Source organism: Kitasatospora sp. NPDC096128 (assembly GCF_040303105.1).
Taxonomy (GTDB): Bacteria; Actinomycetota; Actinomycetes; order Streptomycetales; family Streptomycetaceae; genus Kitasatospora.
The window spans coordinates 56,023-113,066 of record NZ_JBEOSP010000030.1 but is presented as its reverse complement, the minus strand read 5'-3'; the positions used below and the strand labels follow the sequence as shown (position 1 = coordinate 113,066).

Below are 57,044 nucleotides of genomic sequence, written 5' to 3'. Positions count from 1 at the left end.
TCTCTCTATTTCCCCATTACATAACCCTCCTCAATGTCTTCGTGTGTGTGGGCGGACCGCCCCCGCCGGGGGGCCCCCCCCCCCCCCCGACGCCGTTGGGGGAGCAGGGGGGAAGGGAGTGGGGGAGCGGCACCCGGGGCGCCGCGGGCCGCGGATCAGCGCTTCAGGACGGCGTCGGCGCTCGCCGGCAGCGGGTAGGCGTCCGGGTCGACCGGCCCGGGCAGGTCGGTGGCCGGACGGCCGGGCGCATTCGGGTCCGGCAGCGACGGCTGGGCGGGCGGCGCCTGGACCTGATTGAAGGGCACCCCGGGCGGGGCCTGGACGGGGGCGGCCCGGCCGGCCGTGAGCGGACTGCGACTCTGCGCGTCGCAGGCGGCCTGGGCTTCGAGGCTCTCCGGGCTCTGGGTGGCGGGCTGCCCCGGGGCGGAGTTGCCGGTGAAGCAGTTGCCGGGGTCGGCGGAGGCGAGCACCAGGTCGACGCCGTTGCCCTCGGAGCGGTTGCCCTGGATCCGGTTGCCGGCGGCCGGGTGCCCGGGCGGGTCGGTGACGATGACGCCGGCCGAGCGGTTGCCCTGGACCAGGTTGCGCTCGACCCGGTTCGCGGTGCCCCCGCCGATCCCGATGCCGATGCCGAAGCCGCCGTCGGCCTGTTCGGGGGTGTCCGAGGCGTTGTTGTCGGTGACGGCGTTCCCGGCGATCACGGCGCCGTGCTGGGGGGCGAGCGCCTCCAGGTCGTTGGAGTTGACGGTGACGCCGACCCGGTTGCCGACCACCCGGTTGCCCAGGAAGGAGAGGTTGTCCGAGGCGTTGGTGATCTCGATGCCGACCGCGTTGCGCTCCACGGTGTTGCCGCGCACCAGGGTGTCGCAGGGCTTGCACTGGCCGACGTACACGCCGGAGTCGGCACCGCCGGAGGCATAGGAGTCCTCGATGATCCCGGCCCGGGCGTCGAAGGCGTAGATCCCGTACAGCCCGTTGTTGTAGGCGGTGACCTTCGTCGCCCGGAAGCCCTGGAGGGCGGGGAAGCGGGTGGTGTCCAGCGGGTTGTAGGCGGAGCCGCCGGCGCCGCGCTGCTGGAGCTTCTCATCGGTGACGCCGGTGAACAGCACGCCGTTGGCGAGGTAGCCGTGCACGGTGAGGTTCTCCACCACCGAGCCGGGGCCGGTGACGGTGACGCCGTTGACCAGCCGTACGCCGCCGTCCAGTACCACGGTGTTGCGCTCGGTGCCGCGCAGCACGATCCGGGGCTTGGTGATCCGCACGCTCTCCCGGTACGTCCCGGGGGAGACCAGGACGGTGTCGCCCTCGCGGGCGACGTCCACCGCCTTCTGGACGGACGGGAAGTCCTGCGGGACGCGGACCACGGTGCCCTCCGGGTGGCGGGCGTCGGAGGAGGAACCGCCGCCGGAGGCGCAGCCGGCCAGGGCGGGGGAGGCCAGCACGAGGGCGGCGGCCAGCAGGACGGGCAGGACGCGGGCCGCGCCGCGGTGACGGCGGGGTGGTGCTTCGGAAGCGGAATGACGGACAGTCAAAAGTTGCATACCGGGTGTTCTATCGTCTCCAATGTCGGTCATGCATGCCGAAAGCGGAAAGGCGCGGAAAGAGCCGGGAGCCGTCCGGGGCGGGGTGGACCGCAGGGCACTGATCGCCGGTGGCGGGGCGGTGCTGGCCGCCGGGGTCGGTGCGGGGGTCGTGGCGCTGGGGCGCGGGCCGTCCGCCGCACCGCCGCCGCCCGGGCCCGCGGCCCAGGCCGTGCCGCCGTTCCACGGGGACCGGCAGGCCGGGGTGACGGCCCCGCAGCAGCCGGCCACCCTGCTGCTCGCCCTCGATCTGGCGCCCGCCGCCACCTCCGACGGTCGGGCCGTACTGCGCTCCCTGCTGGGGGATTTGACGAGGCTGCTCGCCGACGCGGCGGGCGGCAGCCCCGCCGACCCGCGGCTGCGGGGCGCGGAGCCGGCCCGGCTCAGCAGCCTGGTCGGGGTCGGGCCCGGGCTCGCCGCCCGGCTCGGGCTGAACGTGCCGCCCGCGCTGGCGGAGCTCCCGGCCTTCCCGGGCGACCGGCTGGACCCGGCGCGCGGGGGCGGTGACCTGCTGCTCCAGCTGTGCGCCGACGACCGCTGGCCGCTCACCGTGCTCGCGGAACTCCTCGGTGCCTCGGCCCGGTCGGCGGGCGCGACCGTGCGCTGGACCCAGTCCGGCTTCCTGCCGCGTACGCCCCCGGGCACCACCCCGCGCAACCTCTTCGGCTACAAGGACGGCACCGCCAACCCCGATGCGGCGGAGGCGAAGCAGTGGGTCTGGGGCCCGCCCGGCGGCCCCTACGAGCACGGCACCGTCCTGGTCTACCGCCGGATCCGGATGGACACCGCCGGCTTCGCCGCCCTCCCCGAGGACCGCCGCGACCTCGCCATGGGCCGCCGGCTCGGCGACGGCGCCCCGCTCACCGGCACGGCCGAGCACGAGGACCCGGACATCTACGCCAAGAAGCCGGACGGCTCGTACGTCATCCCCAACAGCGCCCACGTCCGGCTCAGCAGCCCCCGGCTCGACTCCGGCGCCCGGATGCTGCGGCGCGGCTACAGTTACGACGACGCCCCCGACGACCGGGGGCTGCTGTTCTGCGCCTTCGTGCGGGACCCGGAGCAGTTCACCCGGGTGCAGAACCGGCTGGCGGCCAAGGACGCGCTCAACTCCTTCCTGGTGCACACCGCTTCGGCGGTGGCCTACGTGCTGCCGGGGGCCCGGGAGGGCGGGGTGCTGGGCGAGGGGCTGTGGGGGTGACGCGGGTGGGTCGCGATGAGGAGCCGCTGGCCGGCGGGCCGGGGCGTCCACCCCTGGGCGCGGCTGTGGGCACGGCTTGTGGGCGCGGCTGTGGGCGGTGGGGCACGCTGACGCCTGGCGCAGCGATGCCGAGTGCATCGAGGAGCGCGAGGCGCCCTGGGGGCGCCCACTGCTGGGCGGTTGAGGGGCCGGACGGCCGACCTCACCAGGCGACCGGGAGCGCGGCCGGGCTGCGGGTGGTGCCGCCCAGCAGCCAACTCAGCTGCTCCACCGGGGTGGTGAGACGCAGGCCGGGCAGGGCGGTGGCCAGGCGGCAGAGCGATTCGCGTAGCTCCAGCCGGACCCGCCAGGCGCCGATGCAGTAGTGCGGGCCGACGCTGAACGCGAGGGTGGGGGCGTCGAGCGGGGTGCCGAGGTCGGCCTCGATGCCGCCGGGGTGGACGGCGGGGTCGCGGTTGGCGCTGCTGAGGCTCGCGGCGACGACGGCGCCGGCCGGGATGGTCACGCCGCCGAGCTCGACCGGGGCGGTGGCCCGGCGGACGGTGGCCTCGTCGTCGCCCAACGGGATGAAGTGCAGCAGGCGTTCGGCGGTGTGCTCGGTGACCTCCGGGTCGGTGAGCCGGGCCCAGTGCTCCGGACGCTCGCCGAGCAGGTAGACCAGGGCGTTGCCGAGGGCGCCGGTGACGCTCTCGTTGCCGCTGGCGGTGAGGCCGAGGACGAGGAAGGCGAGCGCGTCCGAGGGGATGCCGCCGTCCTGGTCGGCGGCCCGGACCAGTCGGCTGACCAGGTCCGGGCCGGGCGCACGGCGCCGGCGCTCGATCAACTGCTCGGTGAAGGCGCCGAATTCGGCGAGCGCCTCGGTCTGCTCCGGGTCCGGACCGCCGCCCTGGGCGAGCAGGGCGAGGGTCCAGCGCCGCAGCTGCCGCTCGTCCAGGCGGTCGGGGCCGTCGCCGTCCAGGCCCATCAGCCGGGCGGTGACCGCGAAGGGCACCGGCCGGGTGAAGGCGGTGACCAGGTCGGCGGGCGGCCCGGCGGCGAGCAGCGCGTCCACGGACTGCTGGACGGCGGCCGCGACCCAGGGCTGCCAGCTCGCGATGGCGCGCGGGGTGAACGCCTTCTGGACGGTGGCGCGCAGCCGGCGGTGGGCGGCGCCGTCCTGGTTGAACAGCGAGGCCGGGTTGGCGGCCACGTCGGCGGTGCTGCCCGCGGTGCCGACCTCGTGCAGGTCGCTCCGGGTGAGGCGGGGGTCGCCGAGGACCTGCCGGACGTCGTGGTAGCGGGTGACGAGCCAGGCGGGGGTGCCGTCCGGAAGGGTGGTCGGGTGTGGCGGCTGGGCGGGGGTGAAGGGGAGCCGGTGGAGCGGGGGGAGTGCGGCGGGCGAGGTGGCGGTTTCGGTGGCGGTTGGGGTTTCGGTGGCGGTGCCGGTCTCGGTGTCGGCTGCTGCGGAGGACATGGAAGCCTTCGGGGTCGGCGGCGCTGCGGGGCACGGGCGTCCAACTGTCATATTTTCTGAGGGAATTGGATCTTTCACACGGTTTTCCCGTTTCGGCCCGATGGTACGCCCCCGAACCCTCCGTCCGGCGACTCAACGCCCCCACTCGGGTGCCGGGTCGACCGGCAGCAGCGGCCGCACCGCGCCCAGCACGGCGCCGATACAGGCGTCGCGCAGCTCGGTGCGGGTGCAGCTCGGCTCGGTCAGCCAGTCCACGACCAGTACCCGGACGAACACCAGCCAGCTGCGCAGGACTTGGGACACGGCGAGGCGGTCGCCTTCGTCCGCCAGCGGCAGCACGGCGAGCAGGCGGCCGCGCAGGGCGTCCAGCTCCTCGGTGATGATGGTCTGGATCACCGGGTCCCCGGCCAGGACGCGGTTGGCGGCCAGGACGGTGTGCCGGTTGGCGATGAAGTGGTCGAGGTGGGCGTCCAGGCCCTCGATCAGCTGCTCGACCAGGGTGTCCGACGGGTCGAACCTGGTCCGGGCGAGCAGGTCGTCCGAGGCCTGCCGGTGGACCGCCGCGAACAGTTCGCGCTTTCCGGCGAAGTGCCGGTAGAGCAGCGCACGGGAGACCCCGGCCTGCTCGGCGACCTCCTCCATCAGCACGTCCTCGTACGGCCGGGCGGCGAAGGCCCGGGCGCCGACGGCGAGCAGCTGGGCGCGGCGCTCGTCGGGGGAGAGGCGTCGGCGGCGTTCGTGAACGGACATGCCGGACAGGCTACTTGACACGTGTCCACTAGTGGGCGCTAGCTTGATGGGAGCGTTGGTAGACACGTGTCAACTAGCGTCAACTGGCATCCGGCGGTTGATGGGGTGGTCGGTTCATGGCAGAGGCAACGGCGAAAGCGAAAGCGACGGCGAAGGCGAGGGCACTGCGGGTGCTCGCCTGGACGATGGGGGTCGCCTGCGTGGCGATCGGGTTCGAGCACCTGCTGGGCGGGCCCCTGGGCTTCCCCGGGATCCCGGACCCGGGCCCGACGGTCGACAGCTTCGGCCGCTTCATGGGCGCGGTCTTCGCCGGGTACGGCGCGGCCTGGATCCGGGCCGCCCGGCAGGCGCCGGTGCCCGCGCGGGTGGTGCGGCGGCTGACGGCGGTGCTCCTGCTGGGCGGCCTCGGCCGGGTGCTCGGGCTGGTGGTGGACGGGCGGCCGCACTGGTTCCAGCTGGTGCTGATGGGGGTCGAACTCGGGCTTCCGGCGGTGTACTTCTGGCTCGCCGACGCGGACGAGCGGGCCGCCCGGGGGTGAGTTTCCGGGGAGCCTGCCCGTCCGGGGGCGGCCGGGGTCGTACCGGGGGTGGCCGGGGGCGTACCGGGGTGGCCGGGGGCGTACGAGGCCCGGGCCCGGGCGGGGTCAGCCGGCGAAGCCCCGCAGGTGCTCGGCGAGGGTGGCCCGGTCGACGGTCGCGCCGGTGAGCGAGACGTACCCGTCCGGCCGGACCAGCACCACGGCGTCGCCGCGAAGCCCGTACGTGCGGGCGGCGTGGCCGTCGGGGTCGCGGACGACGGCGACCCGCAGACCGGGGAGGCCCGCGAGGCCCGCGAGGTCGGGGAGGTCGGGGAGGCCCTGGAGGCCCTGGAGGCCTTCGGGTTCGGACGGGCCGCCCGCCGGGTGGTCGCCGAAGGCCAGCAGGGTGGAGTGCGGGCCGCGGAACAGGTCGAACAGTCGCGCCGGCGTGCCGTCCGCCGTGGCGCAGGGCGCGTCCGGGGCGCGGTCGCCGGCCCGGATGCCGGTGGCGTCGTCCAGGTCGCGGCCGATCGGCCCGCCGCGGTAGCCGATCGAGAGCCCGGTGAGGTCGGTGCCCTGGACGGCCAGGGTGCGGAACTGGTCGGCCAGCACGGTGGCACCGTCGCCGCTGAACGCCGCCTTGTGGTGGGCGGAGGTGGCGGCGAGGCTGGCCCGGGCGATCGGCAGCCGCTCCTCCTGGTAGCTGTCGAGCAGCGCCTCCGGCGCTCCGCGCAGGACGGCGGCGAGCTTCCAGGCCAGGTTGTGGGCGTCCTGGATGCCGGTGTTCATGCCCTGGCCGCCGGCCGCGGACTGACAGTGGGCGGCGTCCCCGGCGAGCAGCACCCGGCCGTCGCGGTAGCGCTCGACCAGCCGGACGGTGGGGCGCCAGACGGTGGACCAGACCGGTTCGTGCATCCGCACCCCGGGCAGCCCGGCCCGTTCGGCGAACAGTCGGCGGAAGGTCTCCAGGGTGGGGGCGGGCAGTTCGCCGTGCTCGTCCGGTTCGACGGCGGCGTGCACCGCCCACTTGCCGTCCTGCCGCATCGGGACGAGCGCCATGGCGCCGGCGCCGAACTTCGGGTGGTTCCAGATGTGCAGGTGGTCGGGGTCGAGGCCGTCCAGGTCCATCGAGGCCATGATGAAGCGCTCCTCCTCCCAGGTCTCGCCGAGGAAGGGGATGCCGGTCAGCTTGCGCACGGTGCTGCGGCCGCCGTCGCAGCCGATCAGGTGCCGGGCGCGCAGCCGCGTCGTCCGGCCGCCCTGCCGGAGGGTGGCGAGCACGCCGTCGGCGTCCTGGGTGAAGCCGGTCAGTTCGGTGCCGGTCTCGACCTTGCCGCCGAACTCGGCGAGCCGGTCGCGCAGCACGGCCTCGGTCTGGTGCTGGGCGATCAGCAGCATGCCGGCGTACGGGCGGTCGGGGGTGGTCGGCCCGGTGGCCCCGGGGTCGAATTCCTGGACCAGGCGGGTGCCCTCGTAGGTGCGGATCCTGAGGTCGAGCGCGCCCCGGTCGAGGATCTGCCCGACCACGCCGAGGTCGTCGAACACCTCCAGGGTGCGCGGGTTGACGCCCTTGCCGCGGACGCCCGCGGTGCGGAACACGTCCTCCCGCTCGATGATCCGGCAGTCGATCCCGGCGCGGGCCAGCCCGATGGCGAGCGTGAGCCCGACCGGGCCGGCGCCGACGACCAGGACGTCGGTGGTGGGTGTGGGTGTGGATGCGGAGTCGTGCGAGAGTGCAGCGCGCATGGCGGAAGCCCCTGTCCATTCGGCCATAAGATACGGCGCGTTTCCTGTCTTCGACTGTAGACTGCCCTCGATAAGAAACGCAACGTATCTATGAGAGTCGGGTGCGGGAACCGGTGGCGAGCGGCAGAACGGGCGCCCCGCGGCGGCGCGGGGACGAACTGGAACGGGCGATCCTCGACGCCGTCTGGGCCGAGCTCGCCGAGCACGGCTACGACCGGCTCACCATGGACGGCGTCGCCGCCCGGGCCCGCACCAGCAAACCGGTGCTCTACCGCCGCTGGCCGAACCGGGTGGAACTGGTGATCGCCGCCCTCGGCCGCAACGCCCCCGACTACCGGGAGCCCCCGGACACCGGCGACCTGCGCACCGACCTGGCGGTCTTCCTGGGCAGCCTGCTGCGCCGCTTCGACGACCTGCCGGTGGACGCCGTCCACGGCTTCCTGGTCGACCTGATGCGCGACCCCCAGCTGCGCGCGGTCTTCCGCAACGGCCTCGCCGCGGAAGGGCCGGTGGACACCCTGTCCGCGATCATGCGCCGGGCCGTCGAGCGGGGCGAGATCGATCCGGCGCGGCTCACCCCGCGGGTCGTGTCGCTGCCGCTGGACCTGCTGCGGGACGCCTTCCTGATGGGGGGCGTGGTGCCGTCCGACCGGGTGGTGGCCGAGGTGCTGGACGAGATCGTCCTCCCACTGCTCGGGGTGCCGGGCGGCCCGGCGAGCAGCGGCAGGACGGGCGGCCCGCCGCCCTCGGATACCCCTACCCCGTAATAGCCCCACCGCGTAGTCTCGGATACCCCTACCCCGTAATGCCGAACGCCCTCCGGCGGCGGTGTGCCGCCGGAGGGCGTCGGGTCGTGCGGGCCCGCCGTCAGGAACGGACCAGGCGGGCGATGGCCTGGTTGGCCTCGCGGATCTTGGCGTCCGCCTCCTGGCCGCCCTCGGCGATCGCGTCGCGGACGCAGCATTCGATGTGCTGGTCCAGGAGTTGCAGGGCGAAGGACTGGAGGGCGCGGCTGGCCGCAGAGACCTGGGTGAGGACGTCGATGCAGTAGGTGTCCTGCTCGACCATGCGCTGGAGGCCGCGGATCTGGCCCTCGATGCGGCGGAGCCGCTTGAGGAAGTCGTCCTGGTGGGGGCTGTAGCTGGCCACGGCCGTCTCCGGTTCCTGGGCGGTGAGGAGTTCCCCCACTCTACCGGGGCGTGGTGGGAGGGGAGTTCGGCCCGGACGCGGCACCGGCCCGCCCGCCCCGGTGCCCGGGCCGACGGGGCGTCAGGCTCCGAGGCGGCCGACCAGGTGGTAGCCGGCCTCGTCGACGGCGGCGGCGATGTCGGAGTCGGCCAATGGCGCGGCGCTGTCCACGGTGACCCGGCCGGTGGCGAGGTCGACCGCGACCTCGGTGACGCCGGCGACCTTCTTCAGCTCGGCGGTCACCGAGCTGACGCAGTGGCCGCAGGTCATGCCCTCCACCTGGTAGACGGCGCGCTCGGCGGCCGCGGTTGCGGGGGCCCCGGCGGCGCCGGTGCCGCACGAGCCGCAGCAGGAGTCCTCGGTGGTGGTGGCGGCGGACGGCTCGACGGTGATAGTGCTCTCGCTCATGCTGTGCTCCTGTCGTCAAGTGCAGTTGTTCGTCAATGAATTCGAGGCCTGCCGGAGTGGCCCGGGCGGCTGCTTCGATGATGAACATACTATACCCCCCTAGGGTACCTGGAGTGGTGTGCGGGCGGCTCGTCGTCCGACGGACCCGTCCCGTCTACAGTGACCGGTAGGGGAGTGCGACAGCTTTACGGGGGGATGTCCGGCATGTCATGGATCTTCGGAGGCGAGCAGCCCGGGAGGCGTACGCCGCATCCGATCGACCTCGACGAGGTCAAACCCTGGACGCGAACACCCGGTTCCGTATCGGGCCCGGAACCCGCCGACGACCGCGAGACGGCCAAGGGGCGGTCCTGGGTCGACAAGTGCCTCCGCTGGTGCGCGGCCGAGTTCGGGGAACAGGCCGTGCGGCGCGAATTCGCCCTGCCGACAGCGGAGTTCCTCCCGGCCGACCTGGCCGCCCTGACCGGGCGCTACCAGCGGGCCCGCATCCTGGAGCTGGTCGACCGCGTCGGCGCCGTGATGGGCGCGGACACCTGGCACGTCGACCTCCGGCTGTCCGCCGCCGGCGCCCTCGACCAGGACGGCGGCAAGCGCCGGACGGTCGGCAGCTACCACCGCGCCGACGGGCGGGACGTCATCGAACTCGACCTCGAGTACGCCGACCGTCCTGCCGACCTCGCCGCGCTCATCGCCCACGAACTCGGCCACCTGCGCCTGGTCTCCGAAGGACGCCTCCGGGCCTCCTGGCCCGTCGCCGACGAGGAGAAGCTGACCGACCTGGTCACGGTCTACCTCGGCATGGGCGTCCTCACCGCCAACGCCGCGTACAGCTACGCCACCGCCCGGCGCGGCTTCTCCGTCCTCCCCATGGGCGACCTCGCCGGCCGGATGCTCAACGGCGCGGCCTCCGACGACCCCGTCCACCGCCTCGGCTACCTCACTCCCGACCAGTTCGCCCACGCCCTCGCCCGCTGCGCCCGCCTCCGTGGCGAGCCCGACCCGGCCTGGGCCCGCCACCTCGAACCGGGCATCCGCGCCGCCGTCCGGCGCACCCTGACCGAAGGGGAGCGGCAGCCGGGCGTCAGTGGACGGTGACCTGGATGCTCTTGGTGACGTCGCACCTCAACTCCGCACGGTCCGGTGCGTCGGGCCGGCAGGCCCACGCACTGCCGAACGCCCAGGTCAGCGTGGTGGTCCCGGGCCCCAGGGCGGTGAAGGTCTGGTCGAACTCCGGGGCGCAGCCGGGCGCGGGCGGATTCGTCGAGCAGGGGGTGATGACGAAGTCCGGGCCGCTCTGCAGCACGGCGCCGTCGCCGGTCGAGTCGAGGTACCAGAGCTTCGGCATGGCGCCCCCCGTGGTTCTGACACCGAGCCGCTGCCCGACCGCGAGGGTCACCGTGCTGGGCGGGTACGGCTCTGTGGCGTCCCAGGCGGTCGAAACGGGCGGAAGGGCTACCTCCGTCTCCGGCCGGGTGGCGGTGGCGGTGGCGGCAGTGGTGGTGGCCGAGGTGGCAGAGGTGGCCGAGTCGGAGTCGGACCACCAGCCGTCCAGGTAGGAGACGACCAGCAGCGCGGCAGCCAGGAGTGCCACCGCGTTGGTGATGACGATTCGGCGCATCAGTCGCCCTCCTGCCGGGCCTCGCGACGCATGCTGATGAGCAGCGCGACCTCGGCCAGCCAGCGGGCGAACAGGACCTCACGCCGGAGGTCCGCCCCGCCGGCCGCAGCTGCGCGCAGCCAGCCGCGGACCAGCTCGCCCGCCTCGCGGCCGATCACCGGCTCGGGCAGGTCGAGCGCGGCGGCGAAGCCGCCGGCGCGGACGTACTGGGCCAGGAAGCCCAGCGGGTACGGCCCGATGTGCAGGGCTTCGGCCTGGTAGGAGGCGGCGATCGCGGCCTCGCCGAAGAGTACCCGGCGCGGGGTGCCGTCGATCAGCAGTCCGCGGGTGAGGGCGGCCTCGACGTCGTAGCCGGTCATCAGTTCGGCGTCCGGGAGGACGTTGGTCATTTCGGCAGCTCCGCGCCGTAGGGCATGTTGATGGCGGCGTCGTCCGTCAGGCGGCCGGCGTTGACCTGACTGTGGATGAACTGGTCCTCCGTTACCCACTCGGACCGGCCCCAGGGGTTGTAGACCTGCAGTCGGTTGCCGTCCCGGGCGATGATCACCATCTGGTGGGCCTTGGGCTTGTCCTTGTCGGTGGGGTCGAGGGCGCAGAACGGCACGGGTTTGCCCTCGTCCACGGCCTTCTCGATCCGGGCGACGGCTGCCCGTCGGTCGTCCTCGGTGCCGAGGTCGACGTATTCGTAGGTCTCGCCGGTCGCCCTTCCGAGGTTCTGGTTGGCGAGGAAGGTGTTCCCCTTCGGCCCGACCCCGCCGTTGGACTGCGGGTAGATCTTCTGGTCGCCGTTGGCCGCCTGGCCCTGCTGGTACTGCGAGATGTAGAGCTGTTGGAGCCGGCGCTCGAAGTTGGCCGACGAGTCCGCTCCCGGCGCCTCGGGCGTGTTGCCGGTGGTCACCTGGAGCATCGTGACCGGGTCCAGTTTGAGTGCGGCGACCACGGTGGAGGCGGCGACGCAGTCGCCGACGCCGCCCTGGCTGTAGGAGCCCATGCCGTCACCGCCGAGCCCCCGGCCTGGCGCGGGGACTTCCTTGCCCAGGTAGTGGAGGCCGGTGACCTCGCTGGTGGATTCCCGGCCGGCATCGTCCGAACGGAGGGCCGGGACCAGGTGCTGGGCCAGCCAGTTCGGGTCGTCGCCATGCGGGTGGATCAGGGCTCCGAACTGCTCGACCTCGCTCAGCGTGTGACCTGCGGCGAGGGCCTTCCAGAGGTAGGCGGCCTCCTCGGGCGACCTGGCGCCGGACAGCATGCCCCGGAACCGGGCCTGGTCGTCGGCGCCGAGTCCGGCCAGGAACAGGTTCGCGCGGTCGAGCTGGTTGGGCGTCAGGATGTAGTCGCCGTCGTTGGAGCCGCCCGGTCCCTTCTCGTTGGCCAGGATCATCGCGGCGAGCGGGTCGATCCCGTTCCCCTGCCCCGCACGCTCGGTACGGGCCCGGGCGGCGAGTTGGTTGAGCATGCTCGCGGTGCGGGTGCCGCTGGTCTGCGCCAGTTCGGCACCCTTGATCCGCCACTCGACCCCGGCCCGGGCATCCTCGAGGCCGGGAGCGGCGACTGGACTGAAGGTGGCGAGTTTCAGCGCCTCCTTCAGCAGGTCCACGCCGGATCTGTCGTAGCTCTGGGCCAGCCCCAGGTCGCATGCCCAGAAGACCAGCCAGGAGGAGCCCACCTCCAAGGTCTTCTTCGAGTTGTCGAGTTCGTTCGCCAGCGCCCGGACGGCCTGGGTGGCGTGTTCGGCGACGGCGCCGGTCCAGGCGGCCGGCAACTTGGTGGTCGCGACCGTGCCGATGTCGGTGGACGCCTTCGCGTAGGCCTTCGCGGCCTTCGCGTAGTCCCGGGCCCGGTCGCTCACGGTGTCCGGGTTGCCGGCCGGTCCGGGGACGGCCAGTGCCTTCTGAATCGCCTTCACCAACTCGGCGCTGCCGCCGAGGGGCTGGATCGCATTGATGGCCTGCTGGGCCTGTTTGAGGTCGGTGACCTTGCTCATCAGGCGCGCGCAGGGGTCATGGAGGAGGCGGCCTTGGCCTCGGCGGCGCGGTAGTTGCCGCTGGTCCTGGACACCTTCTGCGCCAGCTCGGTCACGGCGCGCTGGGTGATGTGCAGTTCCTTCGACCAGTTGCCGTCGAAGGACGACCACGCCTGGTCCATCCCGAACTCGCCGAAGGCGCTGGCGTCGTAGGTCACCTGGCCGAGGTAGGCCAGGTCGGCCGACGAGAGGTCAGCCGCGACGTTGGCGAGTGCGGTGGCCACGCCGTCCAGCGCGTCGGGCTGGACCGTGTACTCCGTCAGTTTGTCGGTCACCAGCAGGTCTCCCCCATGAAGCCCCCTTGCTCGCCGTGATCGAGCGAGCACGATCGACGAGCATAGACGTTGCCGGGGGAGGCGTGGTTGCGGTTCGGCCCATCCGGCCCATCCGGCCCACCCGGCCGGTCGATCCGGCCGGTCGGCCGGCGGGGTCAGCGCGGCGTGGTTCCTTCATACCCCGTATGGGTATACGTTCGCCCCGGTCGGGACTGAGGAAGGCGGACCACCATGCACGCGATCCTGCACGCGCTGTCCATTGCGGGATCGATGACCTGGCAGATCACCTGGGCGCTGATCCTCGGATTCCTGCTCTCCGCCGTCGTCCAGGCAGTGGTGCACAAGGCAACGGTGGTGCGGCTGCTCGGCGACGACCGCCCGCGCACCCTCGCCGTCGCCTCCGCGCTGGGCGCGGCGTCCTCGTCCTGTTCCTATGCGGCAGTCGCGCTGGCCCGCTCGCTGTTCCGCAAGGGGGCGGACTTCACGGCGGCGATGGCCTTCGAGATCGCCTCGACCAACCTGGTGGTCGAACTCGGCGTGATCCTCGCCCTGTTGCTGGGCTGGCAGTTCACGGCGGCGGAGTTCATCGGCGGACCGGTGATGATCCTGCTGCTCGCGCTGCTCTTCCGATTGCTGCTGCGCGACCGGCTGCTCCAGGAGGCCCGAGAGCAAGCCGAGTTCGGGCGGGCCGGGTCGATGGAGGGGCATGCGGCGATGGACATGTCGGTGGCCGGCGAGGGCTCCTTCACCCGCCGGCTGCTCTCCGCGCGGGGCCTCACCTCGGTGGCCCACGTGTTCGTGATGGAGTGGACCGCCATCCTCAAGGACCTGGTGATCGGGCTGCTGATCGCCGGCGCCATCGCCGCCTGGGTCCCCGACTCCTTCTGGCAGGCCTTCTTCTTCGCCGACCACCCCCTGGCCGGGAAGCTGTGGGGCCCGCTGGTCGGGCCGTTGGTCGCGATGGCGTCCTTCGTCTGCTCGATCGGCAACGTGCCGCTGGCGGTGGTGCTCTGGAAGGGCGGCATCAGTTTCGGCGGAGTGGTCGCGTTCATCTTCGCGGACCTGCTGATCCTGCCGATCCTCAACATCTACCGGAAGTACTACGGGGCGCGGATGGCCCTGTTCCTGCTCGGCACGTTCTACGCGGCGATGGTGGCGGCCGGGTACGTGGTGGAGTTCCTCTTCGGCGGGTTGGGGCTGGTGCCGAACCAGCGCGACGCCGAGATCCCGATGGCGGGCGTGGCGTGGAACTACACCACCTGGCTCAACATCGCCTTCCTGCTCCTGGCCGCGGGGCTGCTCCTCCGCTTCCTCCGCACCGGCGGCGCCGCGATGCTCCGCATGATGGGCGGCCCCCCGGAGGCGGACGTTCACGCGGGCCACCAGCACCACGACCACCACGACCACCACGACCACGACGACCGCCACGGCCACGAGGGCCACGACGGCCACCATTGAGGAGTCCGCACGATTCCCCCTGCTGCGATCAACCCCCGGTGTGGCATGGCCATCGTGCAGTACTGGCGTATCATCCCGGCGAAGCACCGGGAGCGGAGGGAGCAGCCATGTCAGCCGGCGCGTGGCCGGAGCTCCTGGTCGGCCCCGAGCGGCTGACCGCGGTCTACTCCGATCGTTCCGACCTGCCGCCCCTGGAGCACCTGGTGCTCAGATCGGTGCAGTTGAGCCCGTACGGGGCCGGGGTGAGGCTGCGGGTCGAGTTCCCGCGCTTCCCGGACCTGGCGCCGGCGGGCTGGGTGGAGGCCGGGTGCGACCGCTTCGAGGCGCAGATCGAGTTCATGGGTGTGGGGGAGGACCTCCGGATGCGGGGCGTTCCCGACGGGACCGTGGTCGATGTGCGGCTCGCCCCGTTCGTCGAGGGCCGGGAGTGGCGGATCGCGGTCGCGGTGAGCGGCTCGGGGTTCTCGCTGGAGTTCACCGCGCACGCGGCGCTCAAGGCCGGGCACCTCAACGCCTACCGGTCGTCCGGTGCGGCGGATCCCTACACGGCCCGGAGGTGGTTCGAGAGCCGGCTCGACCAGCGCCTGAACCCGGACCAGGTGCTGCCGCCCACGACCGCGAAGGCCTTCTATGAGTGGTGATCAGGACTGGTCCGCCGAGCTGACCAGCCCCGAAACGGTCCGGGCGGTACTCGGCAGCCCGCCGCCACCGCTGAGTGCGTACGAGCTGACCTCCGTTCTGGTCGACGAGCGCGAGGCCTCGGTCACTCTGAGGTTCTTCGCCTTCGGCGTCCCGGCCGGGGCCGTGGACCTGTGGGAGGAGCGGCGCCACAATGCGGTGGGGTTCGTGCTGGTGTGCCTCGGGGTGACGGACTTCGAAGTGGACGCCTGGTCCGGCTGGCCCACGACCACGGCCACCCTCGCGGGGAAGCGGGTCGTGCTCGGCGGCCGGGGCAAGCACCTGTCCTTCCGGGCCGCCGAGATCCGCGCCGAGCCCCCGACCGGCTTGCTGGCCAGCCGGGCAGAGTGAGCTCAGGGTCGGGCAGCTGACCGTTCTCGGCAGCAACGCCCCTGCACGAGAAGTCGGCCGGGCCGACTTCTCGCGCGGGGGTGTTCAGGTGGTGGGGAGTTCGCCGGTCTTGAGGGCGGTGATGAAGCCCCTCCACGCGTCGGCGGGGAAGGCGAGCGCCGGGCCGCTGGGGTCTTTGGAGTCGCGGACGGCCATTCCACCAGCAAGGATGGACCCGGTCTCCACGCAATTGACCAGCTGATCGATGCGCTCCGGGCGGACGGCGGCGGGGTTCGCCTCCAGTACTGCCCGGGTGTAGCCCTCGGTCTGCAAGAGGCCTGGGATGACCAGGGGTTGCCACGTTTGGATGTACTTGGCTGCGCCTTCCAGGTCGAGGAAGTCTGCGAACGCGGGTGGAACCGTGTCGCCGTAGTCGTGCCACCACACCGAGCCGGTCTCTATCCGGCTGATCTTCGCGCGGGAGCACCTGAGGGCCCCGGCAGCGTCCTCCGTGGACTTGTTCGCGAGTCCCCGGAGCCGTCGAATCTTTGGGCGTTCGGGCCCACAAGCACTCCTGACCTGCACCAATATCAGCGCAACCAGCCCGCCGGACACCCGACGCGGACCACCGCTGCCCGCCGTTCTCCGCCCGTTCCGGCACGGATCTGGCACGCGCCGGATCCGTCCGGCCGGAGGCCGACAATCGGGCTCCCCGCCTGACTTCGATGCTGCCCGCCATCATCACCCGACGGGCACTTGCGTCCCGCGGCGGTGGTACGCCCGCCCGACTGCCTGTGTCTCCCATGAGCTGACCAACCACGATCCAGAGCCGTGGTCACTCCGGATTCGTCGCCCGAAAGCCCCGCGCCTCAACATCGCAGTCCAGCCCACCAGCCTTGAGAAAGCCTTCATCCAACCGGGACCGCCAGTACCGGCGCCAGCGGTTGCGATGTTCGACCTGCCAATCACCGCTCCGCTCACCGGAAGCGCTCGGCCACGGCGTCTTCGCGGAGCTCCGCGGTCCGGGGACGGCACCGCCCCGCCGATGCCCCAGTGGGGGCGGCGGGGCGGCGGAAGGGCCGGATTGGTCGGTCGGGGGCTTCCCCGGACTCTTGGTCGAACGCGATGGTGATGAACTCCGTCCGGCGGAGTGCGGCCACGCCGGCCGTCGTGCGCGGGACTCGCCGTCTACGGCTTCGACGCGGCGACATTCACCGATGCGGTTGCGCATGGGGCCGGATCGGCTCGCCGCGGCCTTACATCGGCTTGTCCCGTGTGCGGTGGCGTGTTGCTTGGTGTCAGCTGCGGGTGGTCTCGGGGTCGGTGGCGGCGGAGAGGGTGAAGGAGAGCAGTGCGGTGGCGGTGAAGTCGTCCGCGGATTCGACGGTCTGCCAGGCACCTACATGGTCCATGAAGCCGCTGCCGCGGCCGTCGAACTCGGCGAAGGGGTTGCCGTCGTCGGTCGGGCACTTGCGCATGCCGGGAAAGGAGTTGAGGTCCTTGAGCTTCTCAGCCGCGTTGGGGCCGTTGACGACACCGCCCCGGAGGATGTCGCCTTCGCCGGTCAGGTCGCCGGCGAGGTTGGCGGGCTGGTGTTCGGGGCAGTGCGGGAAGGTGCTGCCGGCTCCGATGACGAAGGAGGAACCCCAGGCGTTGGCGCCCAGCGTCCAGTTGCGCTGCCGGGTGGCGAACGCGTCGTAGTGGGAGTCGCCGGTCACGCGCTTGTACAGCTGGGCGGTGGCGGCCAGGCCGAAGGTGTGGGGCACGGAGTCGAAGTCGGTGTAGACGGCGCCGGCCCGGAAGGGGTCCTTGGCGGCGCGGGAGCTGCCGTCGTCGAGCTGGCGCTTGAGGTCGGCGACGAGGTCGCCGCGGGTGGCCTCGGTGCTCTGGACGCCGGAGTCGAGGAGCTTGGCGAGGTCGGCGTGCGCGAGTGCGCTGACGTCGCCGAGTCCGAGGGTGCCGAGGGTGTCGGAGGCGATGTACTGCTTGGCCCAGTGGCCGGCCTGCTTGGTCCAGCCGGCCGCCCGGCTGTCGTCGAGGGCCTGCGCGGCCAGCGCCATCTCGGTGGCGCCGAATTCCATGTCGTCCTGCCAGGAGGCCTCGGGGTAGAAGCTGTGCGGGAAGGCGGTGACGAGCTGGTCGCCGGGGGTGGTGTCGGCGAGCGCGTAGACGTGCGCGGCCTTCTCCAGCTCCTCATGTGCCCGCTCGGGGTTGTCGGCGGCGTCCAGTTGTGCGGCCAGGGCGAAGGTCGCGGCCACGCGCCCGGCGAGGTTGGGGCTGATGGGCTTGCCGGGGGGTGCCGCGCGGAAGACCGGGCGGTGCTTGATCATGTAGTTCGGGTCGCCGGGCTTGACCTGCAGGGCGTCGTCGGCCTCGGGCAGGCGCCAGTCGTCGTGGTCGGAGCGGATCTTGCCGGAGCCGTCGTCGGTGTCGCCCTTGCCGAGGCCGACCTGGACGTAGAGGGTGCGGGACTTGTCGTCCCACATCTTGTCGAGCCAGTCGAGCCCGTGGCGGGCCTCGGCGGCCAGCTCCTTACCGCCGGTGGCTGTGGTCCGCTGCGCGAGCAGGAGACTGGCGGTGGAGTAGGAGGCGGTGTGTGTGAACTTGAGGAAGTCGCCGGCGTCGTTCCAGCCGCCGGAGACGTCGACCGGGCCGCCGACCGGCTTGAGGGGCGCGGTCAGGACCTTCTCGTCGTCGCCGTAGGCGGGGGTGTCGTAGACGGTGGCCTGGCGGTCCGCGAGGTGGGCGGGCCGGCGACGCAGCTTGGTGGGGACGACGTCGGCTCCGTCGCGCTGGGCCTGGAAGAAGCCGACGTTGTCCTGGATGAGCTTGCCGAACAGTTCACCGGCGGGAGCGATGTGGAACTGCGGCGAGACCGCGTTGACGCGCCCGGACACCTCCACCCGGTAGTCGCCGGGCTCGGTCAGGCCGGACAGGTCCAGGACGTGAACGGCCCGGTAGGTGTCGTTCCACCGGCCGGTGGAGGCTCCGACCCTGCCGCTCAGCACCTCCTTTCCCGATGAGTCACGCACCCGGAAGGACGCTGAGGTCAGGGGGACCGAGGTCATGAGGTAGGCCTGCTTGGTCTCGCCGGGCGTGTAACCGACCTGGTCGACGCGGACCTCTGCGCGGGGTGCTCCCGCCAGGGCGTCCGATCCTCGTGCGGACTGGACGCAGAAGACCGCGACGACCGTAGCGGCCAGACCTGCGGCGGTGATGCCGATGACGCGGGGACGAATCTTTGCCATGCCCGCACACTGTCAGCCGGCCCATGAGGCCAACATGAGGAAGCCGCGGCAGACCCGCCCGCAGCACCCCGCTTCCCCAGCCCTCCGACGGCACAGGCACCCGGTCCTCACACCGGGATTGCGCCCGGCAGCGGCGTGACGACACCGGGCCGTCGGGCACTGCTCGGACATAACACGGCAACCACCGCTACAGCGGCGTTCGTGCCCTTTTCGACCCAGTAGGCTCGCCCGTCATGCGCGTACTTGTCCTGGAGGACGACCCCGAACTCGGCCCCGTGATCATCAGAGGCCTGCGCGAAGCCGGCTTCGCCGTCGACTTCGCCGGCGATCTCGCCGACGCCGACTTCAAGCTCGCGGTCAACACCTACGACTGCCTCATCGCCGACCGCACCCTGCCCGACGGCGACGCGCTCACCCTCCTCGCCGCCCAGCGCAGGCGGGGCTCCACCCTGCCGGTCCTCCTGCTCACCGCCCTCGACGCGGTCACCGACCGCGTGGCCGGCTTCGAACACGGCGCCGACGACTACCTCGTCAAACCCTTCGCCTTCGCCGAACTCAGCGCCCGAGTACGCACCCTGTGCCGCCGCGGCCAGCCCGCACGACTGCCCCAGCTGCGCGTCGGCGACCTGGAACTCGACCTGCCGCGCCGCCGGGTCCGGCGAGCGGGCGTGCTCCTGACCCTCACCGCGAAGGAGTTCTCGGTCCTGGAGGTCCTGATGCTGCGGGCCGGCGAGGTCGTCACCCGCACCGACCTCATCGAACGCTGCTGGGACGAGCAGGCCGAACCACTCTCCAACGTCGTCGACGTCCTCATAGGCCAACTGCGCCGCAAACTGGGCCCGCCCGAACTCATCGAGACGGTGCGCGGTGTCGGCTACCGCATCGACGAGCAGGCCCCGGGCCTGTGACGCCGCGCACTCCCGCCGTCGCGCGCCTGCACCGCGCCCGCTGGGCGATGACCCTGCTGTTCGCCGCGACCACCGCCGCCTGCCTGCTGGTGCTCGCCGTCATCGCGGTGCGCACCGACGGCCGGTCTCGGACGGACGAGCTCGACAACGGCATCAGCCACCGGGCGGACGGGCTCGCCCGCACGCTGTACTACGACGGCGGCGTCCTGCACCTCGACGCGCTGCCGGAGGACGACCTGGCCCGCAGCGCCGAAAATCTCGGCGTCCTCCAGGCACCCGACCACACCCGGCCGCAGATCCGCTACGCACGCGACTCCCCCACCGCCCTGCCCGGCCAGGCGGCGCTGGACGAGATCTGGCAGCAGGTCCAGCACGACCAGGAGACCATCCTGGTCAGCGCAGACGTCGACGGCCGGGAATACCAGTGGGCCGCGGCCCCGATCTGGGACAACGACAGGATCGACGCCGCCGTCCTGGTCGGCGCCGACCCCGCCCCGAGCCTGGCCGCCCACACCCGACTGCTGCACTGGCTGGCTACGGGCTGCACGGCCCTGGTGCTGGCCGCCGCCGCCGTCGGCCACCTCCTGTCCGGGCGGGCCATGCGACCCGCCCTGCGGGGACTCGAACAGCAGGAACAGTTCCTCGCCGAGGCGGCCCACGAACTGCGCACCCCGCTGGCCACCCTGCGGCTGGTGGTCGAGAACGGCAGCACCACACCGGCCCGGGCACCGGAGGCCCTGGCCGAGGCCGTCCGGCTGGTCGACCGCCTGGGCCGCCTGGTCACCGGCCTGCTGGCCCGCGCCCGCGTCGAAGCCGGCACCCAGGACATCGAGCTGACCCCGCTACGGCTCGACCAGCTCGTCGAACAGACCGTCGAGGAACTCCCCGACCACAGCGGCATCACGCTCACCACCGAAGCCGCCATCGTCAACGGCGACCCCGAACTGCTCGCCCAGGCCGTCCGCAACCTCGTCGAGAACGCGCTGCGCCACGGCGGCGGCACCCCGGTCGACGTGAGCGTCACCCCCGGCCGCATCGCCGTACGGGACCACGGCCCCGGCATCCCCGCCGAGGACCGCACCCGGGTCTTCGAACGCCGCGTCACCGGGCCTGCGAGCACCGGCACCGGCACCGGCCTCGCCATCGTCCGCTGGGTGGCCGAACTCCACGGCGGCACCGCCCGGCTCTCCCCGGCCCCCGGCGGCGGGGCACTGGCCGAATTGCTGCTGCCCCAGTACGCCAACACCCGAGCCGGCGCCACCCGCACCGTACCTGTCCCGTCGCGTTGAGTCTGTCCGTGGATCTTGTGGTGGGCGGCAGGACTGCCAGGTGGAGTGAGAGAGCTCAACGCGGGATTCTCAGTGGGCCTGGCTTCCGCGGAATCCGGGGTGGCCGGCTCGTCGCCGCCCGGAAGTCGGGCGCGCGGTGCCGTGGGTCAGGCTTTGAGCAGGCCGGTCGAGACCGCCCAGAGGCGCTCGGCGAGAACGGGATCGAGTGCCCACTCCTTGACGCCGTGCGGATGTTGCGCGAGGTCGGCGTCGTTCGGCACGGTGTAGGCCTCCTGGCAGTCGTCGAGGTAGTGGCCTCCGGAGTGGGCGAACTGCGGGGCGACGGCCGCGACCATGGTGGTGGCGGCTCCCTGCTGGAGCGTCTTGTACGTGAAGACCCCGGCGGCCTCGGCCGCGGCGAGTGACTGCTTCTGCCGCGCGGTGAAGTTGCGCTGCAGACCCGTTGCGACACCACCGGGGTTCACCGCGTTGGCGACGATGCCGTCGGACTCCCACAGGCGGGTCGCCTCGACGGCGAACAGGGAGTTCGCCGTCTTCGACTGGGCGTAGGCGATCTGCGGGTCGTAGTCGCGCCGCTCGAAGTGGAGGTCGTCGAAGTCGATACCGGAACGCATGTGCGCCGTCGAACTGACCGAGACGATCCGTGCCCCGCCGCGGTCCGACGCTCCGAGGGCCAGGGCGCCGTGCAGGCCGATGGCGAGTGCGAGGTGACCCAGGTGGTTTGTCGCGAACTGCAACTCCCAGCCCTCGCGGGTTCGTTCGAGGCCGCCGGTGACCACGCCCGCGTTGTTGACCAGCAGGTGGAGCGGGCCGCTCCACGCGTCGACGAAGGACGTGACGCCGGCCCTGTCGGCGAGGTCCAGCCGGAGAACCCCTGGGCGGATCCCCCCGGTCGAGCGCTCGATCGTCGCGGCGACGGCGTCACCCGCTGCCGTGTTCCGCACGGCGAGCGTCACCAGTGCCCCGGCTGCGGCCAACGCGCGAGCCGTCTCGATCCCGATTCCGGAGGAGGCTCCCGTCACGATCGCCCGGACACCGGTGAGGTCGACGCCCCGCACCACCTCGGCGGCCGTGGTGGAGGCGGTGAACGACGTGGCGAGAGGTTCGCGAGCGGTCATGGCGCCGAGGCTATACACACTTGACTGAACTTGTATAGCGAGACTCCCGCCCCCTACGATCGCCCCATGAGCAGCCCCGAGGCCGGCCCTCTGGCGTCGCCGACCACCGATACCGACCGTCGGACCACGGTTTTGGACTCCGCCCTGGCCACGTTCGCTCGATTCGGCTACCGGAAGACCTCGATGGAGGAAGTGGCGCGGGCGGCACACATCTCCCGCCCAGGGCTCTACTTCCTCTTCTCCTCGAAGGAGGCCCTGTTCCGCGCCGCGGTCACCCAGGCCCTGGAACGCGACATCGCGGCGGTCGAACACGTTCTCGCCGATGTCGACCGCCCTCTTCCGCAGCGTCTCCTCGAAGCCTTCGACCGATGGGCGGGCCGCTACGTCGGCCCGCTGGCCCGCGATGTCGCCGTGCTCGTCGAGGACAACCCCGACCTCCTCGGAGAGATCGCACAGGCCGCCCCACGGCGTTTCGAGGAGCTGATCACGGAGGCGATCGCCGTCGACTCAGGCCGGCAGAGGGCCACCCCCGTCGCACAGACGATGATCAGCACATCGATCGGCCTCAAGCACCAGGCCGCGTCGCGGGAGTTCTACCTCGAACGCCTGAAGGTCGCCATCGCACTCCTGGTGCACTGAAGACAAGCGGCACGCCGCACACCCGGAGTCGGCACCTCCGGCCCTCGCGCTCATGCCGCCGGGTCCGCCAGTGGCTCATCGCCTGTGTGGGCTTCTGGGCCGGGTGCTCCGTCGGTACGGAGCAAGACATGCCAATACCCGGTACCACCGTGCAAAAATGCCGAGCGGCCCCTCCCCACTGCGATTGGGGAGGGGCCGTCGCTACCTGCGAGCTAGAAGCGGCCGCGGATCTGCATGCCGGCGTCACTGTCAGGATTGTTCAGCGCGTCGTAGACCTTGTGGCCGGAGTCGCGGGCGCCACCGGCCCAGCTGACCTTGCCCGTGTGCGTCGGCTTGGCCGCGATGCCGCTCCAGTACTTCGCCTCGCGCTCCCACTGGACGTTCTCCAGGAGGGCTTCCAGGGTGACGCCCTCGGGCATCGGGTCGGTGGACCAGGGCATGGTGCGGTTCATGGTCGCACCGAGGCCGGCCACGACGGCAGGAGCGGTGATGGCGGTCTTGGCGTGGAACAGCTCGGCGTTCTGCTGCAGGAAGTCGCCGACCGTCTCCATGATCTCGCGCTGGACGACGGCCTGGTCGGGGCGGCTGTTGTTGCCGTCGACGGGGATGTCCTCGTACTCGATGCCGGTCGAGGCGGCGTGGATGCCGGCCTTGCCGAGCATGGCCGTGGAAATGAGCGTCCGCAGAACAGACATCGTCATCCACTCCGGGGCCTTGTCCGACACCTGCCGCTTGCCAGTGAGGATCAGGCTGGACAGCGGAGCCGTACGTTCGCCGAGCGGCACGGTCAGCGACTCCATCAGCTTTCGCGTCACCGTGGTGCCGAAGTCGCGGCCGTCCATGGACATGGCCAGGGACTTGTCGACCGGGACGCCCTTCAGGTTGCGGTCGTGGAAGATCTGCCGGGCAGCCATGACGCTGATGCCGTGGAAGATCTCGATGGAGAGCTTCAGCTCGCCGAAGTCGAAGTCCTCCAGGTCGTACGCCGCCGGGTTCTTCCTGATCCGGTGCAGCGCCGTGACCTGGGTCTCGGCGTCGAGGGCGATGAGGCCGTCACGGATCGGCAGGTGCCACTTGCCGCTCTCGTCCTGGCGCAGCGGACGCGGGGACCAGAGGGTGATCTGCGGTACCGACCACGCGCTGTCAAAGTCCCCGCGCAGACCGGCCGCGATGTAGTCCGCGTACTCGCCGACGTTCTTGGCCTTCTTGCTGCCCGCCGTGCCGATGGGGCGCTGCACCTCCGCGCGCAGGCGGGCGTAGGGGTCGATCTCATAGCCGGCCTTCACGGCGCGCTTGGCGTCCTCCTCGACCTTGGCCGGGTCATTGACGAGGTGGAGCAGGTTCTCGCCGTCGATGACGGCATTCACCATGACGCCCTCGCGGACGACCGAGAGGTCGATGGGGAAGCCGGTGGTTATCGGCTTCGTGAACGTGGTGATGGACACGGGTTTCCTCCCCGGCGCGGGCGCCGCTGTGACGCCCCTGCCATGGCGCAGGACGCTAGCTGACTGGACGTCAGCCCGTCAACTGAGGTTGAGTGACTGGCCACTTGGCTACACCGCAGATCAGGAGCTGCCTACTGCGGCGGCATTGGACATGCCTTTCAGGAAGCTGCGGACGGAAATCAAGCGCCTATCCGCTGACCGCGGCAACCGCCAAAGCATGATTTCCAGCGGCTTTCGCGACACCCCGGGTCGATGGGGCGGTATGGACCACAAGATCCGAAACGGCCGGAAGCTTCGAGGGGCATCGCTCCGACCCCGGCTCGCCTGACGTAAACCGATGTACTTCGCCCGGCTTCCCGACTCCAACCCGTGGATCGCCGATCAGAGCACTCGGCTACTGCAACCGCCGACCATCCCCGGCGCCGCCGAGCTGCCAATCGAGCCGCCGCGACCGTCGCCGGCACCCTCAGGGCCACCGACTTTCTGCCCGAGGTCACGACCCGCCCCCCCGTGGCCTTGGCACCATCGATCGCCGCTCGCACCCTCAGGAGTCAGGGCAACGAGCCGGCACTCACCACCGCACACCGCGCCAACCGGCCTTCTGGCACGGATCTGGCACGGCCGGGTCGAATTGGTCCAGACAACGCGAAAGCCGAAGGTCGCTGACTGCGGCTTTCCTTGTGGAGTGGGCGATGAGAATCGAACTCGCGCTCTAAGCTTGTACGGGATGTCGTTGTACTCGGGTTCCCCCTGGCCGAGTTCATGTCGGATGTCGTCGACGATGTCGTGGTTCATCGCGTTGAGTCGGTGCCCGCACCGATGTCATGATCACGCTGCGGACGACGGCCTCTGCCCACCGGGCGGCCCAGTCGGGCCGCAGCGTGATCGTGAGCTTTGGGGGGACTGAAGCGAATGAGGATGACGTTCGGCCTGCTGGGGCCCTTGACCGTTGCCGCGGACTCGACGCCGCAGCCGCTGCCGAGGGCCACCGTCCTGCGGGGCCTGCTCGGGGCGCTGCTGCTCGCGGAGGGGGAGCAGCTCCCTGTCGGGCGCCTGCTGGAACTGGTCTGGGCCGGGCAGGCGGACCGGATCGGTCGCGGCGCGGTGCACACCGGGATGTCCCGGCTGCGCACCTGGCTCGGGCGGTACGGAGACGAGACCGTGGCGTTGGAGTCCGACGCCCAGGGCTACCGGCTGGCGACCCGGCCGGACGCGGTGGACCTCGGGCGCTTCCGCGCCCTGGTCGCCGGCAACGCCCTGGTCGCCGACAATGCCCTCGCCGCCGACAACGCCCTGGTCGCGGCGCTCGCGCTGCGCCGCGGGCCGGTACTGGCCGGACTGGAGCGGGTGAACCGCGAGGACCCCCTGGTGACGGCCGTGGAAGGCCTGGTCCGTACCGCAGCGCTGTCACTGGCCCAAGGCTCGCTTGCCACCGGCGAGCCCCGCAATGCCCTCCCCACCCTGACGTCGCTCGCCGAGGAGCACCCCTTCGACGAGCCCGTGCACGGCGCCCTGCTGCAACTGCTGGCGGCTGACGGCCGGGCGGCCGAGGCGTTGCGCCGCTTCCAGGCCCTGCGCCGGCGGCTCTCCGACGAGCTCGGGATCGAGCCGGGCGAGCAGGTGCAGAGCGTCTTCCTCGCCCTGCTGGCCCACGGCAGCGAGGGCGTGCAACCGGGGCCCGGCCGATCCCACGTGCCCTCCCAACTGCCGCGAGACCTAACGGACTTCACGGGCCGGGGCCACCACGTCCGGCTCGTCCTGGACACCCTGGCCGACGGCCGGGTACCCGTGATCACGGGCATGGGCGGCATCGGCAAGACGGCACTGGCCGTCCACGCCGCCCACCGGGCCGCCGCCGACTACCCCGACGGCCGGCTGTACGCGGACCTGCGCGGGGCCGACCCGTCGCCCGCCGACCCCGCCCGCGTCCTCGCCGCCTTCCTGCGCGCCCTCGGTGCCGATGCCCGGGAGATTCCGGACTCCCTGGACGAGCGCTCCGCGCTGTACCGCACCCTCCTCACCGGACGCCGGGTCCTCGTCCTCCTCGACAACGCCGCCGACGAACAGCAGCTCAGGCCGCTGCTCCCGGGCACCCCGGCACCCCCGACCCACTCCTCGCCGGGCCGTTCCACGCCCCGCCCCACCCCGACCGGCCCCACTTCGGCCAGCCCCACCCCGACCAGCCCGACTCCGGCCGGCCCCACCGCCGTCGGCCCCACCCCGACCGGTCCGACTCCGGCCGGCCCCACCGCTGTCGGCCCCACCGCGCGCACCGCCGTCCTCGTGACCAGCCGTGCCGCACTGACCGCCCTGCCCGGCACCCGACTCGTCGACCTCGGCGAGCTCGACACCGCCCACGCGCAGACGCTCCTGCACCGCATCCTCGACGACCACCGCGTCGCCGCCGAACCGGTGGCCGCCGCCCGGATCGCCGAACTGTGCGGCGGCATACCGCTGGCGGTGCGCATCGCCGGGGCCCGCCTGGCCGCCCGGCCGCGCTGGACCCTGGCCCGGCTCGCAGGCCTGCTGCGCGACGAACGGCGGCGCCTCGACGAACTGACCGCGGGAGACCTGGCCGTGCGGGCCGGCTTCGCCGTCGGCCACGCCCGCCTCCCCGAACCGGTCCGCCGGACCTTCCGCCTGCTCGGCCTGCTGGACGCGCCCGACTTCGCGCCCTGGGCCGCCGCGGCCGTGGCCGACATCCCCGTGGCGGAGGCCGAGCAGCACCTGGAGGAGCTGATCGACGCCCAACTCCTCCAGGAAACCGGAACGGAACCGCACCTGCGCTACCGCTTCCACGACCTCGTCCGCCTGTACGCCCGTGAACACGCCGAGGCCTCCGACGACCCCGCTGAACGCTCCGCCGCCCTCGAACGGGCCTTCGGCGGCTGGCTCTGGCTGGCCGAGCGGGCCGCCGAACAGATGCCCGGGCCGTGCTTCGCACCCATCCACGGACCTGCGCCCCGCCACCCACTGCCGCCCGCCCTCACGGCCACGCTCCTGGACGACCCGATGGCCTGGTTCGACGCCGAGCAGCCCGCTCTGAACACGAGCGCCCGGCAGGCCGCCGGGCAGCAGATGGTGCCCGCCGCCTGGGACCTCGCCGCCTGCCAGGAGAAGTACTGCGACGTCCGCGGGCTCTACGACGACTGGCGCACCACCAACCTCGCCGTCCTCCAGGCCTGCCGGGCCGCCGGCGACCAGCGCGGCGCCGCCGTACTCACCCGCGGCCTCATCGAGGTCACCACCTGGACGACCCCGGCCGACGGCACCCAGACCATGGTCGCGCTGCTCGACCGCGCCCACCACCTGCTGCGCCTCTTCGAACAGGTACCGGAGCCGCGGGGGAGCGCCGACGCCCTCGTCCTGGCCGCCTGGAGCCTGGCGGCCCAGGGCCACGAGCAGGAGGCTCTGGAAACCGCCCACCGCGCCCTGGACCTCGCCACCGCCCACGACCACCCGGGCGGCCGGGCCCGCGCCCACCAGGTCATCGCCGTCGCCCACAGCGAGAGCGACCTCGACCGCACCATCGAGCACCTCACCGAGACCCTGCGACTGGCACGGCAGATCGGCAACACCCGCTTCGAAGCGACCGCGATCCAGTTCCTGGGCGCCGCCCACGGACGGGCCGGCCGACCGGAACGCGGACGGGAACTGCTCACCCACGCACTCGCCATGGCCCGCTCCCTCCAGGACTCCTACGCCGAGGCCTTCTCCCTCCTCTACCTGGCCGCGATCCACGCGGCCACCGGCGACACCCGCGCCCGCCCGACCGCCGAAGCCGCCCTGGCCATCGCCCGGCGCTTCGACATGGGCCACCACCTCGCCCAGGCGCTCGGCATCCTCGGCGAACTCGACCTCACCGCCGGCGACCACGCTTCGGCCATCGCCCACCTCGAGGAGTCGGTCCTGGTCTGGCGCGCCCGCGGCTGGCGCTCCTTCCTCGCCACCGCCCTGCGCACCCTCGGCCGCGCCTACCAGGCCGCCGGGCTCCCCGAGTCGACCGCCCGCGTCCTCGCCGAGGCCACCGAGCTGACCGCCGGCTCCGGCGACTCCCTGACGCACGAGGGCTGACGAAGACTGACGGTGACTCACGCGGTTTCGCGCGGCCTCACATGACCTCACCGATGGCTCGCCGACCGCACGGAAACCGGTAAGCCATCGGTAAGCCACCCCTCCCTAGGGTCGGTTCGGACGACGCGGGACAGCACCCGCGCAGTCCCAACCCGACCCCCGCGAGAGGAGATCCCCGCCGTGCGGATCCAGAAGAAGCACACCGCCCGCACCACCCGCACCACCCGCACTGCCCGCACCCCGCGCCTGCGCCGCGCCGCCACCGCGGCCGCCCTGGCGCTCGCCGCCACCGCGCTCGGCCTCGGCAGCGCCTCGCCCGCCTCAGCACTGAGCGGCCCGTCGCGTTGCGACCTCGACGTCCCCAACGCCACGCACTACTGCGCCACGGTCACCGCGATCAACCCGGGCTCCTTCCTCGCCATCCACAACGAGCCCAACTACACCGGCGGCTCGATGGGCGGCCGCCTCGGCAACGGCGAGGAGGTGGTGCTCTACTGCTGGACCACCGGCGCCGGCGACGCCGACGGCCACGGTGACACCTACTGGTTCTACGTCCACCCGCACTACGCCGGGGACACCACGGACGGCTACGTCAACGACTGGTACCTGACCACCGGGAGCTACTCCCAGTGGAGCGGGCTGGTCAACCACTGCTGACCCTGACCGCCTCCGACTGCTCAGGAGCAGAAGTCCACATGAAGAACACCTGCCGACTGCTGCGCCGCCTCGCGGCGCTCCTGGTGGGCCTCCTGCTGGCCGTCGCGGGGGCGCCGGCGACGGCCAGCGCCGACGTGGTCGGGGACGGCCACCCGACCGGGGCCAAGGCGTGGGACCCCGGCCTGCCCAGCAAGTGCCCGAAGTACCTGGTGATCGGTGTACGGGGCTCGACCCAGAACGCGCCGAACGAGGACGACGCCCCGCCCGGTCAGTTCAACATGGGCGGTACGGTCGACCGTTTCGTCGCCGCGGCCAAGCCGGCGCTCGACGGACAGGACGTCGTCTACTACTCGCTCCCCTACCGTGCGGTGGATCCCGGTATCGGGAGTCAGATCAGCGGAGCGTATTCGAGTTCGATGAACGGAGGCGTCACCCAGCTCAAGGAAGTGGTCCGAAACCGGGCCGTCAGGTGCCCGGACATCCGGATCGGACTCGTCGGCTACTCGCAGGGCGCCGACGTCGTCCACACGGCCATCGACCAGTTCACCACGCTGGACCGCAGCGCGATCGCCCAGGTGCTTCTGATCGCGGATCCGAACACCCCGGGCACTGCCAGCTACGGGGTGTACGTGGATCCCTTCACCGGAGACCGCTGGAACTCCACGACCCAGAGCAGCATCAAGGGGAGCCAGGGCAGCAGCTACTTCCTGCCGCCCGACATCGCGGCCCGGACCATCGACTTCTGCGCCGACCGCGACGCCGTGTGCGCCGGAGGGTTGTTCGGTTCGTTCAACGGCGACCAGAAGCAGATCCACACTGGGTACGGCAGCGCGAACGACGACCGCCGGTGTTGTGGAACGGTCGACTGGACGACCATCCTCGGCACCAGGTTCGGCAGCGGCCTGCGCGGCTACAACGGTCCCGAGCTGCCGGTGCCGCCCAAGCCGCGCCCCAACTCCGCCGTCGGCTGCGTCCCGTACGGGGACGTGACCGAGGAGGCCCGGCGCGCGATCCAGGCCGCCTGCTCCCAGGTCGCCGCCGGCACCTGGTACACCTGGGGCGGCGGCCACGGCGATACCCCGGGCGCCACGTACGGCATGGTCGATGCCACCGATCCCGTGCGCAGCCGGCACGATCCGCAGCGCAAGGGGTTTGACTGCTCCGGCTTCGTCCGCTGGGCCTGGGCGCAGAGCGCCGGCTACGACCTCATCGGGCGCAAGGACGTCGACGGCATCTTCACCACCGTCCCCGCCACGGCCCGCTTCACCGCCGACCAGGGACTGGCCCCGCTCCAGCCCGGCGACCTCCTGGAATGGGGCACCGAGCACGTCGCCATGTACCTCGGCGACGGGAAGATCGTCGAAGCCCGCGAGTCCGACACCCACCTCATGGTGTCCGACTTCTCCAGCCACGACATCCACAAGTACCGCGGCGCCATCCGGATCTCCGCCCTGGGAACCTCCGGCAACGCCACCACCTGGGGCACCCAGGTCTGGAGCCACACGGACGCCTCCACCACCAGCCCGCGCGCCGTCCAGTTCGGCGGGCCGACGAAGGTGAACATCGCCTGCCAGAAGCACGCCGAGTCGGTCACGGCGGAGGGCATCACCAACGACGCGTGGTCCTACCTGCCGGACTACAAGGCCTGGGTGACCAACATCTACGTCCAGGGCGCGGCCTGGCTCGACGGCGTCCCCGACTGCGGCGGACCGCCCACCGGCGCCTACTCGACCTGGGGCACCGGCGTGTGGACCCACACGGACGCCTCCACCACCAGCGCACGCGCCGTGCAACTCGGCGGTCCGACGCGGATCAACATCGGGTGCCAGAAGCACGCGGAGTCGGTCACGGCGGAGGGCATCACCAACGACGCATGGTCCTACCTGCCGGACTACAAGGCCTGGGTGACCAACATCTACGTCCAGGGCGCGGCCTGGCTCGACGGCGTCCCCGACTGCGGCGGCGCACCGCGCCCCTCGGCCGGCGGCTCCTCCACCTGGGGCACCGACGTCTGGACCCACAACGACCCCTCCACCACCAGCGCGCGGGCCCACAGCTTCCCCGGCCCGACCCACGTCCGCATCCTCTGCCAGGACCGCGGCGAGTCCGTCACCGCCGAAGGCGTCACCAACGACGCCTGGTCGTTCCTGCCCGACTACAACAGCTGGATCAGCAACATCTACATCCAGGGCCCGGCCTGGCTCGACGGCATTCCGTCCTGCTCCTCCCACCTCCCGGGCGAACCACCGCACACCGCCTGACCACCACACCTCAGCCGCCCGCAGGGGCACCCGGCCGGGTCCGCACAGGGGACGGACCCGGCCACAGGCGTGCCTGCCGCAGCGCTGCGGCACCAACCCCGTTGCGGTCGGCCGGCCGGCCGGCCGGACGGACGGACGGACGACCCGGCCCGGTCGGGCCCGACGACCTGGCGTTTGTGCCGGCCGGCCTCTCGATCGCTGGGAAGGCCGGCTTCGTGCGCCGCGACCGTTCGCCCAACGGGCTGGGGCCACCTCGTCGGAGATCAGTCCGACGAGGTGGCCCCAGGGATTGAGCGTCATGTATCAGGGCTTCATGATCGGGGTCAGGGAACGCCTTCGCCTGATGCTGGAAGCCCGGGGTGGGCGCGAGCTTCGAGGTTTCAGCTTCGTACGAGCGGGTTCCACTTCTGGCCCCAGGCGGGGTTGCAGTCCCAGAGTTGGAGTCGGGCGTTGTTGACGGCGTTGGCCCCGGGGAGGTCGACGCAGCGGCCGGAGGCGGGGTTGAAGAGGCTGCCGTCGGGCCTGGGGAGGAAGATCTGGTTCGGGGAGTTGTTGCCGCAGGTCCAGATCTCCAGAGGGGTGCCGTTGGCGGTTCCGGCGCCGGTGGCGTCGAGGCAGCGGCCGAGGGCGCGGAGGGTGCCGTCGGGCTTGGGGGTCCAGTTCTGGGCGGCGTTGCCGTTGCAGTCGTACAGCTGGACGGCGGTGCCGGGTGCGGTGTTGGCGCCGTAGATGTCCATGCACTTGCCGGTCTGGGTGCCGTAGGTGACGGGGCTGTTCTCGGCGTAGACGCTCAGGACGTTGTCGGGGCCCCGGTCCCAGGTGAAGTAGGGGGCGGCGGTGGTGGTGTGGCCGGTCCAGGTCTGGATGATGCCGTTGGCGGTGATGTCCCAGAGGGTGGGGGATCCGGTGCCGGTGCCGGTGAGGTCGCCGTTGGAGCCCATGAGGGGCCAGGTGGTGGCGGGGATGCCCCAGCCGATCTTGGTGTCGGTGGCGATGCCGGTGAGGGTGGGGTAGCTGGTGGTGTTGCCGAAGTCGTCGGTGACGGTGATGGTGCCGGTGGTGAAGGTGTAGCCGCGCAGGTCTCCGGTGGACTGGTTGCGCGCCCACAGGCCGGGGTGGCCCTGATTCGCCCAGTCGCCGGGGGAGATGAGGTCCCAGCCCTTCCATCCGGTGGCGGCCAGCTTTGTGGGTGAGCCGAAGAAGCCGTCGTTGGTGGTGGGGTAGAACCAGAGGGCGCCGGTGCCGTCCGGGCTGGTCTCGATGGTGAACAGGCCGGTGCGGTTGAGGAACTTCCTGTTGGCGTCGAGTTTGGTGGTGCTGGGGTCGCCGCTGGCGGCGATCTGCAGTGTCGTGGACCAGTCGGTGGTGTTGTAGCCGGTGCAGTCGGTCAGTTTCGGGTCGCAGGCGGGCTTGGCCAGGATGCTGTTGGCGTCGAAGACACCGGTGACGCCGGTGTTTCCGGGGTTCTGGTAGTAGTAGAGGTTCTTGTCTCCGTCCTTGTGGACGATGAGGTCGTCGACGTTGTTTCCGCCGCGCAGGCTGCCGCGGTGAGTGGTGCGGTAGTTGGTCCAGGAGTCGCCGCCGGGGGACTTGGCCTTGGGCGCGGCCAGTGGTGCCTTGGCGCCGGTGGCGGGGATGCTGTAGGCGCGCAGGTCACCGTTGGGGTCGGCGGTGACGATGTCGGGCTGGGCGTCGCCGGTGACGTCACCGAACGTCGGGGCGGGGCTGTTGGGGTTCCACGGGGCGTAGAAGGCGTACTGGGCGACGGGTGAGAGGTTGCCGGCGTTGTCCTCGGCCTGGATGTAGAGGACGTTGGTGCCCCAGCGTCCAGGGGTCACCTGGATCTGGCCCGTGGGCATGGCGCTGCCGCACTGCCAGGCGGCGTCGACGAGTTGGGGGTCGAAGCTCCAGCGAAGGCAGGCCACACCGCTGGTGTAGCCGCCGCTGGGATTGGGGTCGGTGGCGGTGAAGGGAACGCCGCCGCTCTGGCCGGCGTAGATCTGGGGGGTCTGGCCGTTGCCGCTGGGCGGGAACTGCTTGCCGGTGTCGGCGACGGTGGTGGGGAAGGTGAGGGTGGGCGGGGTGAGGTCGACCTTGAAGTAGCAGTTCGGTGTGGGGGCGGACCAGGGGGTGTCGTCCAGGCCGTCCTTGGCCTGCATGTTGTAGCCGTAGGCGTGGCCGTCCTGGATCAGGCCGGCGGGCAGCTGGAAGCTGGTGGTGCCACCGCTGTTGACCGGGGCCGTGTCGCCGCTGGCGCCGTTGGAGGAGTTGTAGTCCCAGATGTGGTCCCAGGTCATGACCTGGGCCTGGGTGGGGCTGGTGACGGTGCCGTTGAGCTGGACGGCGTTGTTCTGGGCGGAGCCGGCGCCGAGCCACGCCCAGTGGTCCCTGTTGCCGTCGCCGCAGGACTGGTTGGTCGCCGCAGGGCTTGCCGTGGTGGGGGCGGGCCACACCCCGGGGTTGGTGGGCACGTTGGGCACCCGGTCGTACATCACGGACAGCGCAGGCTGGTAGGTAAACCGCTTGAATGCGTACTGGTTGCTCTCGTCGCCGTAGAGGCCGAACGTCAGCTGCCCGTAGTTGACGTACTGCTTCATCGCACCGGTGATGTCGAAACTGAACGGCACGTTGCCGTAGCACGCTTGGTCGTGTCCAGAGCCGCCCACCAAGGCCGTATCGCCGAGCGGGCCCCCTTGCTGTCCGGGCTGGTTGGACCAGGTGGTGCCGTTGCCGATCGCCCCGGTGACGTAGAGGTTGAGCGGGTACTTGGTGGTGCAGGACCAGTCGGCGGAGACGTACTCCTGCATGGTCATCGTCGCGGAGTGGATGACCGCCCCGTTGAGCGAGCTGATGTCGAACTGGTAGAAGCTGCGCTCGATGTCTGCGGGGGAGCAGCTGCCGCCGTTGGGGTAGTAGCCGCACTTGCCGGCGCCCGGGTGGTCGGCGTCCCCGGGGCCCTGGCGGTTCCAGTTGTTGGAGCCGTCGTGGGCGGACTGGACCCAGGTCCAGGAGTTGCCCCACTGGGTCCAGGGCAGGTAGTCGGGGTCGATGTAGTACGGGGCGGTGCCGTGGGCCAGGAGGTCCTGGTCGGGGGTGAGGTCGATGCCGTTGTTGTCGGCTTTGACCGGCATGGTGGAGACCTTGGAGGCCGTTCCGGGGCCGGTGTCGGAGCCGGCTGCGGGAGCCTGGCCCGCGTCCGTCTGCGCGGGGGCGGGAGCGTCTGCCGCGGCTGCTCTGAACGTCATGGCGGTCTTCGTCACGGGCGCCGGGGCGCTCGTCACGGGCGCGGGGGCGCTGGCGGCGGGTGCGGTGGTGCTGTCCCACATCTGCGGGGTGCGGGAGACCCAGCGGGGTTTGCCGTCGGCGCCGGCGACGGTGACGTTGCCGTGCTCGTCGCTCTTGACGCTGACGCCGTCGAGGGTGGTCCCGAAGTGCAGGTTCTTCAGGACCGGGTTGGCCGCCGCGGCCTGGGTCCTGACGACCAGGACAGTGGTCAGGCCGCCGAACTTGGTGGCGGTGACCTTCAGGTCGATGTCGGGGGCGACGGACGGGTAGACCACGCTGTCACTGCTGACGGTCGGCGCGGGCAGCGCGAACGGGGCGGACAGCGCGAGCTTCTTCCCGTCCGCACTGGTCATCGTCGCCAGCGGCCCGTTCCCGCCCTTGGACAGCGCCACCTGCCCCGCCGCGGACTTGGGTGAGAACGTGCCGTCCTGATTGGCCGCCAGCGTGGCGTCCAACCCCTGCCAGACACCGCCCCGGCGCACGCGCTGCTGCTCCAGGTGGTTGGTGAGCGAGAGGTGGCCTTCGGGGGTGGCGACGGTCTCGCTGTACTCGGTCGTGAGCGAGTCGACCGGGACGTTCTGCTGTGTGGCCTTGGCCTGGGCGATGGCCTTCTCGGTCGCACCGGCCGGCGGCCGTTCCTGCTGTTGCTTCGCGGTGATGGCGTCGATCGCGGCCTGCGACGGCACCGGCGGTGCGTCGGCGGCGTGGGCGCTGAGCCCGGAAAGGCCGGTGGCGAGCGCGAGCGCGGTTGCCACGGTCATTGCCCCGAGTGGCACACCGTTGTAGCGGCGCTTTCTGTTCAAAGCGGGAAACTCCCCCCAAAGTACACGGACTGCCTGCATAGGCACAGGTCAGAGGCACCGTAGGGGCAGGCACTGACATCCAGCCAGTTCAATTCGACGGCGAAGTCCCGACTTGCAGCGAATCGAGGCGATTCGTAGACCCCCGTGAGAATCCTCACCAGTCACGAAAACTTGACCGCCAGTCATCACTGTTCGTTAGCATCCGTCAGTTCGGATCCAGAACACGGGCCCCCGGCGCGTTCGGGGGCTCTAATTCCCTAAGGGATGTAAAAGAGTGTCATTTATACAACGGTCAGGCCTCAAGAAGACAAAGGGCGGGGGGAGGAGACTACGGGCACGGCTGGCAACCGTCACGACGGCCGCCATCCTCGGCTCGCTCCTGGCGCCCCTGCCGATCGCGGCAGCGGCGGACGGGCCGGACTACTCGCGCAAGTGGTCGCCACCCAACACCGCTCTTCCGAAGACGCCCTCGGTTCCGGGGCAGAATGCCGCGCCGGTTCCGGCCGCGAAGCCGGAGCACCCGGTGCCGCCGGCCTGGACCCCGCCGAAGGACCCGAAGCCGGTCCCGGGGGGCCACGCGTCGGTGACGCTCGGCTCCGCTCCCGAGGCGCACCCGCTGGGCGACGGCGAGAAGGCCCAGGCCGGTGCCGAGGCCAAGGCATCGGGCCTTCCTGTCACCGTCGCGCCGCTGGCCGGCTCATCGGCGGCGGGCCAGACGATCCAGGTCGACGTTGCGGACACCAAGGCGGCGACGACTGCCGGTATCCCCGGCGTGGCGGTGACCATCACCCGGCCAGGATCGGGCGATGACGCACCCGTGCGCCTGGGTGTAGACACCTCCAGCCTGGACGCCGCGTTCGGCGCGAACTGGGCGGCCCGCGCCCACCTGGTGGTCCTTCCCGGCTGCGCGACCACGGCGCCGCAAGCCCCGGACTGCCGGAAACAGACCCCGCTCGAATCGCACTACGACCCGACGGCCAAGAAGCTCGTCGCCGACGTCCCGCTGACAGGCACCGGCGTCGCCAAGGCCCAGGGTGCCTCTGCTACCAAGAGCGCCACAGACGCCGCCCCTGGGGCGGCCCGCGCGATGTACGCGGGCTCCACCACCACCTCTACGACCGTGGGTGTGGTCTCGGGGGCGTCGAGTGGGGCCGGAACCTACTCGGCGACCCCGCTCAACCCCTCCCAGTCCTGGACCGCGGGCGGTTCCTCCGGGGCCTTCACCTACGGGTACCCGGTGCAGGCGCCGCCGGCGCTCGCCGGCGCGGCCCCGAAGGTGTCGCTCTCCTACGACTCCGCCTCGGTGGACGGCAAGACCTCCTCGACGAACGCGCAAGCGTCCTGGATCGGCGACGGCTGGGACTACGGCAACGGCTTCGTCGAGCGGTCGTTCAAGCCCTGTTCGCTGGACGGGATCACGAACTCCGGCGACCAGTGCTGGGGCGGCGCGAGCATGACCCTCTCGTTCGCCGGCCACTCCGGGCAGCTGGTGCCGGACGACGCCTCCTGCCAGTCCGGCACGCCCGCCACGATGGAACAGGCGGCCTGCACCTGGCGGCTCAAGGACGACGACGGCACCAAGGTGCAGTTCCTGACCGGTGCGACCAACGGCACCTGGAACGGTTCCTACATCAAGGTCACCGACACCGGCGGCACGGTGTCCTACTTCGGTCTGAACCACGTGCCGGACGCGAACGGCAACCCGACCACCCTCGGTGCGGACAGCGGCTCGACGTGGACCGTCCCGGTCTACTCGCCCAACAGCGGTGACCCGTGCTACGACCCGGCCAAGGGCCAGGGCTCGTGGTGCCAGATGGCCTGGCGCTGGAACCTCGACTTCGTCGTGGACCCGCACGGCAACCTGACCACCTACACCTACACCCCCGAGACGAACTACTACTCCCGCGGCGGTGCCCAGAACAACGGCAACGGAACCAGCACCGCTTACACCCGCGCCGGCGTTCCCGCCACCGTCGGGTACGGACAGCTCCTCTCGGATCAGCTGAACAACAACGGCGCCTACCAGCCCGCCGCTAAGATCGTCTTCAACACCTCCGAGCGGTGCGTCACCTCCACCGCGGCCTGCGACCCGTCCCAGCGCACCGCGGCCAACGCGGCGAACTGGCCCGACGTCCCACTGGACCAGCAGTGCGACGCCACCAGCGCGTGCACCGTCTACGGGCCGACGTACTGGACCACCAAGTGGCTGGCGTCCATCACCACCCAGGTGAAGGTCAACGGCAGCTACCAGACCGTGGACTCCTACGCGTTCAACCACACGTTCATCAACGTGCAGAACGCCACCGAGAACACCCAGGTCCCGTGGCTCGCCTCCATCCAGCGCACCGGCCAGGACACCCAGGCCACCGGCGGTTCCATCACGCTGCCGGCGGTGTCCTTCACCTCCCAACTGCTGCCCAACCGTGTGGATGGCACCAACCTGGTCCCCGCACCGCCGGCCTACAACCGGCCTCGCATCCAGCTGATCACTACCGAGACCGGCAGCACCATCGGCGTCAACTATGCCTTCGCCGCCTGCTCGCGCGTGAACAACGTCATGCCGGCCTCCGCCGACAGCGACACACTCTCCTGTTACAACGTCAAATGGAACCCGCCCGGTTCGATTTCCGGCGCTGACCCCGTGGACGACTGGTTCCTGAAGTACCCGGTCACCAGCGTGACCGTGAACCCGGCAACCCCCGGCTCGGTGCCGATGGTGACCAACTACACCTACGGCAAGGCCGCCTGGCACCGCAATGACTCGGCACTGACCCCGGACAAGAACCGGACCTGGGACGAGTTCCGCGGCTACGCGAGCGTCACCGTCGTCTCTGGAAGCGGCAAGGACGGGCCGCAGTCACAGAGCTCGAAGACCTTCTACCAGGGCATGGACGGCGACCTGCTCGCCAACGGCACCAGCCGCAGCGTCCAGGTGGCCGGCCCGATGAGCGGCCAGGTCACCGGGACCGCCACGGTCACTGACTCCGACTGGCTCTCCGGCCAATCCCTGGAGTCCGACACCTACACCCAGGCAGGCGGCAGCATCGCAGGCTACACGGTCAACACCGCGAGCGGCCCGGTCGCCACGGCAACCCACAGCCAGGGCGGTAGCTTGCCGGCCCTCACCGCCCGGTACGCGGCCACCAGCTCGACAGCCACGTCGCGCTCGTTGAAGGCGGACGGCACCTGGCGCACGGGCGCGAAGACCACCACAACTGACCCAGCCCACGGCAACCGGATCGCCAGCTCGATCGACACGGCGGACGGCCTGCCGGACATCTGCACCCGCACCAACTACGCCACCGGCTCGGACCCGCAGGTCCTGGCACTACCGTCCGAGGTGATCGCGGTCTCCGGCGCCAGTGCCTGTACCGCCACGCCCACCGCTGCCAACACCGTGTCCTGGAGCAGGTCGGCGTACGACGGCCAGACCTTCGGACAGATCGGCACCGCGCACGATGTCACGAGCAGCCTGTCTCTCGACCATCTCGATTCGGCAGGCACACCCCAGTTCACCTCGGTGAACAATGCGTATGACGCCTACGGGCGGCTCGTCGGCGTCACCGATCCCAACGTCACCGACAGCGCGCACCCGAACGGCGCCAGCACGACGACGGCGTTCACCGCATCCGCCGTCGGCGAGCTGCCGAACAGCTTCACCGTCACCGCCCCGGCCCCGGCCGGCGCGAGTGACGCCGCATCTGGGCGCGTCACGACGACCAAACTGGACCCGGCACGTTCGCTTCCCACCAGCGTGACCGACCCCAACGGCCGCACCACCACGCGGGCCTACGACACGCTCGGACGGACCGCCAGCGTGTGGCTCCCAGGCCAGGCCGCCACGGCCGCCGCCAACGCCAAATTCGCGTACTCGACCCCGGGTGTCGTCAACGGCACTGCCGTCCCCCCGACTGTGACCTCGTCCAGTCTGCTCAAGGACGGCTCCTACGCTGTCAAGATCGACATCATGGACGGCACTGGCAGGGTCGTGCAGGCCCAGTCCACCCCGGCGCTCTCCGCCTACAAGGGCCGACTGATCACCGACACCGTGTACGACTCGCAAGGACGTGTCACCGGGGCCAACAGCCCCTGGTACAACGACGACGCCGCACCGAGCACCACACCGTTCCTGACCACAACGCAGAAGGTCCCGGCGCAGGCCTACACCGTCTACGACGGCCTCGGCCGCCCGGTGACACAGCAGTTCGTCGCCTACGGCGTCACCCAGAGCACCACCACCACGGCCTACCCAGGCGCCGACCGCACCGACGTCACACCGCCCGCAGGCGCCACACCCGCCTCCGTCGTCACCGACGCCCGCGGCCACACCGCCCAACTGTGGCAGTACAAGACCGCCACCGCCACCGGCAACCAGACCGACGCGGACACCACCAACTACACCTACACGGTGGACGGCCACCTCGCCACGCAGAAGGACGCGGCAGGCAACACGTGGACCCGCGGCTACGACCTGCGAGGACGTGAGGTCACCGCGACCGACCCGGACACCGGGGCCGGCACCAAGACCTACGACACCGCAGGCCGGCTGGTCACGACCACCGACGCACGCAACCAGACCATCGCCTACACCTACGACCTGCTCGGCCGAGTGGCGGGCACTTACGCCGGATCGGTCAGCCCGGACAACCAGCTGACCGGCTTCACCTACGACACCGTCGTCAAGGGCCAGCCCTCGACCTCGACCCGCTACGTCAACGGCGCTTCCGGCATCACCTACACCACCTCCGTCCTGGCGTACGACACCGCCTACCACCCCACCAAGACCACCACCACCATCCCCGGCACTGAGATCGGCCAGGGCACCACCCCGTTCACCTACACCTACCAGGCAATCTACGACCCGGTCACCGGCGCAGTGACCAAAGACAGCCGCTCGACGGTGGGCGACATCGCCGGCGAAACCGTCGCCTACACCTACGACACCAACGGCCCCCTGCGCACCTACGGCGGTAGCACCACCACCTACGACCTGTCCTCGGACTGGGACGCCTACGGGCACAGCATCCGCGCCACGGTGAACCCCTGGGGCACCCAGATCGTCGTCACCAACACCTACGACGAGTCCACCGGCCGCCAGCTGCAGCAGTTTGTGGACAAGCAGACGGCTGCCACCGGCTCCGTGCAGCAGCTCACCTACGCCTACAACACGGCGGGGCAGCTCACGGCCGTCCGCAACATCCCGGACAACACCCCCTCGTCCACCGACCTGCAGTGCTTCGGCTACGACTACCTCAGCCGGCTCACCACCGCATGGTCGGATACCGGCACACTCACCCAAGCAGCCCAGCCGACGGTCGGTGGCATCGGCGCTTGCGCCAACTCCACACCCACTAGCGGAGCTCAGGCGCCACTGAGGACCACGGTCGGCGGCCCCGCCGCCTACTGGCAGAGCTACGGCTACGACCTCACCGGCAACCGCACCCAACTCGTCCAGCACGACCCCTCCGGTGACACCACCAAGGACACCACCACCAACCAGACGTTCCCGGCCACCGGGACCATCAACACCCCGACCACCGCACCCAACACCGGCGGCGGCACCGGAGGCCCGCACGCTCTGACCAGCACCACCACCACAGCGCCCACCGGCACCACCGGCAGCAGCGCCCAGTACGACGCGGCGGGCAACACCACCGCCGTCACCGACACTTCCGGCACCGCCGCCCTCGCCTGGAACAGCGAGAACAAGCTCGCCTCCTACATGAAGACGGGCACCGCCGGACCGACCAACTACCTCTACGACGCCAACGGCAACCAGCTCATCCGGCGCGACCCCGGCAAGACCACCATCACGCTCGGCGGAGACGAGCTGGTCTACGACGCGACCGCCAACAAGGTCACTGGCGTCCGCTACTACCAGATCCCCGGCGGCATCACCCTGGTCCGCCAGGGCGGCAACTCCACCTACCAGATCGCCGACCCTCACGGCACTGGAACCCTCGCCCTCGACGGCACCACCCTCGCCGAGTCCCGGCGCCTCTCCGACCCGTTCGGCAACCCCCGCGGCATCCAGCCCACCACCTGGGCCGGCGACCACGGCTTCGTCGGCGGCACCAAGGACGACGCCACCGGCCTCACCAACCTTGGCGCCCGCGAATACCAGCCGACCACCGGACGGTTCCTCAACCCCGACCCGCTCATCGGCCCGAGTGATCCACAGCAGTGGAACGCCTACGCATACAGCAACAACGATCCCGTCAACTCCAGCGACCCGAGCGGCCTCTACACCTGCCGCAACGGCCATGAAGGCTGCGACCAACATGGCAACGCCTGCGGCAGTGACTGCTCCGTCCAAGCCACGATGTCCGGCGACTGCAGCACCAGCGAGTGCGGCCACAGCGACATCAACCAGAACCCCGTCCACACCATCGCCGAGCAGAAGACCGCCCGCGTCCAGAAGATGATCAAGGACTCTGAGGCGGCCTACACGAAGAAAACCTGTTACGACACATCGAGGCTGGGGAAACGCTGCACCAGCCAGAAGGACCAGGACCAGGACAGGGCCCACTTTGACGTCACCGTCAAGATGTTGTCCGACATGACGGTAGTCATCCCTTGGTACAAGTGCGCCAAGGGCGGCGGATTCGGCGGCTCGGACCAGGATGCCTGCGACACCCTCGGCGCGGCGATGTCCACGTTCGATCTCGGCCCGGCAGCACGGGACCTCTCGGCAGCGATGGCCTCAGGCGAACGGACGGGTCTAAAGGACCTGCTCGCAGCGATCGGGCGCGTCTGTGAGGGCAACAGCTTCCCCGCGAAGACCGGCGTACTCCTCGCAGACGGCAGCACGAAGCCGATCGAAGAGATCCAGGCCGGCGACACCGTACAAGCAACGAACCCCTCAACAGGCGAGACCCGCGCCCAGAAGGTCACCGACGTCATCAAGACCCTCACCGACGTCGACTTCACGGACCTGACCGTCCACACGGCGAACGGCGACCAGGCCCTCACCTCGACCCAGCACCACCCCTACTGGAACGAGACCACCAACAGGTGGACCAACGCCGCAGACCTGGAAGCCGGACAGACACTGCGACAGCCGGACGGCACCCTGGTCACGATTGCGGCAGTTCACAGCTACCAGAAGCCGATCGTCACCTACAACCTGACGGTCAGCGAATCCCACACGTACTATGTACTCGCGGGAAACACACCGGTTCTCGTGCACAACAGTAATTGTGGGCCGGAGATAACCGGTGTCAATGTCGGGAAGAAGTGGGGAAAGCACTCGAAGGACTATGGCCTGAACCCCGGGGATCCCGCCGCGCGTGAGTGGTATGAAAATAGGGTCCGTGAAGTGCGCGCTTCCCATGACGAGGTACGTCACGGGCCGTATAATCCCGATGGTGGAGGTGGGACTGATTATTGGTTCTACCGCAAGGATAACGACCTGGTGCTAACCAAGGGCGATGGATCCTTCGTTACCATGTTCCCCTTGGAGCCGAGGGGGAATGCATATTGGGATGGCGCCGCTCCGGTCAATTGTGGCTGCTAGCCGCCGAGGTTCGATAAGAGTTCTTGAGGGCCGAAAGTGCGGTCGACGTGAGGAGTGACTGGGTGGAACCCTTTCGTGAAGATGCCGAGGCCCTGAAGATCAAGGGCCTGCGCGTTAGGCATGTCTTCGAGATCGCTGACGCCGACGGTGAAGTGGAGGCGCTTCAAGTTGTCTTCATGGATGGCTCGTCGCTCGTAATTACCGTGTGGACCGACTGGTCGATGCGCGTTGAGCGTAGAAGCGATTCGGAAATTCCGGAATACCTCTGGCCGACAGAAGAGCGAGTCCAGGCTGCGATCGAACGGGAAATTCCGGAAGATGGCGTAGAGGTTCATTTGGTGCAAGAGCGGTTCAATGAGATTGGTTGGCTTGTCGGTGTGGAGATTAAATTCTCAGGATTCGCGATCGTTGCCGAATCGTGGGCGGGCAATCTCTCGCTGACGGTATGTTGATGCAGCGACTCGCGCGGCAGTTCGGAAGCCGTTAGACAGTTTGGTCAAGATATTAGCCTTGCCTGTGCAGAAGCCCCGCCAGAACGGGTTCTGGCGGGGCTTCTGTGTGTCTTGACGGCAACGGTTGACGGCAACGTCAGCGGACGGGCGCCACACAAAACGGTGGATCGTCGCTGTCGTCGGTCTCGGCGGCGGCGTCTCCGGAGTGGCGGAGGGCGTTGCTGAGGGTGTCGATGGCTTGGCGCTGGAGGCGGAGTCGGACGTGTAATGGTGAAGTCGGGTATTGGAACTCTCCGAATGCCTCGGCCGAGGTCACATCCCGCGTTCGGGTCCGTGCCAGGACTCCGGCTGGTCTTCGGGGCTCATGGGCAGGTGTTCGAGCTTGACCGGTCCGGGATAGAAGTACGTCCCGTTGGGGTGGATGACCTCTTCGCCAATGAGGTGTCGGTGTAGCCACTCGGCGAAGCCCATAGCGTGTTCCCAGTACCCGCCTTCGTCCCGGTCGTGCACGACGACACTCCACTCGGGCGTTCGGGGGCTGCGGTGGAGGAAGACGTGGAAGCCGAAGTCTGTCGACAGAGCAGGGATCAGGACACCGTCCGCTCCGGTGTCGGGGTGTGGGAGGCCGTCCCACTCGGCGTCGCGGAAGGCCTGCTCGGTCTGCCGGATCTCCTCGAGAAGGTTCCACCGCGTGGTCGCCGGGTGGTTGAAGTAGAGGTGGCCGTTGACCTTGATCGGCGCGTACTCATCAATGAACTCTTTGTAATCATCGGGGAGTTCAGTGCCGATTTCCGCTTCCAGGTGTGTCCAGCTGTCGGGGCCGGCGAAGCGTCGACCCCCTGGTCCGAGCATCGTGACGACGGCGGACAGATGGTGGAGCATGGTCGCACCTCTCGTTCGGGTGGAGTTGCACGTAGATCGCCGAGGTTGGCGTGATCTCGAGTGAGGGCCTGGCTCACTCGTAGTCGAAGAAGCGGTTCCACCAGGTCCGTGGTTCGAAGCATGTGCCGAGGTTGCTGACGCCGTCGTAGTCGGTCCAGAGCAGGTGTTCGGAGATGGCGATGTAGCCGAGTGCTTCGACTTCGTCGTTGATGCGGCGACGGTCGGCAGCTTCGAAGAGGACGTTCTCTTCTTCCTCGCCGTAGTGGCCGGGGCCCCCGAGCGTCACGGCGACCAGGTTGCCGTAGTTGCTGACCGTGATGGTGATGTGCTCGCCGCTTGCCGTCGCGGCGGTGGGGATGACGATCGTCCCGTGGTGGTTCGCGTCCTGGACGCCTCGATCGACCGCGCAGGTGCAGCCGAACCGCTGGTCCAGCCTGGCTGCGAGCTCGTCGAAGCGGGCTCGGGTCCGGGCGTGGTCGTAGATCGGTGGGAACTCCGCAATGTCGGACGCGTCGAGGTCCCTCAGCAGAGCCCAGATGTGCTGGTCATCGAGGGGCATGGTGATCGTCTCCGTGCTGGTGTGGTTGGTTGATGCGGTGGCTGACCTGGGCGGCGTAGTTGGTCCAGTCACCTGCGGAGAGTCGTTGCCAGGCGACGGCGACATCGGTGTGGATGCCCAGGGTGCGGGCGAGGATCGCGGCGGGGATCTCGGTGGCGAGTTGGAAGAGCGCGGTGCTGCGGGCCTGATTGGGGCGGATCCCGAGGTTGTTGAGCCGCTGGGTCAGCTGGGTGGTGCTGATCGGGCGTCCGGGTTGGCCGCCGGGGAAGAGCCAGAGCGATGGCGTCAGTGCCCCGATGGTCGCGTGGCCCTTGCGGTTTGCTGCGACGGCGCGTGCGAGTGCAGCTACTGGCTCGGGCAGCTGGATGGGGGCCTGGCCGAGGTGGACGCGCACTCCTTGAGCGTCGACTTCGACGGCTGCGGTGGTCAGTCGGCTGATCGCTGCCGGTCTTTGGGCATAGAGGAGGAGAAGCAGGCCGGCCAGCCGGTCCTCGGATTTGAGGGTGCCGTCGTGCAGGAGTCGGCGTGCGGTGTCCCATCGGTGCTGTTCGTCCAGTGGTTGGGTCGGGCCGCTCCAGCGGTGGGCGGGGGCGTGGATGGTGGTCAGCTTGTTGGTGCGGGCCCAGCGGATGAAGTGGCCGGCGGTCCAGCGGTAGGTGGCCGAGTCGTCGGTGAGCCAGTGGTCGAGGTCGCCCTGTCCGCAGGTGGCCAAGGTGAGGTTATGGGTGGCGAGCCAGCCCAGGAAGGCGACGGCCGCGTGGGTGTGCTGGCGAATGGAGTTGAACTGCTGCGGAGTGGCGGGTCGGCCGTTGTTCTTGCCGCGCAGGCGCCTGACGATGTGCCAGGTCGCATAGCGGTGGAGGAGGCTGCGCTGGTCAGGGTCTTGCTGGGATGCGAGGAGACCGGCTAGGAAGCGTTCGATGCGGGCCATGTGCTCGTCGCGTTCGGGCAGGGCACCGACGCTGACGAGTACTTGACGCAGATGCGCGAGGGGCTGGCTGTCGGGCAGTTCGTCGAGGGCCTGGTGGGTGAGTGGCCGTCGGCCGGCGGCGAGATCGGCGAGCACCGGGGCGATGGATGGCTTGTTCAGCCAGCGGTTGGCGGTGACGGGGTATTCGGCGGTGGCGATGTTGAGCCGGAGGGCTTGGAGCCCGGGGTAGAGGGTCTCGGCTGGAGCCCCCAGCAGCTTATTTAGGCGCTGGTTGAGCAGGCAGCGGGCGCACTGGCCTGGGTGCGGATGGTCGGGATCGGTGCAGGTGGGGCAGGTGTGCCAGACCTCGGGGGCGGTGCAGTCGACGCAGAGGGGTTCGGCGAGGGTGCCGGAGATGACCGCCGCGATGCGGCCGCAGGCCGAGCAGGAGGCGGTGCGGCGTTGACAGGTGGGACACCAAGGGCGACCGGTGATGCGGGAAGTGCCGCAGGGCCTGTTCTCGCCGCAGATGGAGCAGGTCGCGGTGCGAAGAGCGGGGCAGCTCGGGCAGATCGGGCCGTCTGGCGTCCGGGTATCCACCAGGCGTCGGCGGCCGCAGTTGATGCAGGGTTCGAGGTTCGCGGGGTCGGTGATCAGGCAGTTCGGACACAACGGTCGGCCCTGGCCATCGCGGGTGGCGGGTTCCCGGTGGGCTCCGCAGCGCGAGCAGTCCTCAAGGCGGCTGTGGGCGATGCAGGTACGGCAGACCCGCTGGCCGTCGAGTGGTTTGTCGATGCGGACGACTCTGTGGCAGCGGGGGCAGGCGGGTGGGACGACTCCGGCGATGCCCGCGGTGTGCAGGAGGTCGATCAGTCGCAGCATGGCGCGAAGGGGTGAGAGGTGCCCGTCTCCGGTGAGCAGGCCGGGGTCGGTTTCCAGCGCCCAGGCGAGTTTCTGCTGGTAGGAGGGGCGTGCTGTCGACCGGTGGACCGCATTGGCGATCGCCTCGCGATCGGCGGCCGGGTCCAGCGCGGTGACCAAGGCGTGGATGACGGTGATCGGATCCCGGTCGTCGAGGTCCGGACACATCTTGCAGCGCGGTCGCCCGGCGCGGTCCCGCGTCGTGATGCGGCGGGTGTTTCCGCAGGCGGCGCAGGGTTGGGGCTGCGGTCTGTGGCTCCAGCAGTACCAGTCCTGCCCGCGGCGCTGGAAGGTTCGCATCGGCTTGCCGCAGTCAGCGCAACACGGGGGCGAGATGTGCGAGGCGCCTGCCTCGCGGAGCGCGATGAGCAGGTCACCGATGGCCCTGGGCGCCGGTGACCGGCTGTCGGTCAGCACGCCGGGATGCTCGGCCAGGTGTGAGGCGAGGCGGCGGGCCTTCGCCCGGCCGCCCTCGAGGCTGGTGACCATGGTGCGGATCTGCTCGATTGCCAGCTGAGGTTCGATGGCCGCGACCAGGTTCGCGATCGTTCCGATCGGGTCGGAGATGGCCCGGTCAGGGTGCCTCGGTGTGGTCACGGTCGCTCGACACCACGGATGCGGGCGCGCTTGGGTCGAAGATCACCGACACCGGCCTCGGCGCCAACTGCCTTCTTCGTCCGGCTGGTTGCTCCGGCGCCGGTCGCGGCCACGGGTTCGATGAGGTCCTCCATGGTGCAGTCGAGGATGTCGAGCAGGGCCATGAGGATCTTCAGGCTGAGCCGTTCGGGGCGTTCGACGACGAGCCGGTAGACCTGACTGGAGGACAGGGTGATGCCGCGTTTGTCCAGCAGCGGGATGAGGTCGGTGGTGGAGAACAGCCCCCGGTCGGCCATGACCTTGCGCAGGTGCCAGTGGTAGTCGAGCTTGGCGGCCATCAGCGGTCCTTGTCTGCGGAGGTGGTCGGGGCGAGCACGGGCGCGAGCGCCTTGTGGAGCATGGTGTTCATGAAGTCGTCGCTGACGTGGGTGTAGATGGCGGTGGAGCTGTCGTTCTCGTGACCGACCTGCTCCTGAATTATCTTGAGTTCGGGCGAGCCCTGTCCCTGTGACCTTGGCGTTCGCGTTGACGACGTTGTTGTCGAAGCGGACTCGGACCTGTCTGCAGCGTGTAGGACAGCTGACTGATCGATACCGGGTCGAGACTCATCGCCGCGGTTTTTGTCAGGCTGGCTCGTCGGTGCGCGTCGGGTGTTGGCGTTCACGGGGTTGAGGGTCCTGACGCTGAGGGGCGCCTTGTTGCCTGGTCGACTTCCTGAGCTCGCTCGTCGGCCGCAGCCTGCTGCAGTTCGCTGTAGCGGTGGAGTGCCTGCGGATCGCCGAGATGTTCGGCAGCCGCGATGGCGGCGTCGAGGACGCTGTCCATCCAGAGTCGGGGAATCCCCTGCAGTTCCTGCTCACTCGCGGCGAGGAGACGCTGCGCGGTGGAGGCGTCAGGTGCGATCGGGACGAGAAGGAAGCACTCCTTGACGAAGTGCCGCCATTTGCCCTGCTCAAAGCCGTGCTTTTCGGGTGGCAGGACGCGCTGGACCTCCTGAAGCGTCTGCCATGCGCCTGGGAAGTCGTCGGTTCGTCGTTGCAGCCGAGCGAGGGTGAGCAGTTTGCTGAACTTTGCCCCTGACCACGCATCGTTGAGCGCGACGGCTTCCTTCTGCACGTCCACGGCTTCGGCGAGATAGCCGAGGTGGGCGAGGTGGAATTGCAGCGTGTTGAGCGTGGAGTCCGTTCGCGGCTCGCCGGCCGCCCACTCGGTCATGAACAGGCGCGATGCCTCGCGCTCGCCAAGGCGGGCGGCGTGGTGGGCCCACTCCTTGAGTCCTTCGGCAGCCGGCTCGGCGGGGAAGCGGGCGCGTTGCTGGTCCAGCCATTCTTCGACAGCAGCGTCGGTATGGCGGGACGACGTGATGTCGCCCAGGATCCGGTCACGGTCAGGGTGAGAGCTGGCCCGCACTGCCTCGGCGCTGGCGGCGATGCCTGCGGTGAGGAGGTGGTAGAGGTGGTAGCCCAGGGCCGTGTCGAAGCTGATGTTCTTGGCGTCCCAGTGCAGCCACAGGTCCTCGGCCTGCCGATGCTCGGCGACCAGGAACCCCGCCAGGGTCAGGTCGGGAGCCAAACCGGAGGGGACGGCCTCGCGGTAGTAGATGGTCTGCTGCTGGAGAAGGAACCGCAGGAGCGGCAGGTCCTGGGGGCGGCGGTCGTATTGCAGCGCCCACAGCACCGCGAAGCGGGCAGCTCTGTTGCGGTCGGTCACGGCACCTTCGTCGGTGTCCCGAACACCGTGGTAGGCGAGGTCCGCCCACGTCGACCGGTCCTGCCGGGCTCGTTCGAGAGCGGCCCTGGGTCCCCGCAGTAGTCGGTCCTGCTCGTTGGCGGCACTCATCGTTGTCCCCTCGTTTGGCTGCTTGTGATTCTGTCGGCTCGTTGTTCGCCCAGTGCACTGGCCAGTTGATCGCGCAGGCGGCGGTTCTCCTGCGTGAGTTGCCGGACGCGGGTGTTCGCGGCTTCAAGTCGCCGCAGCAGGGAGGCATCCGAGGTCCGCTGGTGTGCTGGAATCGGGGACGCGGGTGCTCGGCGGTATGCAGCCCGCAGGCGCTCTACTTCAGCCCGCAGGTCCGGCTGGCCGTAGAGCCAGGACCGCGAGACGCCCGCCTGCTTGGCGAGAGCATCGAAGGTGACCGGCTCTCCGGCAGCGTCGAGGGAGCGCAGAGCCTGGATGGCCTTGGAGCGGGTGTACTCGCTGCGGCGGCGGGCGGCCTCGACGATGTGCTGGCTGTTGTCAGCTCGCATCAGCGATGGCCTCCGGCTCGTCGGGCTCGGATTCCAGCGTGGTGATGATCTTCTCCAGGTTGCCCAGGACCTGCTGGTTCATCTCCACCACCCGTACCTGGCCGCGGGCCTCGGCGGCGGAGACGATCTGCAGCAACTGCTGGCGCTGTTCGCGGTGTTGCGGCAGGAACTCGGTCGTGGTGAGGAACATCGGGCAGGTCAGACAGGCGTTGGCGTGCGGGCAGGTCTTCTGCACCGGCAACCCGCAGTAGCCATTGGGCAGGGCCTGGGTCGCGCGCCCGAGCCGCTGCTTGGCCCAGGTGGCCTCGGCCAAAGGGCCGGCCGGGTCGACGGTGACGCTCTCGCCCATGACGTTGACCTTGCGGGCCCGCTCCCAGTGCCTGCGGACCGTAGTGTCGTGCAGCCGGGCGTAGTGCGCGGTCATCTCGCCGGAGGAGTGATCGAGCAGGACGCGTACGACTTCCTGCGGGACATCGCGGTTGATCAGCCTGGTTCCAAAAGTATGACGCCATTGATGGGGCGTCAGGTGAACAGGCCGACCGTGCTCGTCGCGCACCTCGCAGCGCTCCAGCCAGACGGCGAGCTGGCCCCGGTAGGAGTGCGTGGTCAGCGGCCGGGTGCCGTCGGGGTTCATCCGCGGGGCCGGGAACAGCCAGCGGCTGCCGTCGGGCCAGAGTTCCAGCACCCGGCGCTGCTGGGCGGCGATCTCGCCCTCGACCTCCTCATCGATGGGGACCAGGGCCTCGCGTTTCATCTTCCGGTTGAGGTAGCGCAGGTAGGCGGCGCCGTCCGCGTCCCGCACGATGCAGTCGAAGGCCACATTGCAGGCGTCGCCGACCCGGAGTCCGCACCGAACCAGGACCAGCGTCAGCAGGCGGCCCTCGGGGTTGTGCCAGCGGTCGAGGTTGGCGGGCTGCTCGACCTGGGCCATGACCTGCTCGGCCAGCGCGCGGGGCAACCGCTTGTCGGGGCGGGGGAAGTCATCGGGGTAGTAGGTCGCGCTCGCCGGGAGGGTCTCGTCCCAGCCGTGGCGGCGCACGGCCTGGAAGAACGCGTTCAATGAGCTGATGTCGCGGCTGCGCGAGTGGGTCGAGCGCGGATCGGTGGAGAGATCGGCCAGATTGCGCTCGAGGACCTTCCGGTCCACCGCCGCCAGGCCGCCGACGGCGACATGCGGGTCGGACAGGAAACTGGAGAAGCGGTTGAGGGCGAGGATGTCGACGACGGCCTGGTTGACGCTGCGGCCGATGCTGAGTCGCCAGCGCACGAACCGCTTGGCCGGCTCACGCAACCACGGCTGGACGATGCGGTCGAACCGCAGCCGAGCCCCGGTCCCCTCCATGCCCAGGCGACGCAGCACCCAGACATCGCGGGGAAACTCCGTCTCCCAGCCGCTGCCGCAGACGAGATCCTCCAGGTGCTCGTGCGCGTAGCGCAGGAACGCCAGCTGCCCGTTCTGGTCGTGACTGGCCCCGCGCACCGAGGCGAAGAACTCGCTCCACCGCTCCATCGGCCACTCCAACAACGAGTTGGCCTCACCGGAGGCGGCCAGCCGGATCACGGGCGAGACGGCTGAGCTGTGGGTGTTGACCTGCCGCTCGTCGTGGCGGCACTGCAGCGCGTACTGCAGCTCCAGCTTCAGCTGCCGCTTGGCCTCCAGCGAACGGAAGTTGAATCGGTCGTCGCCGGCTGCCTCGCAGCGGCGTGCGAACTCTTCGATGTCGGGGCTGCCGACGGCATACCAGCGGGACTTGTGGTTGTGGCAGAACGGCGACTTCCTCTGGGACCACAAGGTGCAGAACGACAGGCGGCAGACCTGGTGCCCGCTGTCGGCAACGGCGGGCAGCGTGGTGATCCAGTTCTTCTTGTCGGGCTTGCCCGCTCGTTCCCAAAGCCGTGATGGCGCACGCACAGCCCCTGGCGGGCAGCACCGTAGCGGCAGCTGGCGACACCGCATGCCGTCAGTTCGGTCCTGCCGACCGGGCCGGGGCCGGGATCAGCGATGAACGCCTCCATGTCCGGGCCTCCGCGCCGCTGCCAGCGGTAGTAGTGGCTCCGGCAGAGCTGGCGGGTGCGGGGCTGACGCGGACACCCGGGAATCAGGCACGATCCCAGGCCGAAGATCAGCTCTCCCTGCGCGGGGATGAACACGTCGACCCGGAACTCGGGCCTGACAGCGGCCATGAGCTTGCCCAGCAGCCCCAGACCGGGAAGCGGAACAGCGGGAGTCGCCTCGTTCACCAGCTGACCTCCCGCCCGGTCAGGAAGCCGGCGGCCTCCAGGGCGCGACGGGCGTCCTCGACCGACAGGTGGCCGTACGTGTCGAGCGTGGTGGCGATCGACGAGTGCCCCAACAAGGTGCTGACCACCTCGATGGGCACACCTCGGCGCAGAAGCAGGGTGGCCCGGGTATGCCGGAACCAGTGCGGGTCGAAGTCGACGCCGGTGTCGCGCCGGATCCGCAGCACCAGGTCGTAGACGGCCGCGTAGGTCAACGGGTGCCCGTAGGCGCCGCCCCACAGGTTGACAAACATGTAGTCGCTGTCCAGGTCGCCGTACTCGGCGTGCAGGTAGTCCGCGTAGAGCCGGACGATCTCTGGGCCGACCGGCACCGTGCGGGGCGAAGCGGACTTGGCCCGGGCCCGGTTGTCGTTGACCCGGGGTATGACCGCCAGCTCACCCTCCGCCGCCGCCAGGTCCTCGTGGCGAAGCCCGAGAGCCTCCCCGATCCGGATCCCGGTCTCCCACAGCAGTGCGAACAAGAACCGGTCCCGCAGCCGGGTGCACGCGTCCAGGATCGCCTGGACCTGGACGGCGGTCAGGATCGTCGGGTGGGAGCGGGGCGACTTCAGCTTGATCGTGCGGCGTCTCTCAGGCTGGCCACCGGCCAAGTGGTAGAGGAAGGGTTTCCAGCCCTTGCGCCGGGAGCGGACCGGCTGCAGCTCGGTGACCAGATCGCCCAAGTCCACGCCGTGACGAGCGTGGAAGACATAGAGACCGCTGACCGCCGACAGCTTCCGGTTGACCGTGGTCACCCCGCAGTGATGCTCCGCCGACGGCAGCAACGCGACCCGGCCGTCACGGCCTGCAGGCGGCAGACGAAGCCAGGCAACGAACTCGCCCAGGTCCTCCAGCCGAACCTCGCGCCAGTCCAGCCCCCGCCGGCCGAGGAACACGAACCAGTCCTTCAGATCGTGGGCATACGCCTTCACTGTGTTCGGCGACCGCTCGATGTCGGTCAGGTAGGCGAGGTATCGCTCGATCGGCTCGACCGTGCCGCCTCCGTCGCCGAGGACCGTCCACGACTCAAGCAACGAGTCGGGCATCAACACCCTCTGCACCAGCATCAGACCTCCGGGGAAACTGCGTGATGGACGGCGGTAGATAACCACCGTCACCACACAGATCTCCACCCACCTCGGGCTCGTGCTGTACGTCGTGGACACGCTTCCAGCGGCTCAAGAGAAGCTGGATGAAGCGGCGGTCGACGCCGTCCTCGGTGAGGTGGGTGACGTAGGCGTGGCGGGCGGAGTGGACGACCAGCTCCTTCGGGAGCTTCAGCGCGTCGCGGTAGGCGACGAACCGGGCGTTGATCTCCGCCGGCTTGATCCGGCCGCCCCGCTCGGTCACCCACAGCGCGGGGTGGTCCTCGCAGCCGAACCGCGGCCGGACGTTCTCGACGCAGTCGGCGACCGCCTCCACCGCCCAGTCCATCACCGACAGCACGTTCCGGCGCCGGGCTGGCTGGCCCTTCTTCGCTTTGCCGTAGCGGACGTTGAGCGTGCCGTACCGGCCGAACTGCGGAGCCGAGGCATTGCGGCCGAAGTCCACCAGATCAAGCTTGGCCGCCTCGGTGCGGCGCAGGCCCCACCCGTAGATGACCTTGAAGAGGGTGGCGTCCCGGTAGGCGGCGAGGGCTCCCTTGCGCTTCGCACGCACCGCGCGGTCGACCTGGTCGTCGGCGTAGTCCAGGAACCGCTGGATCTCCTCCCGGGTGAACGGCCTCGCCTCCGGCCTGCCCTCGTAGTCGTTGAGGTGGGCGATGGTGTTCCACTCATGGCAGATCGCCACCGGATGGGTGCCGAAGGCGTCATCGCAGGCCACCGCCCAGCCGTAACGACCGTCGATCAGGAACTCGCTGAACAGCCGCAGACTGCCCTGGTAGCTGCGGATCGTGGACGGCGCCAGGTGCTTCTCGCTGGTCAGCCACAGTGACCACTCGTCCACATGCCCCGGCGACCAGGCCCACGGGTACTCGTTGGTGTGCTCCAGAAACCGGCGCACAAGCCGTTCCCGGGCGGTGACCGTGTCCTCGCGCAGCCCGCGGGCGGCCTGCTGGGCCCGCCACCCCCGCAGCATCGCCTCGACCATCGCGTCCTGCGGACGCAGCTGGACCACCCCGGAAACCAGTTCCAGATGAGCCGCCCCGGCCAGGTCGGCACGTCGCTGTTGACCCACTCCCGCCCTCCCTTCCAGAGGGCAAATCCTGCATCAGATGGGATCTGATCGCCAAACTCCCTGATCAGGCCACCAAGTTGTAGGAGGATGGAGCCCCCGTCGGACGCCGCACTGACCTCGCGACCTGCGGTTTCCCGCCCATCTGATGCAATTCCCGAGGGTTGGCATACACCGTTGCGGTAACGCCGATGTGGGCGTGTCCGAGGAGTTCCTTGATGACGACGAGTTCGACGCCCTGTTCCAGGAGGAGGGTCGCCGCCGAGTGGCGGAGGTCGTGAAACCGGATGCGGCGGAGCCTGGCCCGGCGGAGCAGAGCGTTGAAGTGCCGGCTAAGGGTGGCTCCCTTGATCGGGTAGCCGTCGGGCCGGGTAAAGACGTAGCCACTGTCCGACCACCTCTTGCCTGCCGTGTCGCGCTCCCGGGCCTGCTGGTCGCGGTGGTCCCGCAGCGAGTGTAGGCATTCGCCGGGCAGGGCGATGCGTCGCTCCGAGCTTTGCGTCTTCGTTGGCAGGGCGGTCAGGCCGTTGCTGTTGGTGCTGGAGGGTGCGCCGGAGGCTGGCGGTGCCGCCGGTCAGGTCGAGGTCTTCCCAGCGCAGGCCGAGGAGTTCGCCCTTGCGCAGGCCGGTGCGCAAGGCGAGCTAGGAGAGGGCCTGGAGCCGGTGGCCGTTCACAGCGGTGAGGAGGTCGCGGGCCTCGTCGACGGTCAGGGGCTCGAAGCGGCGGGGGCGGGGTGTGCCCATGCGGACGTTGCGGGCGACGTTGCGGGGGGATCTTTTCTTCGCGGACGGCGTGTTCCAGGGCGGACTTGAGCACGGAGTGGATGTAGGCGAGGGTCAGAGCGGACAGGCGGTTGCCGCAGCAGATGCCGGCCGCGCAGCATAGTGGCTGGTCGCGGGCGGTATCGAGGCCGCGTGCGCAGCATTGGCAGGTGGTGCGGAGGTGGTCGAGCCAGGTGCGGACGTCCTTGTCGGTGAGCTTGGCGAGCTTCTTCTTGCCGAGGCCGGGGAGCAGGTAAAGGCGGGTGCAGGCGGTGCAGCGGGTGTGGGTGTTCTCGCGGAGGCGGTGGACGCCGATTGTCTCGAGCAGTAGGTGAGGAACGCGCTGCGACGCTGCCCTGTGCGGACGGGGCTGGGACTCCGCGGTTGCTGGCGGCGATCTTCTCGGTGAGCTTGGCCAGGGCCTCTTTGCGGGTGGTGCCGTAGACGCGGACGCGCTTGCGGGTGTCGTCGACGGCTAGGACGTAGCCGGCGGCTTCCCAGCGGCCGTCCTTGCGCTGGTAGACGGTGCCGTCGCCGTTGGCGCGGACCCTGCGCGAACCGGCGGGGGCGGGGTTGGTGTCGGGGGTGGTGGTCATCAGGCTGCCTGTTCGAGTCTTCGTCGCCCACCCCGACGCCCACCCCGACGCCGACACCGACGAAGACCCCGGCAGCCCGAACGTGGGACACGCGCCCGCCGGCGGCATGGTGGCCCGCGTGGAGGCGCTGGAACAGGCACTGGCCGAGGCTGTCGGGCAGATCGCCGACCTTCGCACCCGCGTCGAGGCTGTGGAGTTGGGCGGGACGCACCAGGGTTGACCTGGGGATACTCTGCTCCACGGTCACTGGATCGGGTGGGATTCCCGGCCCTCGACACGTCGTGCACGGGGCGCGGATAGGGTCAGCTCGGGACCAGGGCCCGGCCGGGGCGGTGGTCTTGTCGACGCCTGGGATGCCGGGGAGGCAGACTGGCCGGGAGTCGTAGAGGCAGGGAGGTGGCCATGTCGGTGCAGTCGGTCCACATGGAAGGCGCGGGCGATCGGGTGCCGCGCAACGCTGAGGGGATCGCGGCGGCGTTGTCCGGGGCGCGGCGGATGGAGTTCTACCGCGAGCTGCTGGCGGCGGCGCCGCAGGAGGCGGAGGCGGTGTTGCGGCACTGGTGGTGCGAGGCGGTGCTCGACGCCGACCAGGCGCGCGGCGACCAGCTCACCGCTGCCGCCCTCGCTGGCACGCTGTCCCTGCGAAGCGTGGCCGACGCGGTCGAGGCCCGGCGCGCGGCAGGGCTGCCCGTTGAGTGACTCCGGGGTGCCGTACGACGAAGGCGAGGACGGGGTGGCGGACGAGGGGTGGCCCTGCTACCTGTCCCCGGAGGTCGAGGCTCTGCTGTTGGACCCTGCCGTGACCGGCGACGTCTTCAGCGCCATCGTCTCCGCCACCGTGAGGATCAACACCACCTGCGGCCTGGTCCCCGGCAGCACGGCCTCCGAGCGTTGGCCCCAGCAGCGACGGATGCCGCTCGGGTCCGGCGGCTCCCTCGGCGTCGCCGAGTACGTCATCGTCGCCGACGCCCCCGAACCCCACTGCGTCATCACCCGCGTCCAGCTCTACTAACCAGCTCCTTGCCGCGTCGTGCAGCAAGTTGTCGCCTGCGACCGTCCTACGGCCGGATCGCGGGCACGGGGCCGACCAGGGAGGCCGACACCTCGACATCCCCCGCCGCAGGGCTCATCGAGGGCGATGGCTGGCGTCGCCTCCGGCGAGGAGCGAAGCTCCCGTCTCCCCACCATCGGCCGATCTCTCCCCTCCTCGCCCGGCCCCCGGACGCGGCATGGTCCACGGACACGCGCCGAGCGTTGAGCGACGACCGACCCCAGGATCAGGGAATAGCCGGTGATCACGCTGACCAGAACCTTGCTGCTGGCGCAGCAAGTTGTGGGGTAAGCACTGCTTACCCGAGCCCTGCTCCTCAGGGTGTTTCAAGGTCCCGGTGATCAGGTAGAGCGGCTGGCCAGGCGATGCCCAGGAGGTCCAGCGGCCTGGTGAAGGGCTCGTAGGAGACGTGGCGGAGACCGGCCGCGATGTTGCGGTAATCGCCAGGTTGCGCAGGGTCGTCATGTCCTCGGGTTCGTGGCCGGTGCGGATCTTCGAGGCGTCCTCGCCGAAGGCGGTGTCGCGGACGAAGTGCAGCCGGTTCTCGATGGTCCACTGTGACCTGGCGAGCCGGCCCAGGCGCTGGGGTGAGGCTTCTTGCGAGATCAAGTCGCTGATCGCATAGACGGTCTGGCGGCTCACAGTGCCAGCCTTGAGGTCGGTGCGGTGTCGCAGGATGCTCACAGCCTGGACGGCGTGGGGGAAGTCCAGGCCGAGACCGGTGATGGTGGCCGATCGCATCGTTTGGATCGCTATGCGGGCATCGGCCAGCCCGAGGCTGCGGACTGACCTGCGTGTGCGGTCATCCTGCTTCGAGGGCGTCGGCGCGGCGGGTCAGCTCTTCCGCGATGTGGTCCCAGTCCGGGCCGTGGGAGTAGAGGCTGCTTGCTGCCTCGCGGATCAGGGCCGGGTCGTCGGGGCGTTGGAGGAGGAGCAGGCGGTAGGCGAGGTTGCGGGTGCGGACCGGGAGGTAGCCGTCGACCAGGTGGGGGCAGAGGGTCCGCAGCATGGTGAGGATCTCGTCCGGGTCGGCGAAGGTCAGCAGCTCGGTGAAGTAGGACTCCTCGTGCTGCCACGTCGCGTCGCACGGGGGTGTCGGTCCGTACTCGTCGCCCCAGAGGCAGCGGGCGAGGTCGGTGAGGCTG

At 70.2% G+C, this 57,044-nt stretch carries 45 protein-coding genes and 2 pseudogenes (1 of these 47 running past the window's edge); 18 read left to right on the top strand and 29 right to left on the bottom strand.

Annotation, left to right across the window (positions count from 1 at the left end; genetic code table 11):
* Window positions 1-155 precede the first annotated feature (155 nt).
* Complete coding sequence (locus tag ABTY61_RS28970; RefSeq protein WP_350508047.1) at window positions 156-1,541, bottom strand: right-handed parallel beta-helix repeat-containing protein; 1,386 nt, start codon at window positions 1,539-1,541, stop codon at window positions 156-158.
* A gap of 31 nt (window positions 1,542-1,572) precedes the next feature.
* Here ABTY61_RS28970 and ABTY61_RS28965 point away from each other — a divergent pair, with 31 nt between their 5' ends.
* Window positions 1,573-2,781 (top strand): Dyp-type peroxidase, encoded by a 1,209-nt coding sequence (locus ABTY61_RS28965; protein WP_350508046.1) that lies wholly within the window; start codon window positions 1,573-1,575, stop codon window positions 2,779-2,781.
* Between the two features lie 202 nt (window positions 2,782-2,983).
* Here ABTY61_RS28965 and ABTY61_RS28960 read toward each other — a convergent pair whose 3' ends face one another.
* Together ABTY61_RS28960 and ABTY61_RS28955 are read right to left on the bottom strand one after the other, a co-directional pair.
* The gene (locus ABTY61_RS28960) at window positions 2,984-4,234 is read right to left on the bottom strand and encodes a cytochrome P450 (protein ID WP_350508045.1); all 1,251 of its coding nucleotides are present in this window, start codon (window positions 4,232-4,234) and stop codon (window positions 2,984-2,986) included.
* Between the two features lie 132 nt (window positions 4,235-4,366).
* On the bottom strand, window positions 4,367-4,984 hold the full coding sequence (locus tag ABTY61_RS28955) for a TetR/AcrR family transcriptional regulator (protein ID WP_350508044.1): 618 nt from the start codon (window positions 4,982-4,984) through the stop codon (window positions 4,367-4,369).
* Window positions 4,985-5,100: 116 nt separating this feature from the next.
* On the opposite strand from ABTY61_RS28955, the gene ABTY61_RS28950 reads away from it, so the two are divergent.
* Window positions 5,101-5,523 carry a DUF4345 domain-containing protein gene (locus ABTY61_RS28950; protein ID WP_350508043.1) on the top strand — a complete coding sequence of 141 codons (423 nt, stop codon included), beginning with the start codon at window positions 5,101-5,103 and terminating at the stop codon, window positions 5,521-5,523.
* A 105-nt stretch (window positions 5,524-5,628) separates the two neighbouring features.
* Here ABTY61_RS28950 and ABTY61_RS28945 read toward each other — a convergent pair whose 3' ends face one another.
* Window positions 5,629-7,248 carry an FAD-dependent monooxygenase gene (locus ABTY61_RS28945; RefSeq protein ID WP_350508042.1) on the bottom strand — a complete coding sequence of 540 codons (1,620 nt, stop codon included), beginning with the start codon at window positions 7,246-7,248 and terminating at the stop codon, window positions 5,629-5,631.
* Window positions 7,249-7,349: 101 nt separating this feature from the next.
* Between ABTY61_RS28945 and ABTY61_RS28940 the strand changes: the two genes are divergently transcribed.
* On the top strand, window positions 7,350-8,015 hold the full coding sequence (locus ABTY61_RS28940) for a TetR/AcrR family transcriptional regulator (RefSeq protein WP_350508041.1): 666 nt from the start codon (window positions 7,350-7,352) through the stop codon (window positions 8,013-8,015).
* 100 nt (window positions 8,016-8,115) lie between these two features.
* Here the strand turns inward: ABTY61_RS28940 and ABTY61_RS28935 are convergent, their stop codons facing one another.
* Together ABTY61_RS28935 and ABTY61_RS28930 are read right to left on the bottom strand one after the other, a co-directional pair.
* Entirely contained in the window at window positions 8,116-8,481 is a 366-nt protein-coding gene (locus ABTY61_RS28935) for a metal-sensitive transcriptional regulator (RefSeq protein ID WP_502895450.1), read from the bottom strand.
* Window positions 8,482-8,517: 36 nt separating this feature from the next.
* Entirely contained in the window at window positions 8,518-8,844 is a 327-nt protein-coding gene (locus ABTY61_RS28930; protein ID WP_350508040.1) for a heavy-metal-associated domain-containing protein, read from the bottom strand.
* A 204-nt stretch (window positions 8,845-9,048) separates the two neighbouring features.
* Between ABTY61_RS28930 and ABTY61_RS28925 the strand changes: the two genes are divergently transcribed.
* Window positions 9,049-9,939, top strand: coding sequence for a hypothetical protein (locus tag ABTY61_RS28925; RefSeq protein WP_350508039.1), 891 nt, complete (start codon window positions 9,049-9,051; stop codon window positions 9,937-9,939).
* On the opposite strand, the gene ABTY61_RS28920 is transcribed toward ABTY61_RS28925, so the two are convergent.
* From ABTY61_RS28920 to ABTY61_RS28905, 4 genes are read right to left on the bottom strand one after another with little or no spacing between them, the layout of a single operon-like run.
* Window positions 9,926-10,462, bottom strand: coding sequence for a hypothetical protein (locus tag ABTY61_RS28920; RefSeq protein WP_350508038.1), 537 nt, complete (start codon window positions 10,460-10,462; stop codon window positions 9,926-9,928). The genes ABTY61_RS28925 and ABTY61_RS28920 overlap by 14 nt on opposite strands.
* Window positions 10,462-10,851: a hypothetical protein gene (locus ABTY61_RS28915; protein ID WP_350508037.1), complete on the bottom strand. Its 390-nt coding sequence runs from the start codon at window positions 10,849-10,851 to the stop codon at window positions 10,462-10,464. Before ABTY61_RS28915 ends, ABTY61_RS28920 begins: the two co-directional genes overlap by 1 nt.
* A complete protein-coding gene (locus tag ABTY61_RS28910) occupies window positions 10,848-12,446 on the bottom strand; it encodes a hypothetical protein (RefSeq protein ID WP_350508036.1) in 1,599 nt (532 codons plus the stop codon). Before ABTY61_RS28910 ends, ABTY61_RS28915 begins: the two co-directional genes overlap by 4 nt.
* Entirely contained in the window at window positions 12,446-12,760 is a 315-nt protein-coding gene (locus tag ABTY61_RS28905) for a type VII secretion target (protein ID WP_350508035.1), read from the bottom strand. The genes ABTY61_RS28910 and ABTY61_RS28905 overlap by 1 nt, the downstream gene beginning before the upstream one ends.
* A gap of 231 nt (window positions 12,761-12,991) precedes the next feature.
* Here ABTY61_RS28905 and ABTY61_RS28900 point away from each other — a divergent pair, with 231 nt between their 5' ends.
* The 3 genes from ABTY61_RS28900 to ABTY61_RS28890 all read left to right on the top strand — a co-directional run bounded on the left by ABTY61_RS28900 (window position 12,992) and on the right by ABTY61_RS28890 (window position 15,247).
* Entirely contained in the window at window positions 12,992-14,218 is a 1,227-nt protein-coding gene (locus ABTY61_RS28900; protein ID WP_350508034.1) for a permease, read from the top strand.
* 107 nt (window positions 14,219-14,325) lie between these two features.
* Complete coding sequence (locus tag ABTY61_RS28895; RefSeq protein WP_350508033.1) at window positions 14,326-14,859, top strand: Imm50 family immunity protein; 534 nt, start codon at window positions 14,326-14,328, stop codon at window positions 14,857-14,859.
* Window positions 14,849-15,247: an Imm50 family immunity protein gene (locus ABTY61_RS28890; protein WP_350508032.1), complete on the top strand. Its 399-nt coding sequence runs from the start codon at window positions 14,849-14,851 to the stop codon at window positions 15,245-15,247. Before ABTY61_RS28895 ends, ABTY61_RS28890 begins: the two co-directional genes overlap by 11 nt.
* Before the next feature lie 84 nt (window positions 15,248-15,331).
* Here the strand turns inward: ABTY61_RS28890 and ABTY61_RS28885 are convergent, their stop codons facing one another.
* From ABTY61_RS28885 to ABTY61_RS28875, 3 genes and pseudogenes are all read right to left on the bottom strand, one after another.
* The gene (locus ABTY61_RS28885) at window positions 15,332-15,673 is read right to left on the bottom strand and encodes a DUF397 domain-containing protein (protein WP_350508049.1); all 342 of its coding nucleotides are present in this window, start codon (window positions 15,671-15,673) and stop codon (window positions 15,332-15,334) included.
* Between the two features lie 9 nt (window positions 15,674-15,682).
* Window positions 15,683-15,811: pseudogene (locus ABTY61_RS28880) on the bottom strand (helix-turn-helix domain-containing protein); the annotation flags it as partial.
* Window positions 15,812-16,524: 713 nt separating this feature from the next.
* On the bottom strand, window positions 16,525-18,474 hold the full coding sequence (locus ABTY61_RS28875; protein ID WP_350508031.1) for a glycoside hydrolase family 9 protein: 1,950 nt from the start codon (window positions 18,472-18,474) through the stop codon (window positions 16,525-16,527).
* A 233-nt stretch (window positions 18,475-18,707) separates the two neighbouring features.
* Here ABTY61_RS28875 and ABTY61_RS28870 point away from each other — a divergent pair, with 233 nt between their 5' ends.
* Entirely contained in the window at window positions 18,708-19,382 is a 675-nt protein-coding gene (locus ABTY61_RS28870; RefSeq protein WP_350508030.1) for a winged helix-turn-helix domain-containing protein, read from the top strand.
* Window positions 19,379-20,671 (top strand): sensor histidine kinase, encoded by a 1,293-nt coding sequence (locus tag ABTY61_RS28865; protein ID WP_350508029.1) that lies wholly within the window; start codon window positions 19,379-19,381, stop codon window positions 20,669-20,671. Before ABTY61_RS28870 ends, ABTY61_RS28865 begins: the two co-directional genes overlap by 4 nt.
* Before the next feature lie 146 nt (window positions 20,672-20,817).
* Here ABTY61_RS28865 and ABTY61_RS28860 read toward each other — a convergent pair whose 3' ends face one another.
* Window positions 20,818-21,789 carry an SDR family NAD(P)-dependent oxidoreductase gene (locus tag ABTY61_RS28860; protein ID WP_350508028.1) on the bottom strand — a complete coding sequence of 324 codons (972 nt, stop codon included), beginning with the start codon at window positions 21,787-21,789 and terminating at the stop codon, window positions 20,818-20,820.
* Window positions 21,790-21,855: 66 nt separating this feature from the next.
* Here ABTY61_RS28860 and ABTY61_RS28855 point away from each other — a divergent pair, with 66 nt between their 5' ends.
* Window positions 21,856-22,428 carry a TetR/AcrR family transcriptional regulator gene (locus ABTY61_RS28855; protein ID WP_350508027.1) on the top strand — a complete coding sequence of 191 codons (573 nt, stop codon included), beginning with the start codon at window positions 21,856-21,858 and terminating at the stop codon, window positions 22,426-22,428.
* A gap of 212 nt (window positions 22,429-22,640) precedes the next feature.
* Here the strand turns inward: ABTY61_RS28855 and ABTY61_RS28850 are convergent, their stop codons facing one another.
* Entirely contained in the window at window positions 22,641-23,873 is a 1,233-nt protein-coding gene (locus ABTY61_RS28850) for a DNA sulfur modification protein DndB (protein WP_350508026.1), read from the bottom strand.
* 942 nt (window positions 23,874-24,815) lie between these two features.
* Here ABTY61_RS28850 and ABTY61_RS28845 point away from each other — a divergent pair.
* From ABTY61_RS28845 to ABTY61_RS28835, 3 genes are all read left to right on the top strand, one after another.
* On the top strand, window positions 24,816-27,947 hold the full coding sequence (locus ABTY61_RS28845) for an AfsR/SARP family transcriptional regulator (protein WP_350508025.1): 3,132 nt from the start codon (window positions 24,816-24,818) through the stop codon (window positions 27,945-27,947).
* Between the two features lie 180 nt (window positions 27,948-28,127).
* Window positions 28,128-28,604 carry a hypothetical protein gene (locus tag ABTY61_RS28840; protein ID WP_350508024.1) on the top strand — a complete coding sequence of 159 codons (477 nt, stop codon included), beginning with the start codon at window positions 28,128-28,130 and terminating at the stop codon, window positions 28,602-28,604.
* A 38-nt stretch (window positions 28,605-28,642) separates the two neighbouring features.
* Window positions 28,643-30,865, top strand: a complete 2,223-nt coding sequence (locus ABTY61_RS28835; RefSeq protein WP_350508023.1) for a cutinase family protein — start codon at window positions 28,643-28,645, stop codon at window positions 30,863-30,865.
* 380 nt (window positions 30,866-31,245) lie between these two features.
* On the opposite strand, the gene ABTY61_RS28830 is transcribed toward ABTY61_RS28835, so the two are convergent.
* Window positions 31,246-34,911: a ricin-type beta-trefoil lectin domain protein gene (locus ABTY61_RS28830; protein ID WP_350508022.1), complete on the bottom strand. Its 3,666-nt coding sequence runs from the start codon at window positions 34,909-34,911 to the stop codon at window positions 31,246-31,248.
* Between the two features lie 625 nt (window positions 34,912-35,536).
* Here ABTY61_RS28830 and ABTY61_RS28825 point away from each other — a divergent pair.
* Window positions 35,537-42,469 carry a polymorphic toxin-type HINT domain-containing protein gene (locus ABTY61_RS28825; protein WP_350508021.1) on the top strand — a complete coding sequence of 2,311 codons (6,933 nt, stop codon included), beginning with the start codon at window positions 35,537-35,539 and terminating at the stop codon, window positions 42,467-42,469.
* Window positions 42,470-42,531: 62 nt separating this feature from the next.
* Complete coding sequence (locus ABTY61_RS28820) at window positions 42,532-42,921, top strand: hypothetical protein (RefSeq protein ID WP_350508020.1); 390 nt, start codon at window positions 42,532-42,534, stop codon at window positions 42,919-42,921.
* 312 nt (window positions 42,922-43,233) lie between these two features.
* Here ABTY61_RS28820 and ABTY61_RS28815 read toward each other — a convergent pair whose 3' ends face one another.
* The 11 genes and pseudogenes from ABTY61_RS28815 to ABTY61_RS28765 form a co-directional block, all read right to left on the bottom strand.
* Complete coding sequence (locus ABTY61_RS28815; protein ID WP_350508019.1) at window positions 43,234-43,803, bottom strand: SMI1/KNR4 family protein; 570 nt, start codon at window positions 43,801-43,803, stop codon at window positions 43,234-43,236.
* 73 nt (window positions 43,804-43,876) lie between these two features.
* Window positions 43,877-44,362, bottom strand: coding sequence for a hypothetical protein (locus ABTY61_RS28810; RefSeq protein WP_350508018.1), 486 nt, complete (start codon window positions 44,360-44,362; stop codon window positions 43,877-43,879).
* Window positions 44,349-46,790: a site-specific integrase gene (locus ABTY61_RS28805; RefSeq protein WP_350508017.1), complete on the bottom strand. Its 2,442-nt coding sequence runs from the start codon at window positions 46,788-46,790 to the stop codon at window positions 44,349-44,351. Before ABTY61_RS28805 ends, ABTY61_RS28810 begins: the two co-directional genes overlap by 14 nt.
* Entirely contained in the window at window positions 46,787-47,128 is a 342-nt protein-coding gene (locus ABTY61_RS28800) for a helix-turn-helix domain-containing protein (RefSeq protein ID WP_350508016.1), read from the bottom strand. The genes ABTY61_RS28805 and ABTY61_RS28800 overlap by 4 nt, the downstream gene beginning before the upstream one ends.
* Window positions 47,128-47,454, bottom strand: a complete 327-nt coding sequence (locus ABTY61_RS28795) for a hypothetical protein (protein WP_350508015.1) — start codon at window positions 47,452-47,454, stop codon at window positions 47,128-47,130. The genes ABTY61_RS28800 and ABTY61_RS28795 overlap by 1 nt, the downstream gene beginning before the upstream one ends.
* Window positions 47,451-48,500 carry a hypothetical protein gene (locus ABTY61_RS28790; RefSeq protein WP_350508014.1) on the bottom strand — a complete coding sequence of 350 codons (1,050 nt, stop codon included), beginning with the start codon at window positions 48,498-48,500 and terminating at the stop codon, window positions 47,451-47,453. Before ABTY61_RS28790 ends, ABTY61_RS28795 begins: the two co-directional genes overlap by 4 nt.
* 125 nt (window positions 48,501-48,625) lie before the next feature.
* Complete coding sequence (locus ABTY61_RS28785) at window positions 48,626-49,036, bottom strand: DUF6262 family protein (protein WP_350508013.1); 411 nt, start codon at window positions 49,034-49,036, stop codon at window positions 48,626-48,628.
* Window positions 49,026-50,948, bottom strand: coding sequence for a tyrosine-type recombinase/integrase (locus tag ABTY61_RS28780; protein WP_350508012.1), 1,923 nt, complete (start codon window positions 50,946-50,948; stop codon window positions 49,026-49,028). Before ABTY61_RS28780 ends, ABTY61_RS28785 begins: the two co-directional genes overlap by 11 nt.
* A gap of 325 nt (window positions 50,949-51,273) precedes the next feature.
* Window positions 51,274-52,449: a tyrosine-type recombinase/integrase gene (locus ABTY61_RS28775; RefSeq protein WP_350508011.1), complete on the bottom strand. Its 1,176-nt coding sequence runs from the start codon at window positions 52,447-52,449 to the stop codon at window positions 51,274-51,276.
* The gene (locus ABTY61_RS28770) at window positions 52,343-53,494 is read right to left on the bottom strand and encodes a tyrosine-type recombinase/integrase (protein WP_350508010.1); all 1,152 of its coding nucleotides are present in this window, start codon (window positions 53,492-53,494) and stop codon (window positions 52,343-52,345) included. Before ABTY61_RS28770 ends, ABTY61_RS28775 begins: the two co-directional genes overlap by 107 nt.
* A 64-nt stretch (window positions 53,495-53,558) precedes the next feature.
* Window positions 53,559-54,848, bottom strand: a pseudogene (locus ABTY61_RS28765) (tyrosine-type recombinase/integrase).
* On the opposite strand from ABTY61_RS28765, the gene ABTY61_RS28760 reads away from it, so the two are divergent.
* From ABTY61_RS28760 to ABTY61_RS28750, 3 genes are all read left to right on the top strand, one after another.
* Window positions 54,790-55,068 (top strand): hypothetical protein, encoded by a 279-nt coding sequence (locus tag ABTY61_RS28760; protein WP_350508050.1) that lies wholly within the window; start codon window positions 54,790-54,792, stop codon window positions 55,066-55,068. The pseudogene ABTY61_RS28765 and the gene ABTY61_RS28760 overlap by 59 nt on opposite strands.
* A gap of 182 nt (window positions 55,069-55,250) precedes the next feature.
* The gene (locus ABTY61_RS28755) at window positions 55,251-55,547 is read left to right on the top strand and encodes a hypothetical protein (protein ID WP_350508009.1); all 297 of its coding nucleotides are present in this window, start codon (window positions 55,251-55,253) and stop codon (window positions 55,545-55,547) included.
* A complete protein-coding gene (locus ABTY61_RS28750) occupies window positions 55,540-55,860 on the top strand; it encodes a hypothetical protein (protein WP_350508008.1) in 321 nt (106 codons plus the stop codon). Before ABTY61_RS28755 ends, ABTY61_RS28750 begins: the two co-directional genes overlap by 8 nt.
* Before the next feature lie 114 nt (window positions 55,861-55,974).
* Here the strand turns inward: ABTY61_RS28750 and ABTY61_RS28745 are convergent, their stop codons facing one another.
* Together ABTY61_RS28745 and ABTY61_RS28740 are read right to left on the bottom strand one after the other, a co-directional pair.
* Entirely contained in the window at window positions 55,975-56,640 is a 666-nt protein-coding gene (locus tag ABTY61_RS28745; protein WP_350508007.1) for a hypothetical protein, read from the bottom strand.
* 61 nt (window positions 56,641-56,701) lie between these two features.
* Window positions 56,702-57,044 carry the 3' portion of a hypothetical protein gene (locus ABTY61_RS28740; RefSeq protein WP_350508006.1) on the bottom strand. Its footprint extends 8 nt past the window's final position, so 343 of the gene's 351 nt are visible here — the last part of the coding sequence; its start codon lies beyond the right edge, outside the window — the gene reads right to left on this strand; it ends in the stop codon at window positions 56,702-56,704.

Bases quoted from the DNA above. Each gene is read 5' to 3' on its own strand.
- ABTY61_RS28970 (WP_350508047.1), bottom strand. From the start codon at position 1,541: ATGCAACTTTTGACTGTCCGTCATTCCGCTTCCGAAGCACCACCCCGC.
- ABTY61_RS28965 (WP_350508046.1), top strand. From the start codon at position 1,573: ATGCATGCCGAAAGCGGAAAGGCGCGGAAAGAGCCGGGAGCCGTCCGG.
- ABTY61_RS28960 (WP_350508045.1), bottom strand. From the start codon at position 4,234: ATGTCCTCCGCAGCAGCCGACACCGAGACCGGCACCGCCACCGAAACC.
- ABTY61_RS28955 (WP_350508044.1), bottom strand. From the start codon at position 4,984: ATGTCCGTTCACGAACGCCGCCGACGCCTCTCCCCCGACGAGCGCCGC.
- ABTY61_RS28950 (WP_350508043.1), top strand. From the start codon at position 5,101: ATGGCAGAGGCAACGGCGAAAGCGAAAGCGACGGCGAAGGCGAGGGCA.
- ABTY61_RS28945 (WP_350508042.1), bottom strand. From the start codon at position 7,248: ATGCGCGCTGCACTCTCGCACGACTCCGCATCCACACCCACACCCACC.
- ABTY61_RS28930 (WP_350508040.1), bottom strand. From the start codon at position 8,844: ATGAGCGAGAGCACTATCACCGTCGAGCCGTCCGCCGCCACCACCACC.
- ABTY61_RS28925 (WP_350508039.1), top strand. From the start codon at position 9,049: ATGTCATGGATCTTCGGAGGCGAGCAGCCCGGGAGGCGTACGCCGCAT.
- ABTY61_RS28920 (WP_350508038.1), bottom strand. From the start codon at position 10,462: ATGCGCCGAATCGTCATCACCAACGCGGTGGCACTCCTGGCTGCCGCG.
- ABTY61_RS28915 (WP_350508037.1), bottom strand. From the start codon at position 10,851: ATGACCAACGTCCTCCCGGACGCCGAACTGATGACCGGCTACGACGTC.
- ABTY61_RS28910 (WP_350508036.1), bottom strand. From the start codon at position 12,446: ATGAGCAAGGTCACCGACCTCAAACAGGCCCAGCAGGCCATCAATGCG.
- ABTY61_RS28900 (WP_350508034.1), top strand. From the start codon at position 12,992: ATGCACGCGATCCTGCACGCGCTGTCCATTGCGGGATCGATGACCTGG.
- ABTY61_RS28895 (WP_350508033.1), top strand. From the start codon at position 14,326: ATGTCAGCCGGCGCGTGGCCGGAGCTCCTGGTCGGCCCCGAGCGGCTG.
- ABTY61_RS28890 (WP_350508032.1), top strand. From the start codon at position 14,849: ATGAGTGGTGATCAGGACTGGTCCGCCGAGCTGACCAGCCCCGAAACG.
- ABTY61_RS28875 (WP_350508031.1), bottom strand. From the start codon at position 18,474: ATGGCAAAGATTCGTCCCCGCGTCATCGGCATCACCGCCGCAGGTCTG.
- ABTY61_RS28870 (WP_350508030.1), top strand. From the start codon at position 18,708: ATGCGCGTACTTGTCCTGGAGGACGACCCCGAACTCGGCCCCGTGATC.
- ABTY61_RS28860 (WP_350508028.1), bottom strand. From the start codon at position 21,789: ATGACCGCTCGCGAACCTCTCGCCACGTCGTTCACCGCCTCCACCACG.
- ABTY61_RS28855 (WP_350508027.1), top strand. From the start codon at position 21,856: ATGAGCAGCCCCGAGGCCGGCCCTCTGGCGTCGCCGACCACCGATACC.
- ABTY61_RS28835 (WP_350508023.1), top strand. From the start codon at position 28,643: ATGAAGAACACCTGCCGACTGCTGCGCCGCCTCGCGGCGCTCCTGGTG.
- ABTY61_RS28830 (WP_350508022.1), bottom strand. From the start codon at position 34,911: ATGACCGTGGCAACCGCGCTCGCGCTCGCCACCGGCCTTTCCGGGCTC.
- ABTY61_RS28815 (WP_350508019.1), bottom strand. From the start codon at position 43,803: ATGCTCCACCATCTGTCCGCCGTCGTCACGATGCTCGGACCAGGGGGT.
- ABTY61_RS28810 (WP_350508018.1), bottom strand. From the start codon at position 44,362: ATGCCCCTCGATGACCAGCACATCTGGGCTCTGCTGAGGGACCTCGAC.
- ABTY61_RS28800 (WP_350508016.1), bottom strand. From the start codon at position 47,128: ATGGCCGCCAAGCTCGACTACCACTGGCACCTGCGCAAGGTCATGGCC.
- ABTY61_RS28785 (WP_350508013.1), bottom strand. From the start codon at position 49,036: ATGCGAGCTGACAACAGCCAGCACATCGTCGAGGCCGCCCGCCGCCGC.
- ABTY61_RS28755 (WP_350508009.1), top strand. From the start codon at position 55,251: ATGTCGGTGCAGTCGGTCCACATGGAAGGCGCGGGCGATCGGGTGCCG.
- ABTY61_RS28745 (WP_350508007.1), bottom strand. From the start codon at position 56,640: ATGCGATCGGCCACCATCACCGGTCTCGGCCTGGACTTCCCCCACGCC.